The sequence below is a fragment of the Pseudarthrobacter sp. NPDC058362 genome, assembly GCF_042723515.1.
Taxonomy (GTDB): Bacteria; Actinomycetota; Actinomycetes; order Actinomycetales; family Micrococcaceae; genus Arthrobacter.
The window spans coordinates 1-56,897 of the sequence record NZ_JBHXIW010000002.1 but is presented as its reverse complement, the minus strand read 5'-3'; the positions used below and the strand labels follow the sequence as shown (position 1 = coordinate 56,897).

The 56,897-nt window shown below is 66.7% G+C and carries 52 protein-coding genes, 1 tRNA gene, 1 pseudogene and 2 riboswitches (1 of these 56 running past the window's edge); of the genes and pseudogenes, 18 read left to right on the top strand and 36 right to left on the bottom strand.

Annotated elements, in window-relative coordinates; translation table 11 throughout:
- From ACFWIX_RS04850 to ACFWIX_RS04805, 10 genes are all read right to left on the bottom strand, one after another.
- On the bottom strand, positions 1-1,741 hold the 5' portion of the coding sequence (locus ACFWIX_RS04850) for an alpha-mannosidase (RefSeq protein WP_377214984.1). It extends 1,325 nt beyond the left edge of the window; the window shows 1,741 of its 3,066 coding nt (coding positions 1-1,741); it begins with the start codon at positions 1,739-1,741; its stop codon lies beyond the left edge, outside the window.
- A 144-nt stretch (positions 1,742-1,885) separates the two neighbouring features.
- Positions 1,886-2,764 (bottom strand): formate dehydrogenase accessory sulfurtransferase FdhD, encoded by an 879-nt coding sequence (gene fdhD / locus ACFWIX_RS04845; RefSeq protein ID WP_377214983.1) that lies wholly within the window; start codon positions 2,762-2,764, stop codon positions 1,886-1,888.
- 117 nt (positions 2,765-2,881) lie between these two features.
- A complete protein-coding gene (locus tag ACFWIX_RS04840; RefSeq protein WP_377214982.1) occupies positions 2,882-4,258 on the bottom strand; it encodes a molybdopterin molybdotransferase MoeA in 1,377 nt (458 codons plus the stop codon).
- Positions 4,255-4,548 carry a DUF6457 domain-containing protein gene (locus ACFWIX_RS04835; RefSeq protein WP_377214981.1) on the bottom strand — a complete coding sequence of 98 codons (294 nt, stop codon included), beginning with the start codon at positions 4,546-4,548 and terminating at the stop codon, positions 4,255-4,257. The genes ACFWIX_RS04840 and ACFWIX_RS04835 overlap by 4 nt, the downstream gene beginning before the upstream one ends.
- Positions 4,545-5,213, bottom strand: coding sequence for a molybdenum cofactor guanylyltransferase (locus tag ACFWIX_RS04830; RefSeq protein WP_377214980.1), 669 nt, complete (start codon positions 5,211-5,213; stop codon positions 4,545-4,547). The genes ACFWIX_RS04835 and ACFWIX_RS04830 overlap by 4 nt, the downstream gene beginning before the upstream one ends.
- Before the next feature lie 42 nt (positions 5,214-5,255).
- A complete protein-coding gene (locus tag ACFWIX_RS04825) occupies positions 5,256-5,756 on the bottom strand; it encodes an HNH endonuclease (protein ID WP_377214979.1) in 501 nt (166 codons plus the stop codon).
- A 212-nt stretch (positions 5,757-5,968) separates the two neighbouring features.
- On the bottom strand, positions 5,969-6,727 hold the full coding sequence (locus ACFWIX_RS04820; protein ID WP_377214978.1) for an NlpC/P60 family protein: 759 nt from the start codon (positions 6,725-6,727) through the stop codon (positions 5,969-5,971).
- A gap of 152 nt (positions 6,728-6,879) precedes the next feature.
- Positions 6,880-7,536 carry a C40 family peptidase gene (locus tag ACFWIX_RS04815; protein WP_377214977.1) on the bottom strand — a complete coding sequence of 219 codons (657 nt, stop codon included), beginning with the start codon at positions 7,534-7,536 and terminating at the stop codon, positions 6,880-6,882.
- A 71-nt stretch (positions 7,537-7,607) separates the two neighbouring features.
- A riboswitch (cyclic di-AMP (ydaO/yuaA leader) is annotated at positions 7,608-7,806 on the bottom strand.
- A gap of 114 nt (positions 7,807-7,920) precedes the next feature.
- Positions 7,921-8,742 (bottom strand): M23 family metallopeptidase, encoded by an 822-nt coding sequence (locus ACFWIX_RS04810; RefSeq protein ID WP_377215498.1) that lies wholly within the window; start codon positions 8,740-8,742, stop codon positions 7,921-7,923.
- A 12-nt stretch (positions 8,743-8,754) separates the two neighbouring features.
- Positions 8,755-8,992, bottom strand: a riboswitch (cyclic di-AMP (ydaO/yuaA leader).
- A 120-nt stretch (positions 8,993-9,112) separates the two neighbouring features.
- Positions 9,113-9,823, bottom strand: coding sequence for a metal-dependent transcriptional regulator (locus tag ACFWIX_RS04805; RefSeq protein ID WP_377214976.1), 711 nt, complete (start codon positions 9,821-9,823; stop codon positions 9,113-9,115).
- Between the two features lie 273 nt (positions 9,824-10,096).
- On the opposite strand from ACFWIX_RS04805, the gene serC reads away from it, so the two are divergent.
- A complete protein-coding gene (gene serC / locus ACFWIX_RS04800; protein ID WP_377214975.1) occupies positions 10,097-11,227 on the top strand; it encodes a phosphoserine transaminase in 1,131 nt (376 codons plus the stop codon).
- 83 nt (positions 11,228-11,310) lie between these two features.
- On the opposite strand, the gene ACFWIX_RS04795 is transcribed toward serC, so the two are convergent.
- On the bottom strand, positions 11,311-11,817 hold the full coding sequence (locus tag ACFWIX_RS04795) for a DUF3027 domain-containing protein (RefSeq protein ID WP_377214974.1): 507 nt from the start codon (positions 11,815-11,817) through the stop codon (positions 11,311-11,313).
- A gap of 6 nt (positions 11,818-11,823) precedes the next feature.
- Positions 11,824-12,207, bottom strand: coding sequence for a cold-shock protein (locus ACFWIX_RS04790; RefSeq protein ID WP_377214973.1), 384 nt, complete (start codon positions 12,205-12,207; stop codon positions 11,824-11,826).
- Positions 12,208-12,414: 207 nt separating this feature from the next.
- Here ACFWIX_RS04790 and ACFWIX_RS04785 point away from each other — a divergent pair, with 207 nt between their 5' ends.
- The 6 genes from ACFWIX_RS04785 (at position 12,415) to ACFWIX_RS04760 (ending at position 19,417) form a co-directional block, all read left to right on the top strand.
- On the top strand, positions 12,415-12,648 hold the full coding sequence (locus ACFWIX_RS04785; protein ID WP_377214972.1) for a hypothetical protein: 234 nt from the start codon (positions 12,415-12,417) through the stop codon (positions 12,646-12,648).
- Positions 12,649-12,658: 10 nt separating this feature from the next.
- Complete coding sequence (locus ACFWIX_RS04780) at positions 12,659-15,148, top strand: helicase-associated domain-containing protein (protein WP_377214971.1); 2,490 nt, start codon at positions 12,659-12,661, stop codon at positions 15,146-15,148.
- A gap of 13 nt (positions 15,149-15,161) precedes the next feature.
- The gene (locus tag ACFWIX_RS04775) at positions 15,162-16,808 is read left to right on the top strand and encodes a DNA repair helicase XPB (protein WP_377214970.1); all 1,647 of its coding nucleotides are present in this window, start codon (positions 15,162-15,164) and stop codon (positions 16,806-16,808) included.
- Between the two features lie 53 nt (positions 16,809-16,861).
- On the top strand, positions 16,862-17,572 hold the full coding sequence (locus ACFWIX_RS04770) for a response regulator transcription factor (protein WP_377214969.1): 711 nt from the start codon (positions 16,862-16,864) through the stop codon (positions 17,570-17,572).
- A gap of 2 nt (positions 17,573-17,574) precedes the next feature.
- The gene (locus ACFWIX_RS04765; RefSeq protein ID WP_377214968.1) at positions 17,575-19,017 is read left to right on the top strand and encodes an ATP-binding protein; all 1,443 of its coding nucleotides are present in this window, start codon (positions 17,575-17,577) and stop codon (positions 19,015-19,017) included.
- A gap of 112 nt (positions 19,018-19,129) precedes the next feature.
- Positions 19,130-19,417: a WXG100 family type VII secretion target gene (locus ACFWIX_RS04760; RefSeq protein ID WP_377214967.1), complete on the top strand. Its 288-nt coding sequence runs from the start codon at positions 19,130-19,132 to the stop codon at positions 19,415-19,417.
- Between the two features lie 45 nt (positions 19,418-19,462).
- Here the strand turns inward: ACFWIX_RS04760 and ACFWIX_RS04755 are convergent, their stop codons facing one another.
- From ACFWIX_RS04755 to ACFWIX_RS04730, 6 genes are all read right to left on the bottom strand, one after another.
- The gene (locus ACFWIX_RS04755) at positions 19,463-20,461 is read right to left on the bottom strand and encodes an RNase H family protein (protein WP_377214966.1); all 999 of its coding nucleotides are present in this window, start codon (positions 20,459-20,461) and stop codon (positions 19,463-19,465) included.
- 187 nt (positions 20,462-20,648) lie between these two features.
- Positions 20,649-22,283 (bottom strand): chaperonin GroEL, encoded by a 1,635-nt coding sequence (gene groL, locus ACFWIX_RS04750; protein ID WP_015936112.1) that lies wholly within the window; start codon positions 22,281-22,283, stop codon positions 20,649-20,651.
- A 282-nt stretch (positions 22,284-22,565) separates the two neighbouring features.
- A complete protein-coding gene (locus ACFWIX_RS04745; RefSeq protein ID WP_377214965.1) occupies positions 22,566-23,801 on the bottom strand; it encodes an ABC transporter substrate-binding protein in 1,236 nt (411 codons plus the stop codon).
- Entirely contained in the window at positions 23,798-24,013 is a 216-nt protein-coding gene (locus tag ACFWIX_RS04740; RefSeq protein WP_377214964.1) for a cold-shock protein, read from the bottom strand. Before ACFWIX_RS04740 ends, ACFWIX_RS04745 begins: the two co-directional genes overlap by 4 nt.
- 28 nt (positions 24,014-24,041) lie before the next feature.
- Positions 24,042-24,677, bottom strand: a complete 636-nt coding sequence (locus ACFWIX_RS04735) for a LytR C-terminal domain-containing protein (protein WP_377214963.1) — start codon at positions 24,675-24,677, stop codon at positions 24,042-24,044.
- A 47-nt stretch (positions 24,678-24,724) separates the two neighbouring features.
- Complete coding sequence (locus ACFWIX_RS04730; RefSeq protein WP_377214962.1) at positions 24,725-25,054, bottom strand: DUF3263 domain-containing protein; 330 nt, start codon at positions 25,052-25,054, stop codon at positions 24,725-24,727.
- 156 nt (positions 25,055-25,210) lie between these two features.
- Here ACFWIX_RS04730 and ACFWIX_RS04725 point away from each other — a divergent pair, with 156 nt between their 5' ends.
- Together ACFWIX_RS04725 and ACFWIX_RS04720 are read left to right on the top strand one after the other, a co-directional pair.
- Positions 25,211-25,981: a uracil-DNA glycosylase gene (locus tag ACFWIX_RS04725; protein WP_377214961.1), complete on the top strand. Its 771-nt coding sequence runs from the start codon at positions 25,211-25,213 to the stop codon at positions 25,979-25,981.
- A 27-nt stretch (positions 25,982-26,008) separates the two neighbouring features.
- Positions 26,009-26,848, top strand: coding sequence for a siderophore-interacting protein (locus ACFWIX_RS04720; protein WP_377214960.1), 840 nt, complete (start codon positions 26,009-26,011; stop codon positions 26,846-26,848).
- Positions 26,849-26,879: 31 nt separating this feature from the next.
- Here the strand turns inward: ACFWIX_RS04720 and ACFWIX_RS04715 are convergent, their stop codons facing one another.
- The 9 genes from ACFWIX_RS04715 to ACFWIX_RS04675 form a co-directional block, all read right to left on the bottom strand.
- Complete coding sequence (locus ACFWIX_RS04715) at positions 26,880-28,385, bottom strand: threonine/serine exporter ThrE family protein (protein ID WP_377214959.1); 1,506 nt, start codon at positions 28,383-28,385, stop codon at positions 26,880-26,882.
- Between the two features lie 51 nt (positions 28,386-28,436).
- Positions 28,437-29,750 carry a peptidoglycan bridge formation glycyltransferase FemA/FemB family protein gene (locus tag ACFWIX_RS04710; RefSeq protein WP_377214958.1) on the bottom strand — a complete coding sequence of 438 codons (1,314 nt, stop codon included), beginning with the start codon at positions 29,748-29,750 and terminating at the stop codon, positions 28,437-28,439.
- A gap of 79 nt (positions 29,751-29,829) precedes the next feature.
- Positions 29,830-30,903 (bottom strand): lipid II:glycine glycyltransferase FemX, encoded by a 1,074-nt coding sequence (locus ACFWIX_RS04705; protein WP_377214957.1) that lies wholly within the window; start codon positions 30,901-30,903, stop codon positions 29,830-29,832.
- Between the two features lie 175 nt (positions 30,904-31,078).
- Complete coding sequence (locus ACFWIX_RS04700; protein ID WP_377214956.1) at positions 31,079-31,558, bottom strand: Dps family protein; 480 nt, start codon at positions 31,556-31,558, stop codon at positions 31,079-31,081.
- A 184-nt stretch (positions 31,559-31,742) separates the two neighbouring features.
- Positions 31,743-32,291, bottom strand: a complete 549-nt coding sequence (locus tag ACFWIX_RS04695) for a hypothetical protein (protein ID WP_377214955.1) — start codon at positions 32,289-32,291, stop codon at positions 31,743-31,745.
- Between the two features lie 230 nt (positions 32,292-32,521).
- Positions 32,522-32,827, bottom strand: a complete 306-nt coding sequence (locus ACFWIX_RS04690) for a DUF4193 domain-containing protein (RefSeq protein ID WP_377214954.1) — start codon at positions 32,825-32,827, stop codon at positions 32,522-32,524.
- Positions 32,828-32,948: 121 nt separating this feature from the next.
- The gene (locus ACFWIX_RS04685) at positions 32,949-34,220 is read right to left on the bottom strand and encodes an MFS transporter (protein WP_377214953.1); all 1,272 of its coding nucleotides are present in this window, start codon (positions 34,218-34,220) and stop codon (positions 32,949-32,951) included.
- Positions 34,221-34,227: 7 nt separating this feature from the next.
- Positions 34,228-36,330, bottom strand: a complete 2,103-nt coding sequence (locus tag ACFWIX_RS04680; protein ID WP_377214952.1) for an elongation factor G-like protein EF-G2 — start codon at positions 36,328-36,330, stop codon at positions 34,228-34,230.
- Positions 36,331-36,457: 127 nt separating this feature from the next.
- Positions 36,458-38,257 carry an L-lactate permease gene (locus ACFWIX_RS04675; RefSeq protein ID WP_377214951.1) on the bottom strand — a complete coding sequence of 600 codons (1,800 nt, stop codon included), beginning with the start codon at positions 38,255-38,257 and terminating at the stop codon, positions 36,458-36,460.
- 221 nt (positions 38,258-38,478) lie between these two features.
- Between ACFWIX_RS04675 and ACFWIX_RS04670 the strand changes: the two genes are divergently transcribed.
- Both ACFWIX_RS04670 and ACFWIX_RS04665 read left to right on the top strand, forming a co-directional pair.
- Positions 38,479-40,659, top strand: coding sequence for a malate synthase G (locus ACFWIX_RS04670; RefSeq protein WP_377214950.1), 2,181 nt, complete (start codon positions 38,479-38,481; stop codon positions 40,657-40,659).
- Complete coding sequence (locus ACFWIX_RS04665) at positions 40,656-41,084, top strand: heme-binding protein (protein WP_377214949.1); 429 nt, start codon at positions 40,656-40,658, stop codon at positions 41,082-41,084. The genes ACFWIX_RS04670 and ACFWIX_RS04665 overlap by 4 nt, the downstream gene beginning before the upstream one ends.
- 7 nt (positions 41,085-41,091) lie before the next feature.
- Here ACFWIX_RS04665 and ACFWIX_RS04660 read toward each other — a convergent pair whose 3' ends face one another.
- On the bottom strand, positions 41,092-41,847 hold the full coding sequence (locus ACFWIX_RS04660; RefSeq protein WP_377214948.1) for an IclR family transcriptional regulator: 756 nt from the start codon (positions 41,845-41,847) through the stop codon (positions 41,092-41,094).
- Positions 41,848-42,081: 234 nt separating this feature from the next.
- On the opposite strand from ACFWIX_RS04660, the gene ACFWIX_RS04655 reads away from it, so the two are divergent.
- Entirely contained in the window at positions 42,082-43,452 is a 1,371-nt protein-coding gene (locus tag ACFWIX_RS04655; protein WP_377214947.1) for an FAD-binding oxidoreductase, read from the top strand.
- A 71-nt stretch (positions 43,453-43,523) separates the two neighbouring features.
- On the opposite strand, the pseudogene ACFWIX_RS04650 reads toward ACFWIX_RS04655, so the two are convergent.
- Together ACFWIX_RS04650 and ACFWIX_RS04645 are read right to left on the bottom strand one after the other, a co-directional pair.
- Positions 43,524-44,492 (bottom strand): annotated as a pseudogene (locus ACFWIX_RS04650) (IS481 family transposase).
- Positions 44,493-44,744: 252 nt separating this feature from the next.
- Complete coding sequence (locus tag ACFWIX_RS04645; protein WP_377214946.1) at positions 44,745-45,008, bottom strand: hypothetical protein; 264 nt, start codon at positions 45,006-45,008, stop codon at positions 44,745-44,747.
- 39 nt (positions 45,009-45,047) lie between these two features.
- Between ACFWIX_RS04645 and ACFWIX_RS04640 the strand changes: the two genes are divergently transcribed.
- Together ACFWIX_RS04640 and ACFWIX_RS04635 are read left to right on the top strand one after the other, a co-directional pair.
- On the top strand, positions 45,048-45,455 hold the full coding sequence (locus ACFWIX_RS04640) for a tyrosine-type recombinase/integrase (RefSeq protein WP_377214945.1): 408 nt from the start codon (positions 45,048-45,050) through the stop codon (positions 45,453-45,455).
- A gap of 94 nt (positions 45,456-45,549) precedes the next feature.
- Positions 45,550-46,626, top strand: a complete 1,077-nt coding sequence (locus tag ACFWIX_RS04635) for a DNA-methyltransferase (protein WP_377214944.1) — start codon at positions 45,550-45,552, stop codon at positions 46,624-46,626.
- On the opposite strand, the gene ACFWIX_RS04630 is transcribed toward ACFWIX_RS04635, so the two are convergent.
- The 4 genes from ACFWIX_RS04630 to ACFWIX_RS04615 all read right to left on the bottom strand — a co-directional run bounded on the left by ACFWIX_RS04630 (position 46,623) and on the right by ACFWIX_RS04615 (position 49,550).
- Positions 46,623-47,294, bottom strand: a complete 672-nt coding sequence (locus ACFWIX_RS04630; protein ID WP_377214943.1) for a hypothetical protein — start codon at positions 47,292-47,294, stop codon at positions 46,623-46,625. The genes ACFWIX_RS04635 and ACFWIX_RS04630 overlap by 4 nt on opposite strands.
- 156 nt (positions 47,295-47,450) lie before the next feature.
- The gene (locus ACFWIX_RS04625; protein ID WP_377214942.1) at positions 47,451-48,314 is read right to left on the bottom strand and encodes a hypothetical protein; all 864 of its coding nucleotides are present in this window, start codon (positions 48,312-48,314) and stop codon (positions 47,451-47,453) included.
- Between the two features lie 129 nt (positions 48,315-48,443).
- Positions 48,444-48,520: transfer RNA gene (locus ACFWIX_RS04620), tRNA-Thr, on the bottom strand.
- Between the two features lie 139 nt (positions 48,521-48,659).
- Positions 48,660-49,550 (bottom strand): DsbA family protein, encoded by an 891-nt coding sequence (locus ACFWIX_RS04615; protein WP_377214941.1) that lies wholly within the window; start codon positions 49,548-49,550, stop codon positions 48,660-48,662.
- 179 nt (positions 49,551-49,729) lie between these two features.
- Between ACFWIX_RS04615 and ACFWIX_RS04610 the strand changes: the two genes are divergently transcribed.
- The 4 genes from ACFWIX_RS04610 to ACFWIX_RS04595 all read left to right on the top strand — a co-directional run bounded on the left by ACFWIX_RS04610 (position 49,730) and on the right by ACFWIX_RS04595 (position 54,905).
- Positions 49,730-51,232: a trehalose-6-phosphate synthase gene (locus ACFWIX_RS04610; RefSeq protein ID WP_377214940.1), complete on the top strand. Its 1,503-nt coding sequence runs from the start codon at positions 49,730-49,732 to the stop codon at positions 51,230-51,232.
- Complete coding sequence (otsB, locus tag ACFWIX_RS04605) at positions 51,222-52,052, top strand: trehalose-phosphatase (RefSeq protein ID WP_377214939.1); 831 nt, start codon at positions 51,222-51,224, stop codon at positions 52,050-52,052. Before ACFWIX_RS04610 ends, otsB begins: the two co-directional genes overlap by 11 nt.
- A gap of 227 nt (positions 52,053-52,279) precedes the next feature.
- Entirely contained in the window at positions 52,280-53,362 is a 1,083-nt protein-coding gene (locus tag ACFWIX_RS04600; protein ID WP_377214938.1) for an ABC transporter ATP-binding protein, read from the top strand.
- A 124-nt stretch (positions 53,363-53,486) separates the two neighbouring features.
- A complete protein-coding gene (locus ACFWIX_RS04595) occupies positions 53,487-54,905 on the top strand; it encodes a DUF4032 domain-containing protein (RefSeq protein ID WP_377214937.1) in 1,419 nt (472 codons plus the stop codon).
- 3 nt (positions 54,906-54,908) lie between these two features.
- Here the strand turns inward: ACFWIX_RS04595 and ACFWIX_RS04590 are convergent, their stop codons facing one another.
- Both ACFWIX_RS04590 and ACFWIX_RS04585 read right to left on the bottom strand, forming a co-directional pair.
- Positions 54,909-56,279 (bottom strand): FAD-binding oxidoreductase, encoded by a 1,371-nt coding sequence (locus tag ACFWIX_RS04590; RefSeq protein ID WP_377214936.1) that lies wholly within the window; start codon positions 56,277-56,279, stop codon positions 54,909-54,911.
- Positions 56,280-56,281: 2 nt separating this feature from the next.
- The gene (locus tag ACFWIX_RS04585) at positions 56,282-56,770 is read right to left on the bottom strand and encodes a hypothetical protein (protein WP_377214935.1); all 489 of its coding nucleotides are present in this window, start codon (positions 56,768-56,770) and stop codon (positions 56,282-56,284) included.
- Positions 56,771-56,897 lie beyond the last annotated feature (127 nt).

Below are 56,897 nucleotides of genomic sequence, written 5' to 3'. Positions count from 1 at the left end.
CGTGGAACTGGTGGAGGAGGACCAGTTGCCAGAGCCGCTTCAGCTCGGCTGCAGGATAGGCAAAGCCAGCGCGGACGGCCGCCGTGGCACACCACAGTTCGGCCTCGCGCAGCAGGTGTTCGCCGCGCCGGTTGCCCTGCTTGGTGCGCGCCTGGCTGGTGTAGGTGCCGCGGTGGAGCTCAAGGTACATTTCGCCCACCCAGACGGGCAGCACCTGGTAGTCCTCCTCCGCCTGGCGAAAGAAGCTCTCGGCCGAACCGATCCGTACCTTTGGAGAGCCTTCAAGGTCTGCACTGCGCCGTGCGGCGGCGAGCATTTCGCGCGTGGGTCCGCCGCCGCCGTCGCCATAGCCGAACGGCACCAGCGACACGCTGCCATGGCCGTGGTCCCGGTAGTTACGTTCGGCGTGCGCCAACTCGCGGGCGCTGAGTTCGGCGTTGTACGTGTCCACGGGCGGGAAGTGCGTGAAGAGCCGGGTGCCGTCGATGCCCTCCCAGTTGAACGTGTGGTGCGGCATCCGGTTGGTTTGGTTCCACGAGATCTTTTGCGTGAGGAACCAGCGGCTGCCGGCGGATTTCACGATCTGCGGCAGCGCCCCGGAGTAGCCGAAGGAGTCCGGCAGCCAGGCCTCCCGGCACTCAATGCCGAATTCGGACAGGAAGAAACCCTTGCCCTCCACGAATTGGCGCGCCATCGCCTCCCCACCGGGCATGTTGGTGTCCGATTCCACCCACATGCCGCCGACGGGCACGAACTGGCCCGAGCGGACCTTTTCACGGATCCGCGTGAACAGCTCCGGGTAGTACTCCTTGATCCATGCAAACTGCTGGGCTGACGAGCAGGAAAACACGAAGTCCGGGTCCTCGTCCATCAGCGCCACCACGTTGGAGAACGTCCGGGCGCATTTGCGGACGGTTTCGCGGACCGGCCAAAGCCAGGCAGAGTCGATGTGGGCGTGCCCGGTGGCCACCAGCTGATGCGCCGACGCGTAGGCCGGGCTGGCCAGGACATCCGCGAGCTCCTCCCGCCCTGCGGCGGCAGTGCCGGCGACATCGTCGGGGTCCATGACGTCCATCATGCGTTCCAGGGCGCGGAGGATCTGGTGCCGCCGGGGCAGCTCCAGCGGCAGCTGCTTCATCAGTCCCGCGAGGGTCCACACATCCTGCTGGAGTTCCCACACGGTCTTGTCCAGCTCGGCGATGCCGATCCTCCCGAACCGGTATTGCGGCGCGGTTCCGGCGGTTGCCTTGTCCCCGTAGGGGGTTGCGGCGAAGGTCCAGCCCCCGGCCACGTCCGGGTTGGCCGCGGCCTCAACGTAGAAGTCCACGGCCATCCCGCTGCCAAGCAGCTTCAGGGGGATGTACTGGTTCCGGGGCGAGATCGCCTTGATGATGGTGCCGTCCGCACGCCAGGCGATGCCTTCGCACTGGAATCCCGGCGCTTCCAGGGTGAAGCCCAAGTCCACCACGACCTCAACGGCGGTGTCCGCGCGGCTGCCCCAGGATTCTGGCACCTCGCCTTGGAGCCGGAGCCACGTGGTGCTCCACGGCCTGCCCCACGGAGCACCGTGTTCCTGCGGGCGGAATTCCTGCCGCATGGCCTCCAGAGCGGGGACAGGTTCCCCGGGGGCCTCCCAGCTGCTCAGTTCCAGCGGCACCATCCGCGTGTAGACCGCAGGGTTGATCCGTTCGCGGACGAACCGCTCCAGCCGGACTTCCGTGATCCGTCGGTCGTCATGCAATAGGGGCCTCTTTAGACTTGGGTGGGACCGCGATGTCCATTCGATGGAAAAATCTACCGGCTGGCCGGAGGATAACCAAGCACCAGCACCCCTGCCCGGCGCGGATCCGCGGATCCCCGGATTCAAGAGTGTTGCCGATGGGGATTACGACGGCGGCGCACCGGCAGGTGCCAATCGCACCCGGGCGTCCCCGGAGTAGACATTGAGGCTGGTGCCCCGGCTGAAGCCTGCCAGCGTCATGCCACTGGCTTCGGCCAGCTCCACGGCAAGGCTGGACGGGGCGCTGACCGCGGAGAGGACCGGGATCCCGGCGAGGGCCGCCTTCTGCACCAGTTCGAAGGATGCCCGCCCGGACACCTGCAGCACGGTCCCGCGCAGCGGGAGCAGCCCTTCCCGGAGGGCCCAGCCCACCACCTTGTCCACCGCGTTGTGGCGCCCCACGTCCTCGCGGAGGCACAAAAGCTGCGCGCCGCCGTCGTCCGTTATCCGGAAAAGTCCGGCAGCGTGCACTCCGCCCGTGTTGTCGAAGAGGCGCTGGGACTTGCGGAGCAGTGCGGGGAGGGACGCCAGGACGTCCGCGCCGATGCTGAGCGGATCCGCTTCCGGACTGTAGTGCGAGGATTTCCGGACCGCGTCCACGGAGTCCGTGCCGCAAATGCCGCAGGCGCTGGAGGTGTAGACGTTCCGTCCGGTGGCCGGCCGCGGCACGTCCGGCCGGAGCTGGGCCTCCACCACGTTGAAGGTCTGCATCCCGTTTTCGTCTTCGCCGGCACAGAAGCGGAGGGAGACGAGTTGTTCCGGCTCCCAGATGATGCCCTCGGCCACCAGGAAGCCGGCCACGAGGTCGAAATCGTCTCCCGGGGTGCGCATGGTCACGGAGTAGGAGAGGCTGTCCAGGCGCATCTCCAGCGGCTCTTCGACAGCCAGCACATCTTCGCGGTGCCGGACCGGGAACTCCAGGGCTTGAGGGCTGCCGTCCAAGACGTATTTATGCACCTTGCGGCGCTGCGTCACGCGTCCCATGGCCAGTTTCTTCCGTTCATGCCTCCATCATGGCAACGGCAGGGCCCGCGGTCCAAGCGCCGTCCAGCCGGCAAACGCCCGGCAGCCGGCGAGCCGCCGTCACCCGGTAAGCACTGCTCAGCCAAGGAGGGCGCTCCAGTCCACGGGGCCGGCGGGTTTGGCGTCCTTGCCGGTGCCGTCCTTCGCCGTCCTGGCTTTCGGGATCCTGGTTTTCGATTTGGCGTCCGGGTCAGGTGCCGCCGGAATGGGCGGGCCCCAGGGCAGCGCGAAGGCCGGCACCATCTCGCCCAGCTGCACCCCGTGCGGGGGCACCACCATGACGCCGTCCGCCGCGGCGAGGCCCCGCATCATCCCCGGCCCGGTGTGCTGGGCCGGGGACGCCATCCCGTAGAGCAGGCGGTAGGGCATCAGCCTGGTCCGGCCGGGATCGGGGTCGATCAGCGTGCCGCAGGGAACTTCCTGCACCTCCGGCAGCGTGCCGTGTCCCAAGGCTGCCAGCAGCGGCGCGCCCACGGTGGACAGCGCCATCATGGCGGCGAGGGGGTTGCCGGGAAGGCCAATCACAAACCGGCCGTCCTGCAGCTCCGCCAGCACGGCCGGGTGTCCCGGCCGCATCGCAACGCCGTCAATGACCAGGCGGCCACCAAGCTCGGCTACGGCCCGGCGGAGGTGGTCGGTGCCGGAGCGGCCGGTGCCGCCAGTGGTGATGACGACGTCGGCCGGCAGCCCGGGCGCGCCCGGCGCCTCCGGGACAACGTCCTCCAGGGCGGCCAGCCACTCCTCATACGAGTCGCCGATCCGCTGCCGTCCGCCCGGGATGCCGCCGAGCATCTCCACCACGGCAGGGAGCTGGGGGCCGAAAGTGTCGCGGACCGTGCCCGGCTCGGGAACGCCGTGCTCCACCACCTCTGAACCGGTGAGGATGAGCCGGACCACGGGTTTGCCCTGGACCTGCAGTTCGTCATAGCCGGCCAGGGCGGCCAGTGCCAGGTGGGCCGGGTTCAGGACCACGCCGGCTTTGACCAGGACGTCCCCTTCCTGGGCTTCCTCGCCGGCCTTGCGGACGTGCTGGCCGGTCCGCGGCTCCCCCGGCCGGGCGCTGCCGCCGGCGGTAAGGATGGGCAGACCGTCCTCGTCCTTGGCCAGGACCGCGCTTTCGGTGCGGAGCACGGCCTTGGCGCCGGGCGGGATGAGCCCGCCCGTGGCGATCGGGCTGGCTTGGTGCGGAACCAGCCGGGTGCCCGGCTCGGTGGTGATCCAAGGTCCGGTGCCGTTGACTGCCCAGCCGTCCATGGCGGATGACGCGTAGTGGGGCATGTCCTGCAGCGCCACGACGTCCCGGTCCAGCCGCCGGCCCAGCGCCAGTTCAAGCGCGACGGGTCCTGCGGGGATGGGCCCGGCCGCGTCGAAGGCGGCCTGCCGCGCTTCGGCCCATGTGTGTGCCGCGTGGTGGTGTCCGTGGTCCGCCGTTTCCCCCTGGGTTTCCCCGGTCATTCTCCGGGAGTCTCCGGCGCTTCGGCATCGTAGGCGGCTGCCAGCTTCTTGGCCACGGACAGGGCGGATTCCATCGCGGCGGCATCCACGATGCGGCCCTCACTGGTGGCGAGGCCCGCGGCCAGTCCGGCGATGAATGTGGTGAGGGGCGCTGCCGGGCGCACCACCGAGTGGGCCGCGACTCCGGCAAGGCTCAGGATGGCGTTGATGTCCACCTGGACATCCTCCAGTTCATAGGCCTGGAGCAGGGACCTGCACCATTCCTCGAGGGTTTCTTCCTGGCTTTTCACGGACTGCCTCCCAAGTTGTCTGCTGCCGCGCCGGTCCCGGGCTGTGGGCCGGGACCGGCGGCAATTCCTAGTGCGGCGGCATCATCCCAAGTGTCCACATCAGTGGTGGACCCGGCGGGGACGGTGACAAGCTGCAGGTCCAGACTAGCAAGCAGCGAGCGCACCGACGCGTTGGTTAGCGCCCCTTCGGCCGACAGGGCGTCCACCGCGTTTTGTAGCGCAGCCGTGCGATAAAAACCTGCCAAGGGCTGCATCCTGCCGTCCCTGGTGGCGGCGACCACGCCGTCGGGGACCTCCGCCGGCGCGGCAAGTTCCGCGAGAAGGCACACGACGGCGGCTTCAGCGTGCGGCATGTCGCAGGCGAGGACCAGGGTAAAGGCTGCCGGCGCCAGGGCCGGGTCATCGGCAAGGGCCGCCAATCCAGCCCCGATCGCGGCCGCCGGACCTGCGAAGGGAGGATCTTCGCGGCAGCACAGGACGCCGGGCGGCAGCATCCCCGGGTCCGGGCCCACCACTGCCCTGCGCGAAGCCCCTGCCGCAGCCTGCAGCGCGCGCTCAAGGAGGGTGCCGCCGTCGTAAACCAACGATTGCTTGGGCGTCCCACCCAGACGGGAGGAGCGCCCGCCGGCCAGGATCACGGCATCGAAGGCGTGCTGGTTGTCCATTCCCCTACCCTAGCCAATGGCAGCACGGCGGTGCCGAAAGTGTCAGGCAGCGCGTTCGGGAAGGAGGAAGGGATCCCAGTCGGGCGCAGGCTTCTCGAGTTCCTTAATCTGCCAGATGGTCCCATGGGGGGGCTCGGGAACGAACCGCAGCTTCCACCCCATCTCCGCGGGGGTGTGGTCCCCCTTGGCGTTGTTGCAGCGCAGGCACGCAGCCACCAGGTTCTCCCAGGAATCGGCGCCGCCGCGTGACTTGGGCTGAACGTGGTCGATGGTGTGGGCCGCCTTGCCGCAGTACGCGCAACGGTGGCCGTCCCGGCGCAGCACTCCGCGCCGGCTGACGGCGGTGGACTGGTTATACCGGGGCCGGATGTAGCGGTTGAGGAGGATCACGGACGGGCGGCCCAGGATTTCCTGCGGCCCCACGACGGGGTCGTCCCCTTCGGCCACCACGCTTGCCTTGCCTGTGAGCACAAGCACCAGCGCCCGGCGGAAAGTGATGACCGCCAGCGGTTCATATCCAGCATTCAGAACGAGAGTGCGCATGCACGTACCTCTTCACGGCCGCACCCGTCAGGGGCACGAGGGCCGGCTGCCCTCGGCATGTCCGGGCTATGGATCGACACCACCAGAGTAAACAAAGATTTGCGTCATCAGCTAATCCGGCACGGAAATGCGGGCACGCAAAAGCCCTCCCCAGTGAGGGGGAGGGCTTTTGGTGAGCTGTCGGCTGCCGGTGTCGCCGGCCGAGGCCGATGCTAGTCGACGCGGATGAAGACGGGGCCGGAGCCAACGTTCGCGCTGAAGACCACGGTCTGGTTGCCGTTGTAGCCGCCGTGCACTGCCTGGCCGTTGCCGGCGTAAACAGCGATGTGGGCTACGCCCGCGCCGCCGTCGGCGTAGTAAATGAGGTCACCGGGCTGCGCTTCGGCTGCGCTGACCGTGCGGCCCAGGGAGAGGTAGCCGGCAGGCCAGTCATGGAAGTTGATGCCCACGGCGGCCAGGGAGTTGGTCACCAGCATGGTGCAGTCCTGGCTAACACCAAGCTGGGCGTATGCAGCGGAGAGGATGGCTGCACCCTTGCCGCTGGCGGAAGCCTTCGGGGCCGCCGGCGCGGAAGCCGTCACCGTGGCCGTCACCGGCGCTGCTGCCTCGGGCTCGGGAGCCGGCTCGGCTTCCTGCACCTCGACAACGGGCTCTTCCTCCACAACGGGAGCAGCTTCGGTGGTGATGGCCGGCTTTTCGAAGCTGATGGAGATGGTGGACGCCGCCGAAATGGGCGCATCCACAGCGGACTCGACCGTCAGGGCCGAAGCCGGGGCCGAATCCCGCTGGACATTGGAGTCCGCAGCGTTGGCTGCGACGCCGCTGGTCAGGACAAGGCCGGAGGCGGCAGCGATGACTGCGGCCTGGCGGCCCATGCCGCCGGCATTGTCGCCCACGGTCTTGGCAATGACAGCAAGCGAGTTGGTCTTGGTGACCTCGGCGCGGTGCCGTGCGGTAGCACGAGTAGTCATGTTCTCTCTTTCGATTTCCTCAAGACCGCTATTAACAGCCCAGGGGCTGGGCGCGCCGGGATCTTGGGGGTACCCCGGCACCTCCCAAACGGGGATGTGCTGATTGGCGAAATACGTGTTTGAACCGGGCCTGCGGGCAGGCCCTCCTGAAACTACGGGTTGAGCGTGTAGTACACCGAGGAGCCGGTGGCGGCTACGGCGTGCAACAAGGTGCCCTGGCTGGGGTTCAGTGCGCTGACCATCATGCCGTTGCCAACGTAGATGCCCACGTGGGCACCACCGTTCTGCACCACCAGATCGCCCGGCTTGGGGGCGGCGGTGGGGGTCATGATGGACCATGCGTTGACGCGGGGGATGCTGATGCCGGCCTGGGCGTAGACCCACTGCGTGAAGCCCGAGCAGTCCCAGCCATTGGGAGAGGTGCCGCCCCAGACGTACGGGCGGCCAATGCCGGTGTAGGCGATACCGGCGATGCCGGAGGTGGAAGCGCCGGCAACTGCGCTTGATGCAGTCTCAGCGGCGGAGTCCGTGGTGGACTCCTCTTCCTCCGAGGTGGACTGCACCTGGACCGGCTCGATCTCCGGAGCAGCGGTGGTCTTGACCACCGGACGCTCGAAGGAAACCGTGGCGGTGGGAGCGGCCATGACGGCGGCGTTCTGCGCTCCGGACTCGGTGGAGGCCGAAATACCAGCGGTGGTGTCCGCTGCCGTGGCTGGCAGGCCCATGGTCAGAATGAGGCCCGAAGCTGCTGCTACGACTGCGGCCTGGCGGCCCATGGTCCCCGCATTGGCACTAACGGCCTTGGACACGGAGCCCAATGGGTTGGTGCGCACCGTTTGCGCACGGTGGCGCGCAGAATTATGACGTGAAGACACGAAGGATAGCCTCTCCCAATGCCTGCGAGGTGAGCTGTCGGATTCGGATGGGAGTCACCCGGCCGCGCGCTTCCAAGGAAGCTTTTACGGCTTAACCCCAAGGCCTTCCCACAAACAGAAGGCCAAAATTGGTTCCCCCGCCCCTGCCAGACGATGAAATGCGAACGGACCTTGAGCGGTGGCAGAGTTAGGCAATCCACTCAAGAGCGTCAACTTCGGAAAAGTTGACGCGTGTACGACGGTACAGGAATTAATAACCAATGTCACATTAAGGTCACGGGACGTCAGCGTGTTGCGAGAGCAAACCCTCAGTTCGGGCTAAAGCCAGCCGGTGGGATCGACAACCTCGCCGTTGACCTGCACCTCGAAGTGGAGGTGGCAGCCGGTGGAGGCGCCGGTGGTTCCGCTGTAGGCGATGACGTCGCCACGGCCCACAGTCTGCCCCTCCTGGGCGTTGAAGCCGGAGAGGTGGTTGTAGGTCGTCTCAAGTCCGTTTCCGTGGTCAATGACGACGCGGTTGCCGCCGCCGAAGTCGTGCCAGCCCACGAAGGTCACGGTACCGGTGGCGGCCGCCAGCACAGAGGTGCCGCACTGGGCCGCGAAGTCTTCGCCGCGGTGGAAGTCGCCGTAGCCTCCGGTGATGGGGCTCACGCGGTAACCGAACGGGGAGACCATGGTCAGGCTGGCCAAGGGTGCCCCCAGGCTGCCGACAGAGGCGGCGCGGGAGACGGCGCCGGCAGACTGGGCGCTCAGGAGCTGTTTCAGCTTGCCGTCCGGGTCCGCCTTGGTCACCACGGCGGAGCGGCTGAAGTCGATGCGGGCTCCCGCTTCGGCGGAGATTTCCGGCTGCTGCGCAGGCTGGGCGGCAACGGCGGGCACTACGTCCGTGGTACTGGTAGCCATCACGGGGCTGGTGGACGGGACAGTCACGGTCAGGACGAGGCCGGTGGCCGCCAGGGCGATTCCGGCTTTCTGCCCGATACCGCTCGCCGATGCGAACTCCGTGATCTGCCGGAAGGGGCCGCGCCGGCGGCGGGCTTCACGGTGGGGATCGCGGGGGCGCTCCGCGGAGATGACTTCCACAACCCGGGGGGTCGGTGAGGGGCCCGCAGCGCGGCGCCGGCCCCTGGAGGTCTGCATGCTCAAAAGAAGGTTTCCTCTCTGGAAAGCCTGCGAAGTTAGCTGTCGGATTCGGGTCAGAGAGTTCAAAGACCCGGTCCGCCGTAAGCAAACTTCTGCACAGAGCTATCCCGGGAGGATTTGCTGGAGAGGCTTGCTGCTGACGGACTTCACCCCAAGGCAGCCCCCGCTGCCGGTTGTGGTTCCCCCGCCTCTGCCAGTAAATGACTCGTGCACCTGATCCGCTGGCAGAGCTCGGCTCCGGATCAGGTAACGCTTGTGTATCAACGCTCGGGTTTTAACTATAGGGGCTTAAGCCCGTCAGTAACAATTCCGTTATAACCGTGTGGGCCGGGCCACGGCGGGGTACTAAGCGAGTCGCGCAGTGGCACTAAACCACGGTGACGAAGACGTGCGCGGCCACCTCGGGCGGCAGTTCGAGTGCGCCCTCAATCCCCGGTACCCGTACCGAGATGTAGTCCCCCACCCGCTCCAGCGATACCTTGGCGCCGGGCCGGATTCCGCCCTCATCGAGCTGAAGGAGGAGTTCGGGCTCCACCTGGATGGGTTCGGCAAGCCGACTGACGACCACGGCGGAAGCGGGCTGGTAGCCCTTCATCGCTTCGAGCAGGCTCACGGCGCCGTCAGGGGCTACCGGGCCGCTGCCGGCGGCCGCCGGCTGGTCGCCGAGGGCGTCGAGTCCCGGAATAGGGTTGCCGTACGGGGACTCCGTGGGGTGGTTGAGCAGTTCATAGATCCGCCGCTCCACCCGCTCGCTCATGACGTGCTCCCAACGGCACGCTTCGTCGTGGACGTACGCCCAGTCCAGGCCGATGACGTCGGCCAGGAGCCGTTCGGCCAGCCGGTGCTTGCGCATGACTTCGGTGGCCCGCTTGCGGCCGGTCTCGGTGAGTTCAAGATGCCGGTCACCGGAGACCACCACAAGTCCGTCGCGTTCCATCCTGCCGATGGTCTGCGATACCGTGGGGCCCGAATGGCGCAGGCGCTCCGCGATCCGGGCACGGAGGGCTACGATGTTCTCTTCCTCAAGCTCCAGGATGGTGCGAAGGTACATCTCCGTAGTGTCGATCAGATCCGTCATCAAGCTCAGCTCCTCGAGCGCAGTACCTTGCGTTGTCCCACCGTAACGCCTTCAGCCGGGCGTAGTCCGGTGAAAAGCTTAGCCTATTTTGAATTTGTCCGAATAGTCGCCCGGGGGCTGCCGGCTGACTGTCTCACTTGCTGGACTATGACGCACGCGGTTCCTGCCGGAACTCCCGTTCAGGCAGAATAAGGAGGGCCTGAGCCACCGCAGCCGGCCGCAGGCCAATCACCCGCCCGGACCATGCGCGTCCATGCCGAAACTGGAGCACCTGTGAGCGACAACAGCATCACTATTCCCGCCGACCTCCTGCCCGCGGACGGACGGTTCGGCGCCGGTCCTTCCAAGGTCCGCCAGGAACAGATCGATGCATTGTCCGCGGCTTCGAAGTCCATCCTTGGCACCTCGCACCGGCAGGCCCCGGTGAAGAACCTCGTAGGCTCCGTCCGGGAAGGCCTCAGCAGCTTCTTCCGCGCACCGGAGGGCTATGAAGTGGTTCTCGGCGTCGGCGGTTCCACCGCGTTCTGGGACGTCGCCACGTTCGGCCTGGTGGAACAGAAGGCCCAGCACCTCTCCTTCGGCGAGTTCGGCTCCAAATTCGCGGCCGCCACCAACAAGGCTCCGTTCCTGGACGCCTCATCCATCATCAACTCCGAGCCCGGCACCCGCCCGGCGCCGCAGGCCGAAGCGGGCGTGGACGCGTACGCCTGGCCGCAGAACGAGACCTCCACCGGCGTCTCCGCACCGGTTAAGCGCGTCGCAGGCGCCGACGAAGGCGCCCTGGTCCTGGTGGACGCCACCTCCGCCGCCGGAGGCCTGGACGTGGACGTGACCGAAAGCGACGTCTACTACTTCGCCCCGCAGAAGAACTTCGCCTCCGACGGCGGCCTCTGGCTGGGTCTCTTCTCCCCCGCCGCCATCGAGCGCGCGGCCCGCGTGAAGGCAAGCGGCCGCTGGATCCCCGACTTCCTGGATCTGCAGACGGCCATCGACAACTCGCGCCTGAACCAGACCTACAACACCCCGTCGCTGTCCACGCTCGTGACGCTGGACTCGCAGGTGCAGTGGCTCAACGCCAACGGCGGCCTTGACTTCGCCGCCTCGCGCACCGCGGATTCAGCGGGACGGATCTACCGGTGGGCCGAGGCTTCGGACTTCGCCACGCCGTTCGTCGTCAACCCGGACGAGCGTTCCAACGTCATCGCCACCATCGACTTCGACGATTCGGTGGATGCCGCCCAGGTGGCGAAGATCCTGCGCGCCAACGGCGTCGTGGACACCGAGCCATACCGCAAGCTGGGCCGCAACCAGCTGCGCCTCGCCACGTTCGTGGCCATCGAGCCCGCGGACGTCACCGCGCTGCTGGCCAGCATCGACTATGTAGTGGAGCGCCTGCGCAGCTAGCAGCGCAGGCGTTTAAGTACGACGGCGGCGCCCGGGTTTATCCCGGGCGCCGCCTTTGTCGTGATGCCGGAAGGTTGTAGCCGCTACGGTGCAGCAGCCCCGCCCTCCGGTGCGTCGTCGTCGTCCGCGTCAGCTCCGGCGGCCGGCGCGGAAGGTTCCTCCGCCGCCTCCTGTGGCTGTGATTCCTGTGGCTCCTGCGCCTGCGCGTCCTCGGGGCGGACACGTTCAGCCCACGGCACCCACTCTGGGGCGAGGATGGAGTCCTCGGACGGCAGCAGGCCCAACTCGTTCACAGTCACCGCCTTGGAACGCGAATTCCGGGTGAGCACGGCGTACCACTGCCAGCCGGCGTATCCGGGGAGCTTCGACTCGAACAGGTGGGTGACCAGCCGGTCGCCCTCGCTCTTGGCGGCGAGGTGCTCGCCGATAGTGCGGGGGTCCGTAATGCCCTCGATGGCCGTCCTGGCAGTGTCCACGGCAGCGGCCAGGAAGGCGTCCGGCTTGCCGGTACGCCACACCGGGACGCCGGCGCGGCGCTTGGCAGCGGCCTTCGCCGGCGCCGCCTGGGGCTGTTCAGCTTCCGGGTTCATCTGGGCCTAGACGTCCAGCTCGTCGGCAACCTTACGCAGGGCGGCAGCGATGGCCTTGCCCTTGTTGCCTTCCGGGTACTTGCCCTTCGAGAGGGTGCCGGACAGGTTGTCCAGCACGGACACCAGGTCCTGGACCAGGGGTGCAAGGTCCCGTGCGCTGGGCCGCTTGGCCTTGGCGATGGACGGCGTCTTGTCCAGCACGCGCAGGCCGAGCGCCTGGGCGCCCTTCCGGCCGTCCGCGACGCCGAACTCCACGCGGGTGCCGGCCTTCAGCTCAGTAACGCCCTCAGGGAGCGACGATTTGGGCAGGAAGACTTCCTGGCCGTCTTCGCCGGCGAGGAAGCCGAAGCCCTTTTCCTTGTCATACCACTTGACCTTGCCGGTAGGCACGTAATCAACCTTCTTCGTTCTGCGTTCTCGGGACACGGCCGGCCGTCACCGCATCCGCAGCGTTGTGCGGGTTTAAGGTATGGCGGCTGCGGACCGTGTTGGTCTGTATCCTCCAAGGTTATCCTGCCCGGTGCCCTAATCCCGCTTTCCTCCGGCGCGGGCGAGGGCGTTCACGGCCGCCCCTTCCTCCGCTGTAGCGTTACCTGCATGACACCCTCGCGCTACCGGCGTCCGTTGATGATCCTGGCCGGCGTTATCGCCGTGCTGTCCCTTGCCGCCGTGGCCGCCGTCATGGCTTTTGCTTTCGCCGGCTCCGCTTCCCCTGCGTGGATCACGTATACGGCGTTGTATGGGCTGCCGGCCGCGTTCCTGGTGATGCTGTTCCTGGTTCTGGACAGCGTGGCCGCCCGCCGCCGGGCGGGAAAGCCCGGCCAGCGGTAACGTTGGACTGATGTCCCTTATTCGCGCGCTCAGCAAGGACCTTGCGGGCCGCAGCGACGATGCGCTGCGGGCCCTGTTCACCGCGCGGCCGGACCTCATCTCCCCAGCCGTCCCCGACTTCGCCGCCCTCGCCGCCCGCGCGAGTGCGCGTGTCAGCGTGCAGCGCGCCCTCGAGCGGCTCAGCCGGCCGCAGATGCAGGTGCTGGAAACGCTGCATCTGTGCACCAACACCGATACCGGGCACAGCGCGTGCGCCGCAGGGCTCCGTAAACTGATCGCCGGGTCCACGGTGGCCGTGGTGGAGCAGATCCTGGTCTCGCTGCAGGACCTGGCGCTGGTGCACCGGGCAGAGCCGCCGCACGGCGTTCCAGTTTCGTCGGCGCGGCAGCGGTTCTACCTTCCGGTGGGCAGCCTGAAGGACGTGGTGGGCATCTACCCTGCAGGCCTGGGCCGGAGCTACACGGAACTGGTCCGGCTCCAGCCGGCCTTTGCGCAGCGTGCCGTCCAGCTGGTCTCGGAGCTGCACCGCAGTGGCGTTGCCATCCAGGAAGCCACCACACCCATGGACGCGGCGCTCGCGTTGCAGCACTGGACGTCGTCGCCGGCGGCGCTCCAGGACATCCTCGCCAGCGCGCCGGAACGCACGACGGCGTTGCTCGCCAAATTCCGGAACTGGGCCATGGGTGCGGTCCCCCAGGCGCAACGGAAAGCGTCCGTGCTCACCGAGCCCGCCGACGTCGGGCCCGTGGACTGGCTGCTGGCGCGCGGACTGTTGGTGCCGCTGGACGCGGCGCACGTGGAACTGCCGCACAGCGTCGGGGTGTCGCTGCGGGGCGGGGCCATCATTGACGACTTCACCCTCGCACCTCCGGTTCCCCGCCTTGGGACGACCACCGCGGCGCTGCGCCGGAACGCGGCCCTGGGCGCCATAGCAGAGACCCTGCGGCTGGCAAGTGAACTGCTCCAGGCAGTCCGGGACCAGCCACTGGCCACGCTGCGCAGCGGCGGCGTGGGGGTCCGCGAACTGCGCAGGCTGGCCGAGCAGCTCCGGGTGGACCAGCCGCGGGCAGGCGTGCTGCTGGAGCTGTGCGGGCTGGCCGGACTGATCCGGCTGGACGTGGATTCCTCGTCGTGGGTCCAGCCTCCGGAGCTGGAGTGGCTGGCCTTGCCCCGGCAGGAACAGTGGCTGTGGCTGGTCAATGCGTGGCTGGCCAGCGAGCGCGTCCCCTCACTGGTGGGGCAGCCGATCAGCGGGCCGGGTGCCGCGCAGCGGACAGCATCCGGGAGCAGCATCGTGGCCCTGTCCGCCGAAGCGCAGCGGCCGGACGCCCCCGTGGTCCGCAAGCGCATCCTGGAAATCCTCCATGAGCTCACCACCGAGGCAGCCGGGTCGGATTCCGGAGGCGGGGCCGCGCCGGTGCTCGACGCCGCCGCGGTGCTGCAGCGGGCAGAGTGGTCCCAGCCCCGGATGGCCCGCCGGTTCAGCTCGCTGATCCGCGGGGTCCTGGTCGAGGCCGAGCTGCTGGGGCTGGTGGGTTCCGGCGCCCTGAGCCAGCTGGGCAGCGCGCTGGCGCAGGACGACCCGGATGCAGCGCTGGCGATCCTGGGCGAGCATCTGCCGGCGGAGCTGAACCACGTGCTCCTGCAGGCGGACCTCACCGCCGTGGCGCCGGGCTACCTGTCTCCCGCGCTGGCGGGCAAGCTCCAGGTGATGGCCGACGCCGAGGGGCAGGGTCCCGCCACCATCTACCGGTTCTCCGTGGATTCGGTCCGCCGGGCGCTGGATTCGGGTTACGACGCGGCAGGGCTGCTGGGGTTCCTGCGCGAGCATTCCGCCACAGCGGTCCCGCAGCCGCTCCAGTACCTGGTGGAGGATACTGCCGCCCGCCACGGAAGGCTGCGGGTGGGCCAGGCCGCCAGCTTCATCCAGAGCGAGGACGAGGCCGCGCTCGAGGAACTGCTGGCCGGGCCCAAGGCGGCGGCGCTCGGCCTGGTCCGGATCGCGCCCACCGTGCTGCTGTCCATGGCCGCGCCCCGTGACACTGCCCATGCCCTGCGCAGTCTGGGCCTGTCCCCCGCGGTGGACGGCATGGAGGACCCCACGCTGCGCCTGCGCAAGGCTCCCGCTCATCAGCACAGCGTCCGCCCGGTCTATACGGCCCCCGGCATGGCTCCCCCGGCTGAGGACGTGGACGCCCAACTGGCCGTGCTGCGCCAGGCCGGTTCCGCCGTCGTCGGTCCTTCCTGGAACGGAATGCGGGCCGGCGGCGAGGCCGCCACCCAACTGGGGCTGGAGACGCTGCAGCGCGCCATCCGGCTCAAGCAGCGGATCAGCATGAACGTGGTGGACAGCCTGGGGAATGCCAGCCTGGAAATTGTTGTTCCGCTATCACTGAGCGGCGGACGCGTCCGGGTGTTCGATCCTGCCAAGGAAACCGAGCGCGTACTGTCCGTCCACCGGATCATCGACGTTGAAGCCGCAGGGGAACTGCGGCAGTGAAGGACCTGCCCGCGTGAATGACGGACCCCTGATCGTCCAAAGCGACAAGACCATCCTGCTCGAAGTGGACCATGAGCTGGCCACCGAGGCCCGGCACGCCATCGCGCCGTTCGCCGAACTGGAACGGGCGCCCGAGCACATGCACAGCTACCGGCTGACCCCGCTGGGCCTATGGAACGCCCGGGCGGCTGGACTGGACGCCGAAAAAGTGCTGGACACCCTCCTGAAGTACTCCCGTTTTCCGGTGCCCCACTCGCTCCTGGTGGATGTCGCCGAAACAATGTCCCGCTACGGGCGGCTGCGGCTGGAAAAGGACCCCCAGCACGGTCTGGTGATGCGCACCGATGATTACCCCGTCCTGGAGGAAGTGGTCCGGGCCAAGAAGATCCAGCCGCTGCTGGGGCCCCGGATCGATGGCGAAACCGTGGTGGTCCACGCGTCGCAGCGGGGCCAGCTCAAGCAGCTGTTGCTGAAGATCGGCTGGCCGGCGGAGGACCTGGCCGGGTACGTGGACGGCACACCGCACCTGATCTCCCTGAACGAGGACGGCTGGAACCTGCGGCCCTACCAGCGGCTGGCCAGCGAAAACTTCTGGTCCGGCGGCAGCGGCGTGGTGGTCTTGCCCTGCGGCGCCGGAAAGACGCTGGTGGGCGCGGCCGCCATGGCCACCGGCTGCACCACCACCCTGATCCTGGTCACCAACACGGTGGCGGCACGGCAGTGGAAGGACGAACTGCTCAAACGCACCACTCTTACCGAGGGTGAAATCGGTGAGTATTCCGGTGCCGTCAAGGAAGTCCGGCCCGTAACCATAGCCACCTACCAGGTGCTCACCACCCGGCGCGGCGGCGTGTACCCGCACCTGGAACTGGTGGACGGGCACGACTGGGGCCTGATCATCTATGACGAGGTGCACCTCCTGCCGGCCCCCATTTTCCGGATGACGGCGGACCTTCAGGCCCGGCGCCGGCTTGGCCTGACCGCAACCCTGGTCCGGGAGGACGGCCGCGAAGGCGAGGTGTTCAGCCTGATCGGTCCCAAACGGTATGACGCGCCGTGGAAGGACATCGAGTCGCAGGGCTACATTGCGCCTGCGGACTGCGTGGAGGTCCGGGTGGACCTGCCGCGGGACGAGCGGGTTGCCTACGCCATGGCGGACGACGCCGACAAATACCGGCTCTGTTCCACTTCAGAGTCCAAGACGGCCGTGGTGGAGCAGCTGGTGGCCCGGCATGCGGGCGAGCAGCTGCTGGTCATCGGGCAGTACATCGACCAGCTGGACGAGCTCGGCGAGCGCCTGGGCGCGCCCGTGATCAAGGGTGACACCCCGGTCAAGGTGCGGCAGAGGCTCTTCGACGCCTTCCGCGCCGGGGAAATGCAGACTCTGGTGGTGTCCAAGGTGGCCAACTTCTCGATCGACCTGCCGGAGGCTTCGGTGGCCATCCAGGTGTCCGGGTCCTTCGGGTCCCGGCAGGAGGAGGCCCAGCGGCTGGGCCGGCTGCTACGGCCCAAGAAGGACGGCCGGGCAGCCCGCTTCTACTCGCTGGTGGCCCGCGACACCCTGGACCAGGAATTCGCCGCCAAACGCCAGCGATTCCTGGCCGAGCAGGGATACGCGTACCGGATCATGGACGCGAAGGACGTGCAGCTGCCTGGATAGTTCTCCCATGGAGCATCCAGAAAACTCCCAGAGTCTGGGAGCATGATGGGAGCATGAACAAGAACGGGCCCGAGGCGAAGCTCCTCGTTGTTGATGACGAACCCAACATCCGTGAGCTGCTGTCCACCTCCCTGCGCTTCGCGGGGTTCGAGGTGGTCTCCGCTGCGAACGGCCGCGATGCCTTGGCCGCGGCTGAAACGCACGCCCCCGACCTGGCGGTGCTGGACGTCATGCTGCCGGACATGGACGGTTTTACCGTGACCCGCCGACTCCGGGCCGCCGGCAAGCACTTCCCCGTCCTGTTCCTGACCGCCAAGGACGACACCGAGGACAAGGTCACCGGCCTCACCGTGGGCGGTGACGACTACGTCACCAAGCCCTTCAGCCTGGATGAGGTGGTGGCGCGGATCCGGGCCGTCCTCCGCCGCACCCAGCCGCGGATCGAGGACGATGCTGTCATCCGGGTGGATGACCTGGAGCTCGACGACGACGCCCACGAGGTGCGCCGTGGCGGCACCGTGATTGAGCTGTCCCCCACCGAGTTCAAGCTGCTGCGCTACCTGATGCTGAACCCCAACCGGGTGCTCTCCAAGTCCCAGATCCTGGACCACGTCTGGGAATACAACTTCAACGGCGACGCCTCCATCGTGGAGTCCTACATCTCCTACCTGCGCCGGAAGGTGGACATCGACCCCGCCGCCCCGGCACTGATCCAGACCAAGCGCGGCGTAGGCTACGTGCTGCGGACGGCAGAAAAGCGCTGACGTTGCTGGACCGCTGGAAGTCGGCCTCGCTGCGGACGCAGCTGGTGGCCATGATTATGGCCCTGCTCATTGTCGCGCTGACCGCGACCGGAGCGGGCACGCTGGCCCTGCTGCACAGTTACCTGCAGGCGCAGGTGGACGAGAAGCTGTACGCCGCAGTCGACCTGGCCCGAAAGCAGCGCTCCTTCACCCCGCTGCAGACGCCCAATCCGATGGTGCCCACGGACTACTCGCTGATCCTCTTCGCGCCCGGGGAGGACCCCTACCCGTTCGGCGGTGATGAGGAGAGCCGGCCGGACATCGACGCCATCACCGTTGAGCAGGCCCAGGCCCGGGGCGCTGTCCCCTACCAGGTGCGGGGTACGGACGGGCAGAACTGGCGCGTTGTCGCCGTCCCGGTCCAGAACGGCCAAACGACGGCGGTGGTTGCCATCGGGCTGCCGCTGCGGAGCGTGGACGACGTGCTCCAGCACGCCAGTCTGGTGGTTACGGGGGTGGGCCTGGTGACGCTGCTGCTGGCATCCCTGATTGCCAGCTGGACCGTGACCCGTGCCTTTCGGCCGTTGGCGCGCGTGGAGAAGACGGCCGCTGCTATTGCCGCCGGGGATCTCTCCCGCCGCGTGGACATGGAAAACCCGGGAACCGAGCTGGGCCGGTTAAGCAGTTCCCTCAACGCGATGCTGGCGCACATCGAGACGGCGTTCGCCGCCCGCACCGCATCGGAGGCAAGGATGCGCCGGTTCGCGGCCGACGCATCGCACGAGCTGCGCACCCCACTGGTAACCATCCGGGGCTTCTCCGAGCTGTACCGGCACGGGGCGCTGGCCACCGACGAGGACGTGGCCACCGCCATGGGCCGGATCGAGAGCGAGGCCAAGCGCATGGGGTCCATGGTGGAGGACCTCCTGCTCCTGGCCCGCCTGGATGAACAGCGGCCGCTGCAGGAGAAGCCCGTGGACCTCCAGCTGCTGGCGCACGACGCCGTGGTGGACACCCAGGCCAGCGACCGGACGCGCGCCATTTCACTGACAGGGCTCGACGGCGGCCCGGCGGCTCCCGCTCCCGTGCTGGGTGACGAGGCGAAGCTTCGCCAGGTGGTGGGGAACCTGGTGGGCAACGCGCTGCGGTACACACCGGAGGGCAGCCCCATCGAGCTGGCGGTAGGCGTCAGGGAAGAGTCCGACGGCGGGCGCAGCTCAGTCATCGAGGTGCGGGACCACGGGCCGGGCATTTCAGGCGAGGACGCGGCGCGCGTCTTTGAACGCTTCTACCGGGCGGACACCTCGCGGACGCGGGAAACGGGCGGCAGCGGCCTTGGACTGGCCATTGTGGCGGCGATCGTCGGGTCCCACGGCGGCACGGTGCGCGTGGAGGATACGCCGGGCGGCGGCGCCACCTTGGTGGTGTGCCTGCCGTTCAGCGAATCACAGGTTATCCACATATAGGTTTTTGCCCTGGTGGGCCGGTGCGCCGTCTTCCTAGGCTCGTTGGAGCGGCCGGGAACCCCTCCGTGCCGCGCAGCGCAGGCTGCACCATACAGCGAAAGGGCAATGCGCCATGAGCATCATTTCGGTGGACACCGAACTTCTCCAGCTGAAATCCGCCAACGTGCAGGCCACCATGGACAGGATCAGCGCTGATGTCCAGGCCATGAAGTACGGCCTGGACGAGCTCCAGGGCTCGTGGCGCGGTTCAGCGGCCACCAACTTCCAGACGCTCATCACGGAATGGACCCTCACCCAGGGACGTGTCGAGGCGTCCCTGGCCTCGATCAACGCCGCCCTGGTGTCCGCAGCCCACACTTACGCGCAGGCTGAAATGGGCAACACGCAGCGCTTCAGCTAACCCCCGCGGAGCCGGCCGGCTGCCGGCTCCCGCTGGCCGCCGGCTCTAGGCCTCGGGCGTCCCCTGGTGGAAACGCAGCCGCCAGCGGTCGCCGTCCAGCACCCACAGGGACGTCCGCAGGGTGGTGCCCGACCGGGCAAAGCTTCGGTACGTCAGCAGGACAGCGCTGGCGCCGATGCGGTCCGAAGACAGCACTTCGATCTCCGTCCGCTCCCCGGGGTCGTCCTCCAGCGCCATCATCATCGCATCCCGGGCCCACACACGGCCCGAGCTGCCAATCTCCATGAAATCGGGATGCAGCAAAACAGCCGTACGGCCCATGTCGCCGCGCACCAGCGGGCCCAGCAGTTCCCGCTCCAGTTCCTCCACGAGGGCCTCGGGCGCTGCATGGGCCGGCTGCCCCGCGCCGGCCCCGAGCTCATCGTCCTCAAGCTGGCTGAAAAGGTCCGGAACATTGTAGTCCGCTGCACCTCGGGGCAGCGGCGTCGTGGACGCAGATGCGGGCGTAGCCGCCGGTGCGGGAGCGGGCGCAGAAGCAGGCGTGGCCGCCGATGCCGGCTGCGACGCCTGCGGGTGGGCGCCCGGGAAGCCGGGGCCGGACCGGGCCGCGACGCCCTGCTGGTATGCGGTGGCGGCGGCACGGGCGCGCTCGTCGGCAGCTTCATTGAGGTCGTGCCCGGCGTGCCCCTTGACCCATTCGAAAGTGTATTTCCGGCCTGCCAGTTCCCGGTCGAGCTCCTTGAGCAGTTCGACGTTCAGCACGGGCTTGCCGTCAGCCTTCCGCCAGCCCCTGCGCTTCCAGCCCGGCATCCACTTGGTGATCGAGTTGATGACGTACTGGCTGTCACAGAGGATCCGCAGGTCTTCCCCGGGAACATGTGCCGTGGCCCGGAGCAGGTCCAGGACAGCCATCAGTTCGCCCTGGTTGTTGGTCCCGTGCGGCCAGCCGCCGGCCCGCCAGCAGTCGTCATTCACATACCAGGCCCATCCGGCCGGGCCGGGATTTCCCAAGGCCGAACCGTCAGCCGCTGCAGTAATCGTCACTGCACTATCCTGCCAGACTCCGGTGACAGGCCATGGACACCCGCCCGCCCCCGATGCTCTATCAGTTCCCGTTGCCAACAGGCCCTCGAAGGGACCATAAGTGATAGAGCAAGGCGGCTTAAACGCCCGCGGCGGCCCCCACCGTTTGGTGAGGACCGCCGTTGTGCGTCTTGGGGGGAAACGGAGGCTAGAAGCCGCCCATGCCGCCCATGCCACCCATGTCGTCGCCGCCGGCAGGAGCAGCGTTCTTCTCCGGCTTGTCGGCAACTACTGCCTCGGTGGTGAGGAAGAGGCCAGCAATGGAGGCCGCGTTCTGCAGGGCAGAGCGGGTCACCTTGACGGGGTCGTTGACGCCGGCAGCCAGCAGGTCGACGTATTCGCCGGTAGCTGCGTTCAGGCCGTGGCCTGCGGGCAGGCCGCGGACCTTGTCCACCACAACGCCCGGCTCCAGGCCGGCGTTGAAGGCGATCTGCTTCAGCGGAGCGTCGATGGCAACGCGGACGATGTTGGCGCCCGTTGCTTCGTCGCCGGAGAGCTGCAGGTTGGCGAATGCCTTGGCGCCGGCCTGGATGAGGGCCACGCCGCCACCGGCGACGATGCCTTCTTCGACGGCTGCCTTGGCGTTGCGCACTGCGTCTTCGATGCGGTGCTTGCGCTCCTTGAGCTCAACCTCGGTGGCTGCACCGGCCTTGATGACTGCAACGCCGCCGGCCAGCTTGGCCAGGCGCTCCTGCAGCTTCTCGCGGTCGTAGTCGGAGTCGGAGTTCTCGATCTCGGCGCGGATCTGGGATACGCGGCCGGCGATCTGGTCTGCGTCGCCTGCACCTTCAACGATGGTGGTCTCGTCCTTGGTGACGACAACCTTGCGTGCCTGGCCCAGAAGCTCCAGGCCCGCGGTCTCCAGCTTGAGGCCAACCTCTTCGGAGATGACCTGGCCGCCGGTGAGGACGGCGATGTCGGCCAGCTGCGCCTTGCGGCGGTCGCCGAAGCCCGGAGCCTTGACGGCGACGGACTTGAAGGTGCCACGGATCTTGTTGACGATCAGCGTGGCCAGGGCCTCGCCCTCGATGTCCTCGGCGATGATCAGCAGCGGCTTGTTGGACTGCATGACCTTTTCCAGGACAGCAACCAGTTCCTTGACGTTGGAGATCTTGGAGTTGACGATCAGGATGTACGGGTCCTCGAGGACCGTTTCCTGGCGCTCAGCGTCGGTGACGAAGTAAGCGGAGATGTAGCCCTTGTCGAAGCGCATGCCTTCGGTGAGCTCGAGTTCCAGGCCGAAGGTGTTGGACTCCTCGACCGTGATGACGCCTTCCTTGCCCACCTTGTCCAGGGCTTCGGCGATCAGGGCGCCGATTTCGTCGTCACCTGCGGAGATGGAGGCGGTGGCCGCGATCTCTTCCTTGGTTTCGATTTCCTTGGCGGAGTTCAGCAGTTCGGCGGTGACGGCGTCAACGGCCTTTTCGATGCCGCGCTTGAGGGACAGCGGGTCGGCGCCGGCGGCAACGTTGCGCAGGCCTTCCTTGACCAGTGCCTGGGCCAGCACGGTGGCGGTGGTGGTACCGTCGCCGGCGACGTCGTCCGTCTTCTTGGCAACTTCCTTGACCAGCTCGGCGCCGATCTTCTCGTAAGGATCGTCCAGCTCGATCTCCTTGGCGATGGAAACGCCATCGTTGGTGATCGTGGGGGCGCCCCACTTCTTTTCGAGGACGACGTTGCGTCCACGCGGGCCGAGGGTGACCTTAACGGCGTCGGCGAGGGTGTTCAGGCCCCGCTCAAGGCCGCGGCGTGCCTCTTCATCAAATGCAATGATCTTGGCCATAACGGCAGTAGTCCTTTCGGGACAGTCGTTAAGAATGAACCTTCGCTGCAGTGCCCGCGACGGACGGTTCGTACCGGCGGCCTCTGTATGCCTCCGGAAACGGACCTCACTCCAGTTAGGTGTTTCTCGCTCCTCGCCCGGTGCCGCGCCGCCGGCCAGGCCGGCATTGCTTTAGCAGTCGGTACGTCAGAGTGCTAAGTCAATAATTAGCACTCCCCCGGTGAGAGTGCAAGCGAATGGCGCAGCGAAGCACGTCCCGTGGAGCTTCTTCGCGGAGAGCGATCAGCTGCCTGCCTTGCCCGCCGTCTCAGTCCCGGTGGGCGCCGGGTTGTTGTCCGCGCCATAGGTGAAAACCATGAAGGACGCGGAGGTGATGTCCCCGTTGGCGTCGAAGGCAACTGGGCCGGATTCGCCGTCGTAATTGATCTCTCCGCCGCCGGAAAGGCCGGCGAGGCATTCCTTATACGCCGTGCACGCCGCTTCGGATCCGCCGGAGACAGCGATCAGGTTCGCGGCGATGGACCGGCCGGCGTCGTCCTGCGCACGGGCGGCGGCGAGCGCGGCAAGGGTCACGGCGTCGTAGGTTTCCGCGGCGAAGGACATGTCCCGCAAGCCTTTGTCCACCTCAAGGATGCGGCCCTGGAAGCCTGCGGACGCCAGTCTTCCGGGGACCACCGCCCGTGCTCCGTCCAGCGCCGCGGCGGCCAGGCCCTGGCCGTACCGGGCGAAGGCACCGTCGCTGAGGATGATCCGGGAACCGTCCACCCCGGCGTTGTTCAGCTCTGCCAGGGCGCCCTGCGCCCCGTCGCGGGCCACGAGGATGACCGCACCGTCGGCGTCGCCGGCCTCGGCTGCGGCGGCTCCGGCGTCGCCCGCTTTGAAGGATGCGGTGGCTCCCACTTCCAGTCCCGCCTCCCCTGCCGCGCTTACGACGGCGGCGGACACGTCCCTGCCATAGGACCCTTCCTGGTGCATCACCGAAATCCGGGCGGCGCCCGTTTCCTTGGCCAGTTTCACGAGGACCGGCGCTTGCGCCACGTCCGCCGCAGCGGTGCGGAAGTAGTAGCCGCCGCTCTTGGCGCTGCTCAGGCCGGCGGCCGTGTTGGCCGGCGAAACCAGGGGCGTCCGGGCACGCGAGAGGACGTCAATGACCTCCGGGGCGTTGGCCGAATCCGTGGGGCCGATGACGACGTCCGCCTTGAGCGTGACGAAGGTGTTGGCCTGGGCCGCCGGGGTCTCGCCCGGCGTGGCGGGCAGCAGCTCCATGGGACGGCCTTTGTGCCCGCCGCCGGCGTTGATTTCCCGGACGGCCAGTTCGGCGGCGGCGAGCTGGGGCGCGTTCAGGAAGGCGTTGTCACCGGTGTTGTCCAGAAGGAGGCCGATGCGCAGGATGCCGTCCCCGGATGCCTCCGAAGCCTCGGTCCGGGCGTTGCCGGGCACTCCCGCGCAGGCGGCTGTGGGCAGGGCGGTGCAGAGGGCTGCGGCAAATAGTGCGTTCCGCCTGAACCGGTGCCTCATTCGGCGGGCCGGACGCTTTCTGCCTGCGGGCCCTTCTCGCCTTCGCCGACTTCCAGTTCCACGCGCTGCCCTTCATCCAGCGCACGGTAGCCTTCGCCTTCGATGGCGGACCAGTGGACAAAGACGTCATCGCCCGAGCCGTCAACGGTGATGAAGCCGTAGCCCTTTTCAGCGTTGAACCACTTGACGGTTCCCAGTGCCATGATGTCCATTCTTTCGGTTGAGTCCGGTGTGGGTTGTTTAGGCGTACCCGGGTCCCAGGACCACTACCAGTGGTGCCTGGAATTCGGAGCTGCTTACTACCGTGGGGATGCCCAGCAGGGCCGACAGGGCTTCTGCGTTGGCCTGCTGCGCCTCGCCGGCGTAGAAGATCACGGAAGCCTGCTGCGGCGCGCCGGACCAGTTTGCCACCTGGCCCAGCTGCCAGCCGTCCGCCTGCACGGTGCTCCCGACCCGCCCGGCGAGCCCCGCGGTTCCGGCGGCGTTGTAGACGGCAACCGGCTGGGTCTTGTCCACGGACACAGCCGTTTCGGTGGGTTCGGGTACGGGCTCGGCGCTGGGCGTGGCCGAGGGCTTTGTACTGGCGGACGGCGTGGCCGATGCGCTGGGGGTTTCCGTGGGCGCCGCGGAAGCGGAGGGAGACGATCCGGTGTCCGCCAGGGGCGCCTCCACACTGGAGGCGGTCTGGCCGAGCGGGCTGAACCCCAGCTTGGGAAGGATCAGGAAGGCCACGGCTCCGATGGCCAGCGCCACCGCACCTGCGGCGAGAATGGGCCACAGCCGGACGCGCGACGGCGGCGTGGCCGCCCGGTGGACGCCTTGCCGCGACGCGGCCTCCGGGACCTTGTCGAATTCATCGCGGGCATATTTGGGCATGGAAGACAGTCCTTGTTGATTGCTGCTGCGGGCTCAGCCTGAGCGAATTACGCGTCGGACCCCAGGCGCCGCGCGGTGCGGGCTCGCTGACGCGACGTACGTAGTCTACGCAATCTCTTCACCAGCATCGGATCGTGCGCCAAGGCGTCCTCAGTGTCGATGAGGGCGTTCAGCAGCTGGTAATAGTGGGTGGCGGAGAGGTCGAACAGCTCGCGGATGGCCTGTTCCTTGGCTCCTGCGTACTTCCACCACTGGCGCTCCAGGGCAAGCATCTGCTGGTCGCGCTCGCTCAGCGGCGAGTCCTGCGGGGTGAAATCCGCCAGGAGCGCCTTCCGCGTTTCCTGCTCCTGCAGGTATTCGCGCGCTGGCTCCGCCACGGCATACTCCTTCACGTACGGTTGCTGGTGGTTCCTTGCCGGTGCGGCAATTGTCCTGCCCCCATGCTACGGACGAATAACAGCGTTGTCATTCGGCGCGCCCGGGTGCCACAGCGCTGCCGCCATGCCGGTCCGGCGCCCTGCGAGAATGGCAGTGTGTGGGAATCAGATGCGTTGTTCGAACTCGCCGCGGAGCCGGCGGACACCGAAACCTTTGCAGCCCTGGCACAGCGGCCGCTCGGGGAGCTGGTGGCACCGGACTGGGCGGGAGCCCTGGCGGGCGTCGAGGACCAGCTGCGGAGCGTGCTCTCGTTCCTCGCCGCGGAAGTGGCCGCGGGGCACCCGGTCCTGCCGCCGCCGTCGTGCGTCCTGCGCGCCTTCCGCCAGCCGATGGCGGCGGTGAAGGTGCTGCTGGTGGGCCAGGATCCGTATCCCACGCCCGGACATGCCGTGGGCCTGTCCTTCGCCGTGGACGTCAGCACCCGACCCCTTCCCCGGAGCCTGATAAACATCTACCGCGAGCTGGAAGCGGACCTCGGCATCCCGCCCCGGACGCACGGGGACCTCTCGGCGTGGGCCGGCCAGGGGGTCCTGCTGCTGAACCGGGTGATGAGCGTGCGCGCAGGGGCGGCGGGCTCCCACCGCGGCAAGGGCTGGGAGGACATTACGACGGCGGCCATCACCGCGCTGGCGGACCGCCGGGGTCCGGACGGGGCCGGGTTGCCCCTGGTCGCCGTGCTCTGGGGCAAGGACGCGGAGTCCGTCCGGCCGCTCCTGCCCGGTGTACCGGCGGTGGCCAGCGCCCACCCCAGCCCGCTGTCCGCCTCCCGTGGATTCTTCGGATCGCGGCCCTTCAGCCGGGTCAACGAACTCCTGCGGGAACAGGGCTCGAGCGGCGTAACCTGGGAACTTCCCCCTGTGCCGTAAGCGCCGGCTCTGGCTAGGCTGAATCCCATGAGCACCCTCCCCGCCGCCACAAGCGCCACCAAGCAAAGCCGTCCGCAGGTCAACCTCACGGTGCTTCGACGGGAGCAGCTGTCCCCGCACATGGTGCGGATCATCGCCGGCGGCGAGGGCTTCGCCGACTTCGTCAACAACGGATACGTGGACCGGTACGTGAAGATCGTGTTCCCGCAGCCGGGAGTGCAATACCCGGAGCCGCTGGACCTGTGGCAGGTCCGGGAGACGATGCCCCGGGACCAGTGGCCCTTCACCCGGACGTACACCCTCCGGTGGGTGGACGAGGCCGCCCGCGAGCTCGCCATCGATTTCGTAGTCCACGGCGACGAGGGGCTGGCCGGGCCGTGGGCCGCCCGTGCCAAGCCCGGCGATCCGCTGACTTTCACGGGACCCGGCGGCGCCTACAGCCCCTCGCCCGACGCGGATTGGTACCTGCTCGCCGGCGACGAGGCTGCGTTGCCGGCCATCGCCGCCGTCCTGGAGTCCCTGCCTGCCGGCGCCACCGGGCTGGCGTTCCTCGAAGTGGATTCCGACGCCGGCATCCAGCAGCTGCGCGCACCGGACGGGGTGCGCATCACCTGGCTCACCCGGGACGGCGCACCGGCAGGCAGCGGCAGCCGCCTGGTGGACGCGGTGGCAGACGCCGACTGGCCCAACGGGCGCGTGGACGTGTTTGCGCACGGGGAACGCGGGTACATGAAGGGGCTGCGGCAGGTGTTCTTCGAGCAGCGGGGGCTGGAGCGCAGCCAGGTGTCGCTGTCCGGCTACTGGGCCAAGGGCCGGGTGGAGGACGTATTCCAGGCCGAGAAGAAGCTGCCCGTCGGACAGATCTGACGTCCACCGCCCAGTCCCACGCCGCACCGGGTCAGCGGCGGCGGGCCCGTCGCCGCTCGTTGCTCGCAAGGCTGCGGGTCAGCGGGCGGGCAAGGGTATCGCCCAGCACGATGCCTCCGGCGGTCCCCAGCACGATCGCGCCGGCGTTGAGCATCCCTCCGGCCCCCAGCAGGATCTCCGCTTCTTCGATGGTAAGCACATACATGGACCGGAAAATGGTGAGGCCGGGCAGCAGGATCAGGGCGGCGGGCACGGCCACCACCAGCTGCGGCGCACCCATCCGCAGCGCCACCACGCGTGCCAGCAGGCCGATCACCACCGCGGCGATGGCCGGGGAAAACCGGTCCCCGATGCCGAGCGAACCGCTGCCCAGCAGGACCAGGTAGCCTGCCACACCCACCGCTGCGGTAGGCAGAAGCAGCTTCCAGGCCGTTTGTTCCGTGATGCCGATGGCCACCACTGCGACGGCGACGAAAAGGATCAGGACCCAGAGGTCGTAGGCCGGCGGATAGGTTTGGGTGACGTCGATGCGCTGCATTCCGGTCAGCTCACCCACCACGAACGCCACGGCGATACCGGCCACGATGGCGCCGAAGGTCAGCAGGGTGGAAAGGAAACGGCCCGCCGCGGTGACCGGGAAGCCGTTGATGGCGTCCTGCACGGAAGAGACCAGCCGGCCGGTGGGAAGCAGCAGGAGGATGCCGCCCACCACCACGATGGCCGGCGAGTTGGTCAGCCCGAACTGCCACAGCACCAGCGCCAGGAGTGTCACCACGAAGGAGCAGCTGGCCGTGATGAAGAAGTCCGGCACCCGCCAGCGGCCCAGTTGGCGGGCGAGCAGGCTGATGCCGATGTTCGCCGCGAAGGCCACGGCCGATGATACGGGTCCGCCGCCCAGCACGCCCACGAACACGGCGGCGAACACGCCGAAGGCCACGGTGACCATCCAGCGCGGGAACGGCTTGGGGCTGGTGATGGCTTCATCCAGCCGGCGGATGGCCTCGTCGCGGCCCACTCCCCCGGCCACGATGTCCGTCACCAGCTGGTGGACCTTGGCCAGGCCGGCGTAGTTGTTGGTCCAGGACCGGACCACGCGCAGCAGCGAGATGGGCGTCTGGTCCTTGGGCGCGTAGTTGATGCCCACGGACTGGTTGGTGATGTCCACCTCGATGTTCTTCAGCCCCAGCGCCGCGGTGACGGCGATGATGCTCGTTTCCACTTCCAGGGCGCCGGCACCGTACCGGAACATTGTCTCGGCGAGGTGCAGCGCGAAGTCGAGGGTCTTACGTGCGGAGGTGTCCACCCCTCCCACCTGGATCATGGGGTTCGCGTACGGACTGCCGGCCAGCCGGTCTACGATGCTCATCGGAGCGGTAGGCGGGCTTTCGCCCTGCACCAGCCGGCGCAGCATTTTCTTGGCCGCTGCGTTCTGCCGGACCTGGGCGGGGCTTAGCGGCTCGGTCCGGGGCAGCCCGTCGGGGCGTGCCGGCTCTCGGCGTGGCTGCCCTGGGCGTGCCTGCTCTGGGCGGTCGGTCATGGGTGCCTCCTCCCGGCGCTGCGGTTCCCGGTGCTGGGTATGTCTGCCGTGTCAGGCGCGCTTCAAGGGCAGCTTACCCAGCAGGGTCCGGGCCGCCCCGGCAGCGGCGCGGGCCAGCCGGTTGACGCGGAATACGGCTGGCCGGACCGGGAGCACGAAGTCGCCCACCAGCTGGACCACCTCGCCGCCGAAGCCCTTCTTGAACTCGTAGCCGCCATGGCCTTCCTCGTCCTGTCCCGAGATCCCGAACGTGCCGTAGAAGTTGTACCGCGGATAGCCCTTTTCCAGGGCGTGCAGCATCATGCCCCAATACAGCGACGTGGCCCCGTTGAAGTAGATGTAGTCCTGGACGGTGCCGCCGATGACGCATACCACCTCGTCGCCGTAGCAAACAAAGTGGATGGCAGCTACGGTGGCGGTCCCCACCGAATCCGGGAACCTCTCGATGTCCTTCAGGCTGCGTTCGTAGCTGTCTACCAGATCCTGGACCACTTTGAGCCGGTTGGCCTTCTTCTTGCTGCCGGTTTCCTCCACCTCGCGCCGCAGCTCCGCGGCAGTGGCGCTCTCGGCCGCCAGGCGTTCCGTGATCGACTTCCGGTACGCGGGGATATCGATCTTGGCCATCATCAGCTTGGTGAGCTCGGGCGAGGTGGTCCGCAGCAGCTGTTCGTAGTATTCGCGCTCCCGGTACGTGAAGCCCTTCTCCTCGCCGGCGCGGCTCAGTGCGGAGTAGAAATCGTCGAGGGTTTCCAGGGTGGCCTGCTCCAGGAACACCCCGTTCTTCTCTGCTTTTCGGATGGCCTTGCGGGTCCGGTAGCTGGTGCCCATGATCAGCTCTTCCGCGTCCTGCACGCCGGTGAGGTCCTTGACGAACATCCAGTTCACGTTCACGAAGTCCATCTCAAGGCCCTGGTGTACGAAACCCAGCCCGGACAGCGCCGCCACCAGCGGCCGGTTGTCCTCCACCTCAGGATGCTCGGCGCCGTCGGCATCCCGGGCGATGTACCTGACGTTCGGAGAGATGCGCAGTTCGGCCGCCTTGCGCTGTGCCGCGTGCGTGCGGAGGAGGCCGACGACGGCACCCACCAGGGCGGGGTCCGTAAAGTCCATCAGGGGTCCTTTGGCGCAATCGCAGACCTTGTAGCCCAGGCGGGTGGTGGTGTAGTTCAGCTTTCCGGCGGCCACCAGCTCACCGGCCCGGCGGACGCCGAACAGCTCGACTTCCTGGCCCCGGGCGCGCTGGAAGCGCGCGAAGTCCATGGATTGCAGGAAGCTGTTCCGCGGGTGCTTCACGGCGAATGCCTCGAACTCAGCGTCGCTGAGGAGGACGAACTCAAGATCGGTGGCTGCGGCGGCGTGGTTCATGGGTGTACCTTCTTCGGGACTCTGGTGCTGCGGGAGCGCGGGCAGGAGTGGCTGGGGGCGGTGCGGGCCCGCGGGGCGGTCAGTAGAACTGCTGGCCGGTGCGTGCCGTTTCGATCCTGCGGAACACCCGTTCCCCGGCCTTCACCCACAGCGCGTGCCGCAGGGGCGAGAGGACGTAATCGTGGCAGCCCACGAAATCGGTGACGGTCTTGGTGAAGCTGGTCTTGAACATGCCCATCCCGTACAGGTTGTGGGTCTTGTCCTTGATCCGGGCAGCCGGGGGTGTGCCGCAGAAGTCGTATTCGGTGCAGCCCAGCTCCTGCATGTGCCGGATGGCCGTCCACTGGACCAGGTGGGAGTCGCCGTACTGCTTGCGGTTCTGGGTGGAGCCGCCGTCCTTGTACGTGGCCTTGGCGCCGTAGTTGATCACGAAGGCGCCTACGCTGGGTTTGCCGTCCTCGTAGGTGAAGAAGAAGCTGCCTTGGCCGCGGCTGCAGAACTCCTCCCAGAATTCGGCGTAGTACTCATAGCTGCGCAGCGGCATGGACCCCTTGGCGCTGACAGTATCCGCCATGAGGTCGTACAGGGCACGATAGGTTTCCGGCCCGGGCTCCCGCCGCACCACGTCGCACCCCTCCCGTTCGGCCCGCCGGATGGCGTTGCGGGCGCGCGAAGAGATCGCCTTGAAGACGGACTCTTCCGGGGCGGAGATGTCCAGGATGGCGGTGGAATCATTGGACTGGATGTTCGGCGCCTTGGCCAGCCCGGCGGCGGCAAGGTGTGCCTGTGCCTCGGCGGAGTCCACGATGTCCGGCTCAACCTTGATGGTGAAGACGTTCAGCTTCCGTTCCCGGACCAGCGCTGCACAGGCGTCGAGGGCCGCTTTCAGCTCGGCTGCGGTGTCGAGGTCCGGGCCCTTGATCAGGTACCAGAGCCGGCCGAGGACGGGAAAGCGCTTTTCCAGCACGAGGTTGTAGCTGGCCTGGCCGCCGCCTTCGAGGACCAGGAACCGGACGGTCCAGCCGCTGCCGTTCTTCACGGAAGCATAAGCGGCAGACTGGAGCATGTTGCCGCCATGGGGATTGGCCGTGACGTGCTTGTCCCAGTTCTCTGTTTCTTCGGCAGTGGCAAAGCGTGCGGTGAATTCTCGCAAGGGGGCCGTGTCCAATCAGGGTTGTGCGCGGTTCAGTACTCGTAGCTGCGTGCGGACATGCAGCCTCAAGTCTAAAGCCCACGCCCCGCCCCCTGCCGCCGGACCCCCTGCACGCGGCATGGGCGGGCAGGGGGTCCGGGATCCACCGGGCAGGAGCCGGCGGCTTCGCGTGGGCCTACTTCTCGTCGGGGGTGGTGACGCTTGCCGAGGCCTTCATGGTTTCCGCGTTGACCATCCAGGCGAACTGCTCCAACCGGGCGATGAACTCGTGCAGCAGGTCCGCACTGGTGGGGTCTTCCTCGTCCACCTCGTCATGGACCTTGCGCATGGTTCCCACAGCGGCTTCGAGGGCGGCGACGATCCGGTCAATGGCGTCCTTGGTGTTGATAAGGCCGTCGGGGAACGGGGGCAGGTTGGTCGAGCCCGACACCGTGCCGCTGCGGCCGTCCGGCAGGGCGTGCAGCGCGCGCATCCGCTCTGCGGTGTCGTCGGCGAACTGCCGTGCCGCGTCTACGATTTCGTCCAGCTGCAGGTGGAGGTCCCGGAAGTTGGTTCCCACGATGTTCCAGTGGGCCTGCTTGCCCTGCAGGTGCAGTTCGATCAGGTCAGTCAGCACGGCCTGCATGTTATTGGTCAGTGTCGGTGAAGCTTTCATGAGTCCTCCTCGATTAGTCCAGCAATGCTGAACCTACCAGCCTGACCGGACCCCGGGGCAGGCCGGAAGGAAATTTCTCAGTGAGCTTACTAATTGACGCAGCGGCCGCCGTCGGCGCCCCAGCGCAAGGGTGCCGTGCCCCCTCCCTTGGGGCACGGCACCCTGCTTTGCGCGGACGCACCCGTCACCAGAAGTGCGCCACATCCACCACGACGCGGGACCCGGTGCCCGGCCCGTCCAGGGTGAAGACCCGGAAGGGAAGGCGGGCCCGGACGCCCAGGCCTAGCGTGGTGTATCCCTCGAAGCTGCCGGCCCAGGCCACCTGGCGGAATGTCTGGTAGCCGGAAACATTGGTCAGTTCAGCTTTATTGGCGGGGTTGTACGTGGCCTTGCCGTTGTCGTCATACGACGGGGCGTTGACCGTAATTTGAATCCGGGCGCCGCCCCGGACCGGAACAGTGAAACCGGATCCGTCCTGGGTTACCTGGGAAACATACCGGACGTTGTAGCCGGAGGCCGGCCCGTTGAGGTCCACCACCAGCCGGTCAAAGCAGTAATGCTGCCCGGTCCGGACGTTGGTGACCTGCGCACGGCTCATGTCCGGATCGGCCTTGGCCAGGGATCCCCAAACGAGGCCGCAATACGAGGTGGTTGCCGAGGCTGGTCCCGGAACCATGATGCCCAGCCCCACAGCCATGAGAATGGCGGTGAGCCAGATGGAGAGTTTTTTCATTGTGGTGCCACCCATGTGCGAAGCGATTGGATAGCTCAAGCGTAGGAGCCGCGCAGGCCGCAGGCGAGGGCTGTGGCCGCTTCGGCGCGCAACTGTTAGGGAAGCGAGCGGCGGGTCACGCGGCCATAAAAACAGCGGCCGGCGGCGGCGTTCCTTCACCGTTTTGGGTGCCGTTCCTGCACCCTGCCGTTATGCGGATAACGACGGCGGCACGCGCCCGGGCGGGTCCGTTAACCTTCGCAGTCGCGGCAGTACTTCAGGCCGTCCTTTTCGCGGGCCACCTGGGACCGGTGGCGGACCAGGAAGCAGGAGGAGCACGTGAATTCGTCGGTCTGTTCCGGCACCACGATGACGGTCAGTTCCTCGTTGGAGAGGTCCGCTCCGGGAAGGTCGATGCCTTCGGCGGTGTCGGCTTCGTCGACGTCGATGACTGCTGTCTGCGCGTTCCCGCCGCGCGAGGAGGCCTGGAGTGCCTCCAGCGAATCAGCCGGGGTCTCGTCTTCCTGTTTGCGTGGAGCGTCGTAATCAGTAGCCATGGCTTCTTCACTTTCGTTGCTGCGCAAACGCCATTTCAGGCGCCTCAGTGATGCAGTTTAGGCCATGATCCCGGCAGCAGCGCAATAGTTCGCACAACCGCCCTTTCCCGCGTTCTCCCAGCTAAGCGGCGGATGCGGGGCCTTGCGCGGCTTCCTCGCCGGTAGCTGTGTCGGCCGCGGGGCAGCACCGCCGGCTCAGGAAGATCAAGGGCGCCGCCATCAGCTGGATCGTCCCGGCCACGGCCAGGGAGGCCGGGTAGCCGTAGAGGTCGGCGGTCCGGCCCAGCAGCGGTTGGGCCACCACGCCGCCGCTTGATCCCATCAGGGAATCGAAGCTCAGCACCGTGGCCCGCTGCCGGGACGGGACCATCGCGTTCAGGTAGGCCTTCCGGACGGGTGTGCCGGCCGCGGCCACCACCGCCCAGAGCGCCAGCAGGACCAGGCCCGGCCAGAACGCCGGGGTGGCCAGCAGTGCCACCAGGATCAGCGCGCTGGTGATGGTGGCTGCCAGCACCACCGTGGTGCGTTTGCGGACCATTCCCCGCACCCGGGGCGCGAGCCATCCCCCGAGGATGTCCGCGCCGGCAACGAGGGCAGCTGCCAGGCCAGCGATCGAGTAGGCCCGCGGGTCGCCGTAGAGTTCCAGCAGGTAGGGCTGGAGTGCGTAGAAGACGTAGAACCCGGCGCCCACCGTGAACGGGGCGGCGAGCATGATGTACCGGACGGGCGGGTTGCGGAGGCCGTTGTCCACGGACGCCGCCAGGATAGCCCGGGTGGCCTGCAGGGGGCGGGCTGAACGCTCAGGCGTGAATCCGACGTCGTGCATTAGCCGGAAGGCGACCAGGAACATCGCTGCCAGCACCGCGGCGCGCAGGAGGAACGGCACGCCCAGGTCCGTGGCCTGCGCGATGACGCCCCCGGCCACGGAACCGGCCAGCATGGCGATACCGGAAACCATCTGCCCCCGGCCCAGCACGGTTTCCAGGGCACCGTCGTATCCGGAAAAGTGGAGCGCATCAACCAGCCAGGCTTCCACGGCGCCGGAAAAGAAGGTGAACCCCAGGCCCAGCAGAACGGAGACGGCGGCCCACCACCAAAACGGCGCCGAGACCTGCCACATCAGGTAGTACAGCAGCGTGGCGCCGGCGAGTGTCACGGTGCCCAGGAGGAAGGACGCGCGCCGGCCCCACGAGTCCGCCACCACGCCGGTGGGCACTTCGAAGACCACCATGCCGGCCATGAAGAAGGCGTTGGCCGCGAATGCTTCGAGGTTGGTCAGCCCCGCGTCCAGCAGGAAGAGCGTGTTGATGCCCCAGATGAAGGACGTGGCCAGCGTATTGCCCAGCGTCAGGGCCAGATAGATGCCCTGGATCCTGCGGGCCTCGGGGTTCACCGGACGCTCAGGCGGGGCTGAAGTTCGGCGGGACGGGTTCGTGCCGCAGGTAGCGGCGCCGGAACCGGCCGGTGCCGGCGGTCAGCGCGCGCAGTTCGACGGCGTACCGCAGCAGTTCCTGGTCCGGAACCTCGGCACTGATCTCGGTCAGCCCGCCGCCTCCGGAGGTGGTGCCCGTAAGCCGGCCGCGGCGGCCGGAAAGGTCGCTCATGACGGTGCCAACGTGCTCGTCCGCCACGGTAATCGCCACAGCGGACACCGGCTCGAGCAGCTGGATCCTGCCCGCGGCAGCCGCTTCCCGCAGCGCAAGCGCGCCTGCGGCCTGGAACGCGGCGTCGGAGGAGTCGACGCTGTGCGCCTTGCCGCCCATCAGGGTCACCCGGATGTCCACCATGGGGAAGCCCGCCGCGACGCCCTTGTCCATCTGCGCCCGGACGCCCTTCTCCACGGACGGGATGAAGCTGTTCGGGATGACGCCGCCCACGGTCTTGTCCACGAATTCGAACCCGGCGCCGCGTTCCAGCGGCTCCACCTCGATGTCGCACACCGCGTACTGGCCATGCCCGCCCGACTGCTTGACGTGCCGGCCGTGGCCCGCGGCGGGTGTTGAAAAAGTTTCCCGCAGCGGGGTGACGACGTCCACGGTGTGCAGCTTCACGCCCTGGTCCCGCAGCCGGTCCAGGAGAACCTCCGCGTGCGCCTCTCCCATGCACCACAGCACCAGTTGGTGCGTCTCTGCGTTGCGCTCCACCCGCAGGGTCGGATCCCCGGCGGCGATCTTGCCCAGGCTGCGGGCCAGCGCGTCCTCGTCGCTGCGCGAATCGGCCTCCACGGCCACCGGCAGCAGCGGCTCCGGGATGTCCCACGTTGCCAGCAGCAGCGGGGTGTCCCTGGCCGAGATGGTGTCCCCCGTTTCGGCAGCGCCCAGTTTCGCCACCGCGCACAGATCCCCTGCGATGCAGAACGGAACCGGGCGCAGCGCAGCGCCGAGCGGGGAATACAGGTGCGTGAGCCGGTCCTCGTAGTCGTGGTCCTGGTGGCCGCGGTCCGCCAGGCCATGTCCGCCTACGTGGACCGGGGCATCTTCGCGCAGCGTGCCGGAAAAGACGCGCACCAGGCAGATGCGGCCCAGGAAGGCGTCGCTGGATGTCCGCACCACCTCCGCGGCCAGCGGGCCGTCAGGGTCGCAGCCGGCCAGCTCCACGGGCTCCCCCGACAACCCGGAGGCTTCCGGAAGGCGGCGCCCCACCGGCGGCGGGAACGCCCGGACCAGCAGGTCCAGCAGTTCTCCCATTCCCAGCCCGGTCACCGCCGAGGTGGGCAGGACGGGAAAGAAGGAACCGCGGCCGACGGCGGTCTCCAGGTCCGCTGCCAGCGCTTCGGTATCGAGGTCCCCGCCTTCCAGGTAACGGTCCATGAGCGTCTCGTCCTCGCTCTCGGCGATGATCGCCTCGATCAGCTCACCCCGGGCGGCGTCGTCTGTGCCGTCGCCGGCCAGCAGGTCGGCCACCCCGGTGACCTCGCCGCCCGTCCGCACCGGCGCGAAGAGCGGGAGGACGCCCTCGCCGAACGCCGCGCGGCACGCGGCCAGGGCGCCGTCGTAATCTGCCCGCGGGTGGTCCAGGCGGGTGATGGCCACCGCCCGCGGCAGGCCCATCTGTGCGCATTCGTCCCAAAGCGCGGTGGTGGTGGCATCGATGCCGTCCACCGCGGACACGGCGAACAGGGCGGCATCGACGGCGCGCAGGCCAGCCCGGAGTTCGCCGATGAAGTCCGGGTAGCCGGGCGTATCGACGAGGTTGACCTTAATACCGTCGACGGACAGCGGCACCAGGGAGAGTGTGACCGAGCGCTGCTGGTGCACGGCAGCCGGATCCGAGTCGCCAACGGTGGTGCCGTCGGCAATCGAGCCCTTGCGCGTGATCAAGCCCCGCGCGGCCAGCATCGCCTCCACCAGCAGGGTCTTGCCCGAACCCGAGTGCCCCACCAGCGCCACGTTCCGGATGTCTGCCGGATCAGTGGCGGCCAGCCCGGCCGCATCTGCCCGGCGGGGGTCGGCGCCGCCCCGGCCCTGCGTTCTTGCCGCTTCCCTGGCGCCTTTGACGGACATGGGGACCTCCTGGGCTCTGCGTGCTCACCGGGCTGAAGCTGTCTACTGATTCGACACCTTTGGCGGCGGAACGGCAAGGCCCGGAAGGCCCCCGGATCCATGCAGGAACAGGCTGGGGTGCCCGTTCCTAGGGCCGGCGGCTGTCCTCGACCAGCTCCCGGGCCATGGCCGGCTGCCTCCTCAGCATCCACCGTGCCACCAGCGCCAATGCCGCCACCAGGAGCACCAGCTGCACGGTCCCCAGGTTGAACCCGAAGCCGTGGATGAAGATGAACGCGACCGCGCCCGCCGCAAGGCAGTAATACGTGGTCACGATGATGGTCTTCCGCAACAGGTCGCCTTCGCGGCCCAGCAGTCCCACGGTTGCCGCTGCGGCGACGATGTTGTGGATGGCAATCGGGTTGCCGCCGGCGCCGCCTACAGCCTGCGCAGCCACGATTCCCTCAGGCGGCACGCCGATCTCGGCTCCGGTGGAGAACTGGAACTGGGCAAACGTCAGGTTGGACACCGTATTGGATCCGGCCACGAAGGCGCCCAGGGCGCCGATCCACGGAGCGATCAACGGCCACGAGTCCCCCGCGACGGCTGCCGTACCCTCGGCCAGGGTAACCGGCATACTGGAGAGCCCGGAGGCGTTGAAGTCCGGTCCCGAGTTGATGAGGACCCGCACCAGCGGGACCGCGAAGAGCAGCGCCACGGCTGTTCCGCCCAGCTGGCGTCCGGAGATCTTCAGGGTGCGGAGGACCTGCCCGCGGTTCATCCGGTGCAGCAGGTACGCGAACACCGCGGCAATGATCATCAGGAAGGCCGGGGAGTAGAACGGCTGGACAGAGGTACTGATTCCAGTGCCCAGGATGTTCTGGAACGGGATGGCGAGGCCGGAAAGGTAGGCCTTCAGCGGGGGGATAACACGCGTTGCCACCAGCAGCACCGCCATCAGGATGTACGGCGACCAGGCGCGCACCAGGCTCATGCGGGACGAGATTTCCGTGGCGGCCTCCGGCTCGATGGAACCCATCCAGCGCTCCGCCCAGGTGGCCCGGGGCCCGAACTGGAAGGAGTCCTTGGGCATTAGGAAGCCCTTGCTGGAGGTGTACATGACCAGCACCAGACCGATCAGGCCGCCGAAGAGGGAAGGGAATTCCGGGCCCAGGAACCGGGCCACCAGCACATACGGGACGGTCATGGCCAGCGAGGAATACAAGGCGAACGGCCACACGGCCAGGCCGTCGCGGAAGCGGCGGTCAGGGCCGAAGAACCCCGTCAGCATGCAGACCAGGATCAGCGGAATGAGCAGGCCGACGATGGCATGGATCGCAGCGACCTGGAAACCGATCGATGCGACGAACTCCGGCATGGTCAGGCCAAGCACCGAAATCCGCTCCGTGACGGCCGGGTCGCCGCCAAGCCCCTTGCCCACGCCGACCAGGATGGGCGTTCCCACGGCACCGAAACTCACCGGCGTGCTCTGGATGATCAGTCCCACCATAACCGCGGCCATGGCCGGGAAGCCCATCGCCAGCAGCAGGGGGGCCACCACGGCGGCTGGGGTGCCGAACCCGGAAGCCCCCTCAATAAAGGAGCCGAACAGCCAGCCGATGATGATGGCCTGGACCCGGCGGTCAGCGGAAATGTTGTTGAAGCCGGCCCGGATGCTCGCCATGGCACCCCCCACCGTCAGCGTGGAAAGCAGCAGGAGCGCGCCGAACACGATGTACAGGAGCGTGCCGGCGGTGATGAGGCCCTCCAGTGACGCTGCCAGGACACTGCTGAAGTCCATCCGCCAGACGAGCAGGGCCACCAGCACCACGAGCAGGTAGCCCACGGGCATCGCATATTTGGCCGGCCATCGGAATCCGGCCAGCAGGACACCGACGATAAGGATGGGCGCAAGTGCCAGCAGGCAAAGCATGAATAGGTTGTCCACGGGTGGTCCTCTCTGACCATTTCATAATGTGGAAAATGCTTTCCAGAAATCTGGGTCGAGTCTAGGAGCCACATTCCCGGGCGTCAATGGCTGGAGAGCAGGCTCTTGGCGGCGCGCACCCGGAGTGGACCGGCATTGACACCTCACCGCGAAGGCCGCTACCTTGCGTATATTGAAATATTGTTTCCGCTTTGCGGAATAGTTTGGAACGGAAGCGAACAATGACGAACCGAGTGGAAACCCACGGCCTGGGCGTCGCCGAAGAGCTGTACGCATTCGTGCGGGACGAGGCCCTGCCCGGGACCGGGTTGGAAGAAGAACACTTCTGGAGCGGAGCGGCTGCCCTGATCGGCGAATTCTCGCCGAAGGTTCGCGGGCTCCTCGCCACCCGCGACCGGCTGCAGGAGCAGATCGACGAGTTCCACCGCGCCAACGGGCCGGGCGATCCGGACTCCTACGAAGAATTCCTCCGCTCCATCGGGTACCTGGTGGACGAACCCGCGGACTTCACCATCGCCACCGGCCGGGTGGACCCGGAAATTGCCACGATCTCCGGCCCGCAGCTGGTGGTTCCGCTGCTCAACGCCCGCTTTGCCGTCAATGCCGCCAATGCCCGTTGGGGTTCGCTGTATGACGCGCTGTATGGCACCGACGCCATCGACGAGTCCGACGGGCGGGAGCGCGGCCGGGCCTATAACCCCGCGCGGGGCGCCGCCGTGGTGGCCCGTGGCCGGCAGTTCCTCGACGAGCACGCCCCCCTCGCATCCGGCTCGCACAATGACGTTACGGCCTACCGCATCGAAGGGTCTACCCTCGTGGCCGAAACCCCCGCAGGCCCCACGGCGCTGGCCAATCCCGGGCAGCTGCGAGGGTACCGTGGCGCAGCGCAGTCCCCCGAGGCAGTGCTTCTGGTCCACCACGGCCTGCACGCCGAGATCCAGATCGACCCGGGCCACGCCATCGGAGCCACCGATCCGGCCGGCGTCAAGGACATTGTCCTGGAGTCCGCCCTCACCACCATCATGGACCTGGAGGACTCGGTGGCCGCCGTGGACGCAGCGGACAAGGTGGACGGCTACCGCAACTGGCTGCAGCTGATGCAGGGCACGCTGACCGCCGAGGTCAGCAAGGGCGGGAACTCCTTCACTCGCCGCCTCAACGACGACCGGACCTTCACGGCACCGGACGGCTCCGAACTGGTCCTCCCCGGCCGTTCGCTGCTCCTCATCCGGCAGGTGGGCCACCTGATGACCAGCGACGCCGTCCTGGACCAGGCCGGAAACCCCGTACCGGAGGAAATCCTGGACGCGCTGTTCACCGGCCTCGGTTCGGTGCACGACCTGCGCGGCCCGGCTGCCGGCAGGAACTCCCGCGCCGGATCCGTCTACATCGTCAAACCGAAAATGCACGGCCCGGAGGAAGTGGCAGTCGCCTGCGCCCTGCTTGCCGGCGCCGAGGGCGTGCTTGGCCTGGACCCGCTGACCCTCAAGATCGGCATCATGGACGAAGAGCGCCGCACGTCAGCCAACCTCAAAGCCTGCATCTATGAGGCCCGCGAGCGCGTGGTGTTCATCAACACCGGCTTCCTGGACCGCACCGGGGATGAAATCCACACCTCGATGGCTGCCGGCCCCATGGTCCGCAAGGCGGACATGCGTAACTCCAGCTGGATCAAGGCCTACGAGGATGCCAACGTGGACATCGGACTGGCCAGCGGCTTCCGCGGCCGGGCCCAGGTGGGCAAGGGCATGTGGGCTGCACCGGACAACATGGCGGAAATGCTGGCCCAGAAGGGGGGACACCCCCTGTCCGGAGCCAACTGCGCCTGGGTTCCCTCCCCCACCGCCGCCACCCTCCACGCTCTCCACTACCACCAGGTGGACGTGGACGCCCGGCAGGCGGAGCTCGGTGGAAAGCGCAGGTCAACCCTGCGCGACCTGCTCACCATCCCGGTGGGGAACCCCTCCGACTGGGATGCCGAAGCCCGCCGCAGCGAGCTGGACAACAATATCCAAAGCATCCTGGGCTACGTGGTCCGCTGGGTGAACGCCGGCGTCGGATGCTCCAAGGTCCCCGACATCCACGGCGTTGCCCTCATGGAGGACCGCGCCACCTGCCGGATCAGCTCGCAGCATGTGGCCAACTGGCTGCACCACGGCATCGTCAGCACCGACGAAGTGGAGGAAACCCTCCGCCGGATGGCAGTCGTGGTTGACGGGCAGAACGCCTCCGACCCTGATTACCTGCCCATGGCGCCGGCGTTCGACGGTGAGGCCTTCCTGGCTGCACGGGAACTGGTGCTCGAGGGCGCCGCACAGCCGTCCGGCTACACCGAACCCATCCTGCACCGCCGGCGCGCGGCGCAGAAGCACGCAGGCAACCTTGCAAGGAGCGCATCATGAACTTCGGACTCGAAACCGCGCAGGCGATCATCACCAAGGCGCTGGAGACGGGACAGCAGGAAGGCTTCAAGCCGCTGACCGTCGTCGTGCTTGACGCCGGCGGGCACGTCATAGCCGCCGCCCGGCAGGACGGCGCGTCGAACAACCGCTTCGACATCGCCCATGGCAAGGCCTACGGTGCGCTGGCGATGGGGGTCGGCTCGCGCGCGCTCATGGAGCGCGCCGAGCAGCAGGCATACTTCATCTCCGCTGCGGCGGCATCGCTCGGCGGCCGCCTGATTCCGGTCCCCGGCGGCGTCCTGGTGCGCGACGGCGACGGCGGCCTGCTGGGTGCCGTAGGCATCACCGGAGACACCTCGGACAACGACGAGACCGCCGCCCTGAAGGCGATCGCGTCAGCCGGACTGACGGCCCAGCCCGCCTGACACGCGGCTATTTGCGGTTGAGTTCGGCGGAAATCGCGTGGACCGCTTCGCGCAGCACCGGGATGGCCCGGTCGCCAAAGGAGCGGTCCACGCGGGACACCGGGCCGGACACGGAGATGGCGGACGGGGTAGGGGCATCAGGCACGGCCATGGCAAAGCAACGCACACCCAGTTCCTGTTCCTCCTCGTCGATGGCGTAGCCGCGCTTGCGGATCCGGTCGAGCTCCTTCAGGAGCGCGTCCACATCCCCGATGCTTTTGGCAGTGGGCGTGGGCATGCCGGCCCGGGCCACGATGCCGCGAACCTTGTCGTCATCCAGCTGGGCGAGGATGGCCTTCCCCACTCCAGTGTCGTGGGCGTGGGCACGCCGGCCAACCTCCGTGAACATCCGCATCGAATGCAGGGAGGGGACCTGTGCAACGTAAACCACCATGTCCGAATCGAACACCGCCATGTTGGCGGTCTCGCCCAGCTGGTCAACCAGGGACTTCAGCTGCGGCCGGGCAACAGCTCCAAGCTGTTTGTTGGCGCCCTCGCCCAGCCGGATCAGGCCCGGCCCCAGGGCATAGCGGCGGTTGGGCAGCTGGCGGACGTAACCAAGGGTGACGAGGGTGCGCAGCAGCCGGTGAATGGTCGGCAACGGAAGATCGGTCGAGGCGGACAGTTCGCTCAGCGTAACGTCCCCGCCGGCGTTGGTAATGAGTTCCAACAGCTCAAACGCGCGCTCAACGGACTGCACGCCTCCGCTTGCTTTACCGGCCATGGGGCAAATCTCCTGTGGTTCAGAATCCGACAACTCTTATCCGCATCGTGAAAAGAGTAGCGCTCAGAGTCCCAAGATACCGCACATGCGGAGTGCGAAAATGATGACTCCTCCGGACGGTCAGACCATTGCCCTCCCGCTGCGCAGATTCTAGAGTTATCCAACTAGCAGAAGTAAGTTTTCGTTCTACGGAATAATACTTCCGGTTGATCCAAGGCAGAACAAAGGGGTTTCGTGGATACGTCAGTTTCAACCCGCCCGACGGCGGCAGTCCTGGAGGGCGCCCGCGGCGCCTCCGTGACGGAGCAGGACCGCCTCGCGGCGAGCACGGACCGCTCAGGGTACGTATCGCCGTCGCTTCCCGACGGCGTGGTTTTCGCGGAGTCAGCGGACGACGTCGTTGCCGCAGTTAAGCTGGCGGCCGCCCACCGTGCTCCGCTGGTTCCCCGGGGCGCGGGAACCGGCCTTGCAGCCGGCGCGGCGGCCAAATCAGGCGAAGTCGTCCTCGACGTCTCCCGGATGGACCGCATCCTGCGGATCGATCCGCTGGAGCAGCTCGCCGTGGTCCAGCCCGGCGTGCTCAATGCAGACCTGAACGCCGCTGCCGCCGAGCACGGGCTGTTCTATGCGCCGGACCCTGCCAGCACCGCCATCTGCTCGATCGGCGGCAACGTGGCCACCAACGCCGGCGGCATGCGGTGCGCCAAGTACGGGGTGACCCGCGAGGCGGTGCTCGCCCTGCAGGTGGTGCTGGCGGACGGCCGGGTCCTGCGGACCGGCCGCGAGACCATTAAGGGCGTCACCGGCTACGACCTCAATGCCCTCATCACCGGTTCGGAAGGGACCCTCGGCGTCGTGGTCGAAGCGACGCTCCGGCTGCGGCCCATGCCCGTGGCGACGGCCACCGTTGCCGCCTTCTTCCCCGATTTCGCCACCGCAGCCGCAGCCGCCTCCGCCGTCATTGCGGCCCGCGTCCAGCCCTCCCTGCTCGAACTGATCGACGGCCAGACCCTTGAGGCCATCGACATGGCAATGGGGACGGATTACCGGCCCAAGGGCGGGGCCTTCATGCTGGCCCAGACGGACGGCTACGGCGCCTACCTGGAACAGGACGTCCTGATCGAGGCAATCCGGCCATATGCCTCTTCCTTTGAGAAGGCAACTGACGCCGAACACGCCAACGAACTCATCACCGCCCGGCGCGAGGCCATCCCCTCGCTGGAGAAGTTGGGCCGGGTATCCATCGGGGACATCGGCGTTCCCCGGTCGAAGCTCGCGGACGTGGCCGTGGGGCTGGACGAGATCTCCGCTGCCACGGGCGTGCGGATCTTCTCCGTGGTGCACGCTTCGGACGGCAACCTGCACCCCATGCTGGTCCTGGACCCGGAGGACTCCGTCACCGAGGGCCCGGCCAAGCAGGCCCTGGGCGAAATGTTCCACCTGGCCAAGCGGCTGGGCGGCACGCTGACCGGGGAGCACGGGGTTGGAATCCTGAAGCGGGACTGGCTACTGCCGGAGCTGGGCGAGGTTTCGCTGGACGTGCAGCGGACCATCAAGAACGCGCTGGATCCGGACGGGATCCTGAACCCGGGCAAGGGAATCTGAGCTGGCTTATTGGAGCCCCCTGTCGGATTCGAACCGACGACCCCCGCTTTACAAGCCCTAGGTGTACTCAGTCAGTAGGTTGGTTGCCCTGCTGATGGGTGGCTTGCCTCCGAGGCTGCCGTGGGGCCGGTGGTTGTTGTAGAAGTCTAGCCATGGCTGTAGAGCGTCGGTGCGGGCTTGGTTGGACATGAAGGGTTTCCGGTAGGCCCAGCCTTCTTGCAGGGTCCGGTTGAAGCGTTCGGCTTTGCCGTTCTGCCAAGGGTGGCGGGGTTTGATCAGGATGTGTTGTGCGCCCAGCTCGGCCAGGGCGTCCTGGAAGTCACGGGAGAGCCGGTAGGCGAATGCGTTATCGGTCATGACCCGCCGGACGGGCGCTCCATTGGCGGCCATTGCAGCTGCGGCACGGATGAGGAACCCGGTGCAGGTCGGGCCTTTCTCGTCAGGCAGCACCTCGGCATAGGCCAAACGCGAATGGTCGTCCACGGCCACGTGGACATAGTCGAAACCCATCCTCTTATGGCCGGCGGCATGGTTGCGGGCGGATTGCTTCGGGTCAGCCCGCCAGCCGCCACCATCGGGGATCCGTCCGAGCTTTTTGACGTCAATGTGGATAATGTCTCCGGGAGCGTCACGCTCGTAGCGGCGGTCCGTGGCTCGGGAAGCGCGGATCCGGGCCCCGGTCATCGGGTCCAGGTCCCACAGCCGGGGCATCCCGGCCCGGGCCAAAATCCGGGAGACCGTCCTGGCGCTGGTGCCGCAACGTATGGCTAGATTGGCTGGCCCATCGCGGTGCTCCACACGCGGGCCAGGACCTCGGCAACCACTTTGGCCGGGGTGGCGTGCGGACATGACTTCGGCCTGGAGCTGCGATCGTGAAGACCGTCCCAACTGTGTGCCCGGTACCGGTTGAGCCAGCGGTGCGCGCAGGTCCTCGAGATGCCCATTTCCTTGGCCACATAAGCCACCGGACGGCCCGCCAGAACGCGCTCGATGATGATCCGTCTACCGATCGGAGTCAGGCGGGCATTACGGTGGGACATGAAGGCCTCTTAGTCGTTGGCTGTGTGTGGTAGCCACCAACCTAAGAGGTCTTCACCTATTCACGATGTAACCAACGTCTTGACTCAGTACATCTAGGCCGAGGGGTCACCTTGCCGTACGCACCCCTACGCGATGCGACGTTTTCGCCCCATATTAGATGAGATATTGACCGATGGAGAGGTGCTGGTTCCTATGACTTCATAGCTCTTAGAACCCCTTCGCGTAGCAGCGTCGGAGGGGATTCGGAGGGCTCAGGAGCGAGGAGTGCCCGCCAGCCGTACGATCAGGACACCGACGACATGGACGATGAGCCAGGCATCGTCCAAGCTGGCGTCCGTAACGTTGTGTCCATCGCCATTCTGATTGCGTTCGGAGGCTACCCCCTCCATAGCCTTGACCACGGACTCAAGCATCGGCGCGTCCCGACCAGCCAGCTGACCGCTGGACCGGACTGCTTTGATCTGGTCGCCTAATACCTTCCCCGGGATGCCCAGCGCCTTGAATGTCTCCTGCAAGGCAGTTCCCGCGTCAGTGATCGCATTAGCGGCGTCGTGGTGGGATATCTGTTTGAGCGCAGCCATGTAAGCAGCCTGAGCGCGGTCAAGTTTCGGCTCTCCGTAGAGGAGCTTGATGGCCGGATCGACACGGCATTTTGGAGTCCCAGGGAATCCAGCTCGATGATCTGCGACCGCGCCTGCGACCCGAAAGGCTTCTACCGGTACTCGTTCAAACCGGCCGCCAAAGCGCTGCGGATGCCCACCCTAAAGTTCCACGAGCTACGGCACACGTTCGCGTCGCTTATGGCTGGTTACGGGTTGTCCATGTTCGAGCTGTCCCGGCTGATGGGGCATGGCTCCATCACGGTTACGGACGGCGTTTACGCCCATCTATACAAGAAGGACTACTCCGAACTGCGGGCCAGGATCACTACAGCGGCGCGCCAAGCCACCGGGGTGGCTTGATGGTTTCCGGCGTTTTCCACATACACAGCGCCGCGTCCGCCGTCGTCGTACCCATGGCCTACCCTTAAATCCATAAGCAACCAGAAGGAAACGCATGTCATCGCCCACTCAAATTTCCCTCGATACCATCCATCTCGGAGATTGCCTTGAATGGCTTAGGACCGTGCCAGACAACTCTGTTGATTGCATCGTCACATCTCCCCCTTACAACATCGGCAAAGAGTACGAAGTCCGTCGAGCACTGAAGATATACCTCGAGGAACAGACGGCCGTCCTGGCTGAGTGCGCCCGTGTGTTGAAGAGCTCTGGGTCCCTCTTCTGGCAGGTGGGTTCGTACTCGGCTAACGGCTCACTGATACCGCTCGATGTACGTTTCTTTCCGATACTCGAGGACCTCGGACTAGTGCCCCGCAACCGCATGATTTGGGTCAGGCAGCATGGGCTCCATGCGAGAAACAAGTTCTCGGCTAGGTATGAAACTATCTTGTGGTTCACCAAAAGTGACGATTACATATTCAACCTGGACGCGATACGCGTGCCACAGAAGTACCAGAACAAGAAATCCTGGCGCGGAGAAAACAAAGGCGAGTTGACATGCAATCCTCTCGGGAAAAATCCAGGTGATGTCTGGATCTTCCAGAATGTTAAACACAATCATGAAGAGCAAACGATTCATCCCGCCGCTTTTCCAGAAGACATGATTGCACGTATCGTGCTTGCAACAACCAATGCTGGCGGCGTGGTGTTAGACCCCTATATGGGAACCGGCACCGTCGCCGTCACCAGCCGTGACCTGGACCGGCGCTACATTGGAGCGGAGATCGACCCGTCCTACCATGCAGTGGCCCTGAGGCGGATCGCTGGCACCCCTGACGAGAACGGCTATTTCCCAAATCTGAAGACGCTAAGGGACTACTGCGAAACTCATTCGGAGGACCCAGCAAAGTACAGGTTCGACGCTCAGACAGCAAAGGTGGCCTCGGGACGGGCGAAATCTCGACGCTTTTCCGAACTGCATCATCTCCAGGAATTGGAAGACCGGCTCAGGCTTGAAGAGGGCGCTTTCGGGGATCGGCTCCGTTCCATCAGCGAGGGGCTTCCGGACATCGAAAGGTACAGAGCCAAAGAACTAGACGAAGTCCCAACTCTCTTCGAGACCGAGGCGGTCTAGGAGAACCGAGCTGCCAAGTTCCCGTACTGACCGGCGCGGCCCCACGCAATATCGAACGTACGTTGGGCCGTGTCGGGGACGCGAGAATATCGGCCGCTGTATAGATTCCAATCGCAGTCAAGCACACTTACGTCCGGCTCGATACCGAGACCTACGAGTCGAATGGGAATACCGAAAACTCCTAGAGTTGTCACCGTATTAATCTGCGCCTCCGCCTGTTCGAAGTACAAAGTGCTGTTCGAGGCAGGGAGGGAGCCCGTCTTAGTCACAATTACCAGAGCTTCCACGGGTCCATTCAGCGGCGTTAAAATGCCACGCGAGTGAAATACGGCTTCGCTCCTGATGATGTTGTTCCACAGGAACGGGTAGTTGCTGAACTGCCACTCGGCCAGAACAACCCCCTTGCCGGCGTCCCAGTCCTTACCGAATGGTTGCAGCTCCGGCGGAACAATGACATTGGTCCATCCAAGCTCTGCGGCTTTGGCGGTGAGCGCCGCGTTCGTTGCCTTCGGATCGAAGATCGGCCTACCAACAATGCCCGCCTGGTCGCTTGGCTGTAGTTGGGGCCTTAGCGAGGTAAGCACGCTTGATATTTCAGCCCACCGACTCTCGCCAACTTCGGAAAAATACTCAGCGGCACCATTGAAGTCACGAATTACGTAATGCACTCAATCTCCTGAAGTCAGTTTTGGGCTGAGCGTATCAGGAGACCTTTCATGAGCGAAAACCTGCAACAAAATGCAATGCGAGGAATAGCGGCATTCCCGTGTTTTCTAGTTGCGAAAATACCTGAGCTAGACGACTTCCCCACACCGTCCCGCAGCCTACGAATCCCGTGTGACAACTCCACAAGAGAACCATCCCACCAAGAGAGCCGCCAGTTGAACGTGGGCCTGTGCCTGTTCCAGCGTGGGTGGAACAGCGTTCTGATCTACATGCCGGTAGTGCTGACCAGACCAAAGCGTTTGCAGCATGTGATGGATCGTTGTGTTGGGGGGAGCCTTATCACTATCCACACGAAGGTTGTGCGTCCAGTTACCCTGATCGCGGACGTAAGCAACGGCATTGCCGAGGGAGGGCTTCGGGTGGTTGGGGCAGACAACCGGGGTCACGACGAGTTCGACTGCCTTAACAGCGAAGTCCATCGCCTCCGCTGGCTGGGGTGTCAGTCCGAAGGCGTATTGCCACGCTTTGAAAAGCAAGGGTCCAGCGTCTTGGGAACTGTCGATGGCGGCCTGGGCTACCTCCTGCACACCTTCTGGCAGCCGAGCTGACAATCTTGCTGTCGGACCCGACATGTCCACCTTGTACTTACAGTGGGACCAGTCCAGTGTGCGTGCGAGAGCGGCAATCACCTCCGGCTCATGGCTTGGGTTAGTGCAACTGAGCAGGAAGTCTGCCACCCGCATAATGACCGGAACGCCCTTCGCGTAGATCGCACCGATGGCGCGATCCAGCTCCATAAGACCGTCGGCTGGCGCCCCGAGATTGATTCGAAGTGCAGTTTGCACGTTGTGAACTAGCGACAGATTGGCGTAATCAGTGCCTGTGTAGACACTTGATTGGCGACGCAAGCGGCCCCCTATCCAGCTTCGAAGAGGTGCCTCCATCTCCGGGGGTAATGCCTCGCGAATAACAGAGAGGGCAACTATCTCGTCTTCCGTGGCATCAAAGGGAACAAAGACCATGGATTCATTGAACCAGCACGCGGCCGAAATCTGGCCCAACGCGGGGGGTTTGGAGGGGATGCGGGACTTCCGGGCAAGACAAAAGCGCGCCGCTACCGGGCTAGGTCCCAGTAACGGCGCGGTTCTTATTGGAGCCCCCTGTCGGATTCGAACCGACGACCCCCGCTTTACAAGAGCGGTGCTCTGGCCAACTGAGCTAAGGAGGCGTGCCCGGGACGCCGGGCCTGCGCCCGACGGGCGCTAGATAAGGTTAGCCCACGTCCGCCCACGGGTAAAAACAGCAGGGCCGGCCCCGGAAACGAATCCGGGGCCGGCCCTTGTTGCTGAAACCGGTGCGGGCGGTCCCTATGCCTTCGCGTCGATGGCGGCCTGCAGGAATTCGGGGAACGGCGTCTGGGCGCTGTCACCCTTGCCCCACTGCTTGCCGTCCACCAGGACAGTAGGCGTGCCGGTGACGCCGATGGACGAGGCGAGCTTCGTGGAGTACTTCACGTACGGACGGTATGTCTTGTCTTCCACGCAGGAATCGATGCTGGCAGCTCCCACGTCAGTGGCCATCTTCTTCAGGTCGTCGTCGGAAATGCCCGCGGTGCCTTCGGCAGGCTGGTCGGCGAACAGGGCGTTGACGAAGTCCGCGTACTTTTCCGGCGACTCGTTCACCACGCAGGCGGCGGCATTGGCGGCACGCGAGGAGTAGTTGGTGCTCGAGCGGTTGTCCAGGAAGCCCAGGGGGCGGTATTCGACGCTGATCTTGCCCTCGTTGCGGAGGGAGGTCAGCTGTTCGTTGAACTGCTCTTCAAAGTTCTTGCAGACGGGGCAGATGAAGTCGATGTAGATGACCACCTTCACCGGCTTGCCGGCCTCGGCCTCGGCGCCGGGAGCGGCGATCTGTGCCGGCGGAGTCTGCGGGGGCTCGGGGACGCTCGCCGCGTCCACGGTGCCCGCTTCGGTGGGTGCCACCTCGGTGTTGGCCAGCAATGTTACGCCGCCGTTGACGTTGGCATTGGCGGGGACCGGTCCCTGGTCCGCCACCGGAGCGTTGTTCCGGATGTTGCTGGTAACCACCAGCGCAACGACCGCCAGGATGGCCACCACGGCCACGACGATGCCCCAGCCGATCAGCTGCTTGTTTCGCTTGTCCTTCTTAAGCTGCGCTTCCCGGATCTGGCGGGCTTTCTCGCGCGCCTCGGCGGTCCGTTCAGCCTTGGACTTACGGTTTTCGTTTGCAGGGCTCATGTGTTCCTTGGGTCGGTCGACGTGGGGGGACCACTAAGTGGCAACCCGCCCAGTTTAGGGGACAAAGCCGGAAGCTTGGGCCTTCAAGCATCCCGCCCATTGACTAACGGACGAATAGCACCGATCATTCCGTCCCGTTAGGGTGGGCTGAGAGGCACAAGCAACCCCAGGGGGCCGCAATGCAATCACCCGTCCAGGAAAAACCCGCCGGCAAGGCGGTGCCGGCTGCCGCCGCGGCACGACCCGGCGCACACACCAAATACGACTTCATGGTGGTCTCGAACAGGCTGCCCGTTGACCGCTGCGCACCGGGAGAAGGCGGCGACGACGGCTCCGGCTGGCGCCGCTCCCCCGGCGGACTCGTCACCGCCCTGGCGCCCATGATGACCAAGACGGACGGCGCTTGGGTGGGGTGGCACGGCGCCCCCGACGAAACCGTCAGGCCTTTCAGCCACGGCGGAATGGACCTGGTGCCCGTCCAGCTGAGCACCGATGACGTCGAGCTCTACTACGAGGGCTTCTCGAACGCCACCCTGTGGCCGCTCTACCATGACGTCATCGCTCCGCCGGAATTCCACCGGACCTGGTGGGACGCCTACCGCAAGGTCAACCGCAGGTTCGCCGACGCCGTCGTACGCCATGCCGACGAAGGCGCCACCGTATGGGTCCAGGACTACCAGCTCCAGCTGGTCCCGCGGATGCTGCGCGAAGCGCGGCCCGACCTCCGGATCGGGTTCTTCAACCACATTCCGTTCCCGCCGCCGGAGATTTTTGCGCAGCTGCCGTGGCGGCAGGCGATCATCGACGGCCTCCTCGGCGCCGATCTGGTGGGTTTCCAGCGCAGCAGCGATGCCGGGAACTTCATGCGCTCCGCCCGCCGTTTCCTGGGCGCCAGCGTCAAGCAGCAGCAGGTGCACGTCAAGGGCCAGGACGGCGCCATCACGCACATCGCCCGCGCCCAGGCGTTCCCCATCTCCATCGACGTCCAGCAGATCACGGAGCTCGCCCAGCGCCCGGACATCGTGGAGCGTGCCCGGCAGATCCGCCAGGACCTCGGCAACCCGAAAACCATCCTGCTCGGCGTGGACCGGTTGGACTACACCAAGGGCATTCGGCACCGGCTCAAAGCCTTCGAGGAGCTCCTGGCCGACGGCAAGCTCAAGGTGGGCGACGCGACCCTGATCCAGGTGGCCTCCCCCAGCCGTGAACGTGTGGAACAGTACCGGCTGCTGCGCGAGGAAGTGGAGGGCACGGTGGGGCACATCAACGGCACCTACGACACCCTCGAAAACACCGCCGTCCGGTACCTCCACCACAGCTACCCCGTGGAGGAGATGGTGGCCCTTTACCTGGCCGCGGACGTCATGCTGGTCACCGCGCTGCGCGACGGCATGAACCTGGTGGCCAAGGAGTATGTCACGGCGCGGACCAAGAACGACGGCGCCCTCGTCCTCAGCGAGTTCGCCGGCGCCGCGGACCAGCTCAAGCAGGCCCTGCTGATGAACCCGCACGACATCGACGGCCTTAAGGACTCGATCATGCGGGCCGTCGAGCTCTCCCCCAAGGATGCGTCGCGCCGGATGCGTGCCATGCGCAAGCAGATCCTGGAGCACGATGTGGACCACTGGTCCGCCGACTTCCTCACCGCGCTCAACGAGAAGGTGGTCCGCGATGACTCCTGAGGCCCGCCGGCCGGCCCTGGGCCTGACCCCCGAACTGCGCGCCGCGATCCGCCGCATCGCGCAGACCGACCAGCTCCTGGTGGCCATGGACTTTGACGGCACCATGGCACCCATCGTGGGAAGGGCCGGCGATGCACGCCCCCTTCCGCGCGCGGCCGCGGCATTCGCGGGCCTCGCCGTCCTCCCACGTACGACGACGGCGCTCATCTCCGGACGCGCCCTCGCCAGCCTGCGCGCGGTGGCGTCGCCCCCGGTTGATTCGCTGCTGATCGGCAGCCACGGGGCTGAAGCGTGGATGGGGCCGGGGTCCGCCGCGCTCGCGCTGGACGCGGACCAAGAGGCCCGCCTGGCGGCGGTCCGCTCAACCTTGGCCGAGATCGTGGCGGAAGCGCCGGGGACGCTGCTCGAAGACAAGCCCGCCGGTGTCGTCCTGCACACCCGGCTTGCCGACGACGACGTGGCCGAGGACGCCGTGGCAGCCGCCCGCTCGCTGCTGCAGGACCGCAAGGGCGTATACCTCAAGGAAGGCAAGCGCGTCCTGGAGACGTCGGTGGTCAACGCCTCCAAAGGCGAGGCCGTCACCTTCCTGCGGCAGGCCAGCGGCGCCACCGCCGTATTCTTCGCCGGCGACGACACCACCGACGAGGACGCGCTGGCCCGCCTCGAACCGGGGGATGTGGGCGTAAAGGTGGGCCCCGACTTCACCTGTGCCGAGTTCCGCGTGGAAGCCCCGGAGCATGTTTCCGAGCTCCTGGAGGCCCTCCTCCAAGAGCGCAGCCTGGCAGTGGCGGAGGAGGATCCGCAGGCCGCGTCCGGCTAGAAACCCCAAGGAACGGCTCAGCTCATGTGTGACCCCCGTAACATTTTCGACAATAAGGTCACTGGCTGACATACTCTTGGTTGTGATGTGGCGCACAACAACCGTGCGGCGTCACTCGATGCCTCCGGCTCCGGCCGGCAGGCATCATGCATGACAAAACTGAACAAACATGAACCATTCACAACGGATCGTCCGGCACGTACCTGCCGGTGAAGGGATTGATAACTGTGGCTACAGTTACTTTTGATAACGCTACGCGTCTGTACCCGGGCACAGATAAGCCCGCCGTCGATAAGCTCAACATCGACATCGCCGATGGCGAATTCCTGGTCCTCGTTGGACCCTCCGGTTGCGGCAAGTCCACCTCCCTGCGCATGCTCGCGGGCCTTGAGGACGTCAACGCCGGCCGGATCCTGATCGGTGACCGCGACGTTACCGACGTTCCGCCGAAGGACCGCGACATCGCGATGGTCTTCCAGAACTACGCGTTGTACCCGCACATGACTGTGGCCGACAACATGGGTTTTGCCCTGAAGATCGCCGGCGTTTCCAAGGAAGAGCGCGCCGAGCGCGTCCGCGAAGCCGCCAAGCTCCTTGACCTCGAGCAGTACCTGGACCGCAAGCCGAAGGCGCTCTCCGGCGGCCAGCGCCAGCGTGTTGCGATGGGCCGCGCCATCGTGCGTAACCCGCAGGTCTTCCTCATGGACGAGCCGCTGTCCAACCTGGACGCCAAGCTTCGCGTCCAGACCCGTACGCAGATCGCCTCCCTCACCCGCCGCCTCGGCGTCACCACGGTCTACGTGACCCACGACCAGGTCGAGGCCATGACCATGGGCGACCGCGTGGCTGTGCTGAAGGACGGCCTGCTGCAGCAGGTTGACACCCCGCGCAACCTCTACGACCGCCCGAAGAACGTTTTCGTTGCCGGCTTCATCGGTTCCCCGGCCATGAACCTGCTGGAACTTCCCGTGGTCGACGGAGGCGTGCAGTTCGGCGGCACCGTTTACCCCGTGCCACGCAACGTCCTCGAAGAAGCGCACGGCAGCACGGTCACTTTGGGCACCCGGCCCGAAGACCTCGAAACCGCACCGCAGGGTGAAGGCCTGAAGGTCGAAGTTGACGTTGTCGAGGAACTCGGCGCCGACGCCTACGTCTACGGCCACACCACGCTGGACGGCAAGGACCACGACATCGTGGCACGTGTCGACGGCCGCCGCCCCCCGATGAAGGGCGAGTCCATCTACGTCCGTCCGCAGTCGGGCCACGTGCACCTGTTCGACACCAAGACCGGACTTCGCCTGGGCGACTGATCCTCTCCACCGGCACCCGACGGCGGCCCGCACCCTTTCGCAATGGTGCGGGCCGCCGTCGGCCGTTAACCCGAAGCCACCGCGGCATTTAGCCGTCCGGCGCCAAGTACGGAAGAATTGACGCATGACCGAGGAAAACAGCGCCAACTGGCACGATGAACCCACCGACTACGGGCAGATCGGCAAGCTGCCGCGGTTCGTCGCCGCCAGCGCGGACGATGGCAAGGCCGCGTCGGCCGCCAGCTCGCTGAACATCACCGCGGCCGCTGCCGATCCCGAACTGCTGGATCTCCCCTGGCACATCGCGCTCGAGGACTGGCCCGCGGAGTACCTCGCGGCGCTCCCCCGCGGCATCTCCCGGCACATCGTGCGCTTCGCGCACCTGGGCGGGTCCGTGATCGCCATCAAGGAAACATCGGAGCACGTGGCCCGGCACGAATACCACATGCTGCGGAAGCTGGCCCGGCTGGATGTTCCCTGCGTGGAACCCGTCGCCGTCATTACGGGCCGCACCACCGTGGACGGCCGGCCGCTGAACCCCGTCCTGGTGACCCGGCACCTGAAGTTCTCAATGCCTTACCGGGCACTGTTTTCGCAGATGCTGCGAAAGGACACCCTGACCCGCCTCATCGACGCCCAGGCGCTGCTGCTGGTCCGGCTGCACCTCATCGGGTTCTACTGGGGCGACGTATCGCTGTCCAACACGCTGTTCCGCCGGGACGCCGGCGCGTTCGCCGCCTATCTGGTGGATGCCGAGACGGGTGAGCTGTATCCGGACCTGTCCACCGGCCAGCGGGAATACGACCTGGAAATTGCCCGCGTGAACATCGCCGGCGAACTGATGGACCTCCTGGACGGAGGCCTCATCGAGGAGAAGGTGGACCCCGTGGCCACCAGCGAACTGATTATGGACAGCTACCGGCGGCTGTGGGCCGAGCTCACCGAGAAGGAATCGTTCGAGCTCGGGGAACGCTGGCGCGTGGGTGCCCGCATCCGGCGGCTCAACGAGCTCGGCTTCGACGTCGAGGAATACGCCATCAAGACCACGCAGAACGGGTCCACCATCCAGCTGCAGCCGAAAGTGGTGGACGCCGGGCACCACCAGCGCCGGCTGCTGCGCCTGACCGGCCTGGACGCCCAGGAGAACCAGGCCCGCCGCCTGCTCAACGACATGGACTCCTTCCGCGCGGACAATTACCCCGACATGGACGAGGAGTACAGCGCGCACCTGTGGGTCAGCCAGATCTTCGAGCCGATCGTCCGGTCCATCCCGCGGGACCTCTCCGGCAAGCTGGAACCGGCAGAAGCCGTCCACGAGGTCCTGGAGCACCGCTGGTACATGTCGGAGAAGCAGGAACGACACATCCCGCTGGCCGAGGCCGTGCAGAGCTACATCGATTCCATCCTGCGCCACCGCAGGGATGAAGCAGCCATCATGCTCAACCCGGACACTGAGCTGCTCAAGATCCTCGAGGTGGAGACCGAGGAATCCCGTTACGGCGGCGACGAATCGATCGACGAGTACCCCGATGCGGACGACTAGGCCCTAGATCGCCTTTCCGGGATTCAGGATGCCCGCCGGATCAAACAGTTCCTTGATCCGGCGCTGCAGGGCGCGCACCGGCTCCGGCTGCTCCTGGCCGAGCCAGCGCAGCTTGTATTGCCCCACCCCGTGCTCACCGGTGATGGTGCCGCCCATGTCCAGGGCAACGGTGATCGAGTCGTCCAGGGCACGCTGGAGGCCCGCCATGGCGTCCTGTTCCACCGCGTCCGCTGTGCGTTCGATCCAGAAGGTGGGGTGGAGGTTGCCGTCACCGGCGTGGGCCACCACTTTGAGGTTGACCCGGTGCCTGGCAGCCATGGACTCCAGCTCCGCGATGTAGTCCACCAGCCGGGAGCGGGGAACCGCCACGTCCTCCCCCACCCGGTATTGGTCGTCGACCTCCACGCCCCTGCTGTGCCGCCGGAGTTCGACCAGCCGTTCGGCTTCACTGCTGGCCTCCGTGGTGACGGTGGCACCGCCTGCCCGCAAAACATCACGGACCTCTTCGGCCTCTGCAGCCGCGCCGAAACCGTCGGTCTGGATCAGGAGCAGCGAGCGGCCTCGCGCGCTGAGGTCAGAACCGTGGATGTCATCCAGCTGTTCCAGCGTCCCGCCGTCGAGCAGTTCCATGATGGCCGGCTGGACACGGGCCCGGCCCACCGCGAGCACGCCGGCGGCGGCCATTCGGAAGTCCGGATAGAACGCTGCGACCGTGTGGACTTCGCGGGGCAGGTACTTCAGCCGCACGGTGATTCCGACGACAATCCCGAGCGTGCCTTCGGACCCCACGAGCATTCCGGTCAGGTCGTAGCCCGCCACACCCTTAAAGGTCTGGTGGCCGGTATGGATGAGGGACCCGTCTGCCAGCACCACATCCAGTGCCAGGACCGAGTCACGGGTCACTCCGTACTTGGCGCAGCGCAGTCCGCCGGCATTGGTGGCCACGTTGCCCCCGATCGTGCTGGTCCGGAAGCTCGCCGGGTCCGGGGCATACATCAGTCCGTGGGCGGCGGCGGCCTCGTTGAGCACGGCGTTCACCACGCCGGGTTCGACGACGGCGGTCTCGTCGTCAGGGTTAAGGTCCAGGATGCGGTCCATGCGTTCAAGGGACATCACGATGCAGTTCCGCACCGCGTGCGCACCACCTGAGACGCCCGTGCCGGCGCCCCGAGGGACCACTGCCACACCGGCGGCGGAACAAGCGCGAATCACCGCTTGGACGTCAGCCACAGACTCCGGGAAGACCACCGCGAGGGGTAGTTGGAAATCTATGACCGGAGCCTGGTCCACGGCATAGCGGCGAAGCTCCACCTCGGAGTCTTCCAGCTGGTTGGAGCGGAGCAGGCCACGCAGCTCGGCAACGATGGACGCCACCACTACGCTCCCATAAAGCGCGCGTACCGGGCCAGGATGCCGGGCCACGCCTCAGCATAGTGCGCGCGTGTTGCCGCGGGGTTTTCGGCGCCTTCCCAGCCGTTATGGAAGACCCTTACTTCAGTGCCGTCTTCGACGGGCCTGAAGGCCACGAGCAGCTCGGTGGACCAGAGGGCAGTGCTTCCCGGGTGCCATGTGGCGTGGAAGGAAAATGGGGGGTTCCATTCATCGATCGTGCCCCAGATGCTGGTACGGCCGTCGTCCGCAGTTTCCAGGATGAGGTTCTCTTCGAACTCCACGTAGGATCCTTGGCCATAGACGCCATGGTCCTGGAGGGGCCACCACAGGTGGGTGTGATCGGTAAAGCCTGCAAAAGCGTGGGCCACGGTGCCAGGCATCACCAGTGTGTTCACGACGGGTTCCAGCGCGTCGCCGGCGTCGTGGCCGTCACCGTCCTGGGCCCCGGGGGCGTGGCTGAAGAGGTTGTCCATGGTGCCCAACTCTACCGGTGGCACACGGACCGGTTGGTGGGTTTAAATGTGGGAGGCCCCAACCGTGTGGTTGGGGCCTCGACCAGGTGTGTGTCCGGCGGTGACCTACTCTCCCACACCCTCCCGG

Bases quoted from the DNA above. Each gene is read 5' to 3' on its own strand.
- ACFWIX_RS04595 (WP_377214937.1), top strand. From the start codon at position 53,487: ATGACCGAGGAAAACAGCGCCAACTGGCACGATGAACCCACCGACTAC.
- ACFWIX_RS04760 (WP_377214967.1), top strand. From the start codon at position 19,130: ATGAGCATCATTTCGGTGGACACCGAACTTCTCCAGCTGAAATCCGCC.
- fdhD (WP_377214983.1), bottom strand. From the start codon at position 2,764: ATGGGACGCGTGACGCAGCGCCGCAAGGTGCATAAATACGTCTTGGAC.
- ACFWIX_RS04710 (WP_377214958.1), bottom strand. From the start codon at position 29,750: ATGAACCACGCCGCCGCAGCCACCGATCTTGAGTTCGTCCTCCTCAGC.
- ACFWIX_RS04825 (WP_377214979.1), bottom strand. From the start codon at position 5,756: ATGCGCACTCTCGTTCTGAATGCTGGATATGAACCGCTGGCGGTCATC.
- ACFWIX_RS04700 (WP_377214956.1), bottom strand. From the start codon at position 31,558: ATGAAAGCTTCACCGACACTGACCAATAACATGCAGGCCGTGCTGACT.
- ACFWIX_RS04715 (WP_377214959.1), bottom strand. From the start codon at position 28,385: ATGACCGACCGCCCAGAGCAGGCACGCCCAGGGCAGCCACGCCGAGAG.
- ACFWIX_RS04805 (WP_377214976.1), bottom strand. From the start codon at position 9,823: ATGACGGATCTGATCGACACTACGGAGATGTACCTTCGCACCATCCTG.
- ACFWIX_RS04695 (WP_377214955.1), bottom strand. From the start codon at position 32,291: ATGAAAAAACTCTCCATCTGGCTCACCGCCATTCTCATGGCTGTGGGG.
- ACFWIX_RS04615 (WP_377214941.1), bottom strand. From the start codon at position 49,550: ATGAGCCCTGCAAACGAAAACCGTAAGTCCAAGGCTGAACGGACCGCC.
- ACFWIX_RS04840 (WP_377214982.1), bottom strand. From the start codon at position 4,258: ATGACCGGGGAAACCCAGGGGGAAACGGCGGACCACGGACACCACCAC.
- ACFWIX_RS04665 (WP_377214949.1), top strand. From the start codon at position 40,656: ATGAACTTCGGACTCGAAACCGCGCAGGCGATCATCACCAAGGCGCTG.
- ACFWIX_RS04720 (WP_377214960.1), top strand. From the start codon at position 26,009: ATGAGCACCCTCCCCGCCGCCACAAGCGCCACCAAGCAAAGCCGTCCG.
- ACFWIX_RS04625 (WP_377214942.1), bottom strand. From the start codon at position 48,314: ATGGTCTTTGTTCCCTTTGATGCCACGGAAGACGAGATAGTTGCCCTC.
- ACFWIX_RS04690 (WP_377214954.1), bottom strand. From the start codon at position 32,827: ATGGCTACTGATTACGACGCTCCACGCAAACAGGAAGACGAGACCCCG.
- ACFWIX_RS04770 (WP_377214969.1), top strand. From the start codon at position 16,862: ATGAACAAGAACGGGCCCGAGGCGAAGCTCCTCGTTGTTGATGACGAA.
- ACFWIX_RS04795 (WP_377214974.1), bottom strand. From the start codon at position 11,817: ATGAACCCGGAAGCTGAACAGCCCCAGGCGGCGCCGGCGAAGGCCGCT.
- ACFWIX_RS04680 (WP_377214952.1), bottom strand. From the start codon at position 36,330: ATGTCCGTCAAAGGCGCCAGGGAAGCGGCAAGAACGCAGGGCCGGGGC.
- ACFWIX_RS04810 (WP_377215498.1), bottom strand. From the start codon at position 8,742: ATGCAGACCTCCAGGGGCCGGCGCCGCGCTGCGGGCCCCTCACCGACC.
- ACFWIX_RS04780 (WP_377214971.1), top strand. From the start codon at position 12,659: ATGTCCCTTATTCGCGCGCTCAGCAAGGACCTTGCGGGCCGCAGCGAC.
- ACFWIX_RS04820 (WP_377214978.1), bottom strand. From the start codon at position 6,727: ATGACTACTCGTGCTACCGCACGGCACCGCGCCGAGGTCACCAAGACC.
- ACFWIX_RS04830 (WP_377214980.1), bottom strand. From the start codon at position 5,213: ATGGACAACCAGCACGCCTTCGATGCCGTGATCCTGGCCGGCGGGCGC.
- ACFWIX_RS04735 (WP_377214963.1), bottom strand. From the start codon at position 24,677: ATGCCCAAATATGCCCGCGATGAATTCGACAAGGTCCCGGAGGCCGCG.
- ACFWIX_RS04585 (WP_377214935.1), bottom strand. From the start codon at position 56,770: ATGGACAACCTCTTCAGCCACGCCCCCGGGGCCCAGGACGGTGACGGC.
- ACFWIX_RS04635 (WP_377214944.1), top strand. From the start codon at position 45,550: ATGTCATCGCCCACTCAAATTTCCCTCGATACCATCCATCTCGGAGAT.
- ACFWIX_RS04745 (WP_377214965.1), bottom strand. From the start codon at position 23,801: ATGAGGCACCGGTTCAGGCGGAACGCACTATTTGCCGCAGCCCTCTGC.
- otsB (WP_377214939.1), top strand. From the start codon at position 51,222: ATGACTCCTGAGGCCCGCCGGCCGGCCCTGGGCCTGACCCCCGAACTG.
- groL (WP_015936112.1), bottom strand. From the start codon at position 22,283: ATGGCCAAGATCATTGCATTTGATGAAGAGGCACGCCGCGGCCTTGAG.
- ACFWIX_RS04670 (WP_377214950.1), top strand. From the start codon at position 38,479: ATGACGAACCGAGTGGAAACCCACGGCCTGGGCGTCGCCGAAGAGCTG.
- ACFWIX_RS04610 (WP_377214940.1), top strand. From the start codon at position 49,730: ATGCAATCACCCGTCCAGGAAAAACCCGCCGGCAAGGCGGTGCCGGCT.
- ACFWIX_RS04660 (WP_377214948.1), bottom strand. From the start codon at position 41,847: ATGGCCGGTAAAGCAAGCGGAGGCGTGCAGTCCGTTGAGCGCGCGTTT.
- ACFWIX_RS04785 (WP_377214972.1), top strand. From the start codon at position 12,415: ATGACACCCTCGCGCTACCGGCGTCCGTTGATGATCCTGGCCGGCGTT.
- ACFWIX_RS04740 (WP_377214964.1), bottom strand. From the start codon at position 24,013: ATGGACATCATGGCACTGGGAACCGTCAAGTGGTTCAACGCTGAAAAG.